At 73.1% G+C, this 57671-nt stretch carries 46 protein-coding genes and 1 pseudogene (1 of these 47 running past the window's edge); 22 read left to right on the top strand and 25 right to left on the bottom strand.

The window, feature by feature from the left end:
• From EAH89_RS09800 to EAH89_RS09750, 11 genes are all read left to right on the top strand, one after another.
• Positions 1-692, top strand: partial view of a Bug family tripartite tricarboxylate transporter substrate binding protein gene (locus EAH89_RS09800; RefSeq protein WP_140882635.1) — the 3' portion only. Its footprint begins 295 nt before the window's first position; 692 of the gene's 987 nt are visible here — the last part of the coding sequence; the start codon falls outside the window, past its left edge; it ends in the stop codon at positions 690-692.
• Between the two features lie 91 nt (positions 693-783).
• Positions 784-1560: an HpcH/HpaI aldolase family protein gene (locus tag EAH89_RS09795; RefSeq protein WP_206667492.1), complete on the top strand. Its 777-nt coding sequence runs from the start codon at positions 784-786 to the stop codon at positions 1558-1560.
• 108 nt (positions 1561-1668) lie between these two features.
• Positions 1669-1866: a hypothetical protein gene (locus tag EAH89_RS09790; RefSeq protein WP_140882634.1), complete on the top strand. Its 198-nt coding sequence runs from the start codon at positions 1669-1671 to the stop codon at positions 1864-1866.
• 94 nt (positions 1867-1960) lie between these two features.
• Positions 1961-2977 carry an NAD(P)H-binding protein gene (locus tag EAH89_RS09785; protein WP_241666936.1) on the top strand — a complete coding sequence of 339 codons (1017 nt, stop codon included), beginning with the start codon at positions 1961-1963 and terminating at the stop codon, positions 2975-2977.
• Positions 2978-3074: 97 nt separating this feature from the next.
• Positions 3075-4346 carry a serine hydrolase domain-containing protein gene (locus EAH89_RS09780; protein WP_161993530.1) on the top strand — a complete coding sequence of 424 codons (1272 nt, stop codon included), beginning with the start codon at positions 3075-3077 and terminating at the stop codon, positions 4344-4346.
• 579 nt (positions 4347-4925) lie between these two features.
• The gene (locus EAH89_RS09775) at positions 4926-5192 is read left to right on the top strand and encodes a hypothetical protein (RefSeq protein WP_140882631.1); all 267 of its coding nucleotides are present in this window, start codon (positions 4926-4928) and stop codon (positions 5190-5192) included.
• Between the two features lie 80 nt (positions 5193-5272).
• Entirely contained in the window at positions 5273-6313 is a 1041-nt protein-coding gene (locus tag EAH89_RS09770; RefSeq protein ID WP_140882630.1) for a GAF domain-containing protein, read from the top strand.
• 3 nt (positions 6314-6316) lie between these two features.
• Positions 6317-7426: a hypothetical protein gene (locus EAH89_RS09765; protein ID WP_140882629.1), complete on the top strand. Its 1110-nt coding sequence runs from the start codon at positions 6317-6319 to the stop codon at positions 7424-7426.
• Positions 7423-8955: a GT4 family glycosyltransferase PelF gene (pelF, locus tag EAH89_RS09760; RefSeq protein ID WP_140882628.1), complete on the top strand. Its 1533-nt coding sequence runs from the start codon at positions 7423-7425 to the stop codon at positions 8953-8955. The genes EAH89_RS09765 and pelF overlap by 4 nt, the downstream gene beginning before the upstream one ends.
• Complete coding sequence (pelG, locus tag EAH89_RS09755; protein ID WP_140882627.1) at positions 8955-10334, top strand: exopolysaccharide Pel transporter PelG; 1380 nt, start codon at positions 8955-8957, stop codon at positions 10332-10334. The genes pelF and pelG overlap by 1 nt, the downstream gene beginning before the upstream one ends.
• 495 nt (positions 10335-10829) lie before the next feature.
• Positions 10830-14843, top strand: coding sequence for an Ig-like domain-containing protein (locus EAH89_RS09750; RefSeq protein ID WP_140882626.1), 4014 nt, complete (start codon positions 10830-10832; stop codon positions 14841-14843).
• A gap of 63 nt (positions 14844-14906) precedes the next feature.
• Here EAH89_RS09750 and EAH89_RS09745 read toward each other — a convergent pair whose 3' ends face one another.
• The 6 genes from EAH89_RS09745 to EAH89_RS09720 all read right to left on the bottom strand — a co-directional run bounded on the left by EAH89_RS09745 (position 14907) and on the right by EAH89_RS09720 (position 24705).
• A complete protein-coding gene (locus EAH89_RS09745; protein WP_140882625.1) occupies positions 14907-16343 on the bottom strand; it encodes a tetratricopeptide repeat protein in 1437 nt (478 codons plus the stop codon).
• A complete protein-coding gene (locus EAH89_RS09740; protein ID WP_140882624.1) occupies positions 16340-19225 on the bottom strand; it encodes a tetratricopeptide repeat protein in 2886 nt (961 codons plus the stop codon). The genes EAH89_RS09745 and EAH89_RS09740 overlap by 4 nt, the downstream gene beginning before the upstream one ends.
• A complete protein-coding gene (locus EAH89_RS09735; protein WP_140882623.1) occupies positions 19225-20058 on the bottom strand; it encodes an endo alpha-1,4 polygalactosaminidase in 834 nt (277 codons plus the stop codon). Before EAH89_RS09735 ends, EAH89_RS09740 begins: the two co-directional genes overlap by 1 nt.
• Before the next feature lie 341 nt (positions 20059-20399).
• Positions 20400-22592, bottom strand: a complete 2193-nt coding sequence (locus tag EAH89_RS09730) for a carboxypeptidase-like regulatory domain-containing protein (RefSeq protein WP_140882622.1) — start codon at positions 22590-22592, stop codon at positions 20400-20402.
• 99 nt (positions 22593-22691) lie between these two features.
• Positions 22692-24113: a pyridoxal phosphate-dependent decarboxylase family protein gene (locus EAH89_RS09725; RefSeq protein ID WP_140882621.1), complete on the bottom strand. Its 1422-nt coding sequence runs from the start codon at positions 24111-24113 to the stop codon at positions 22692-22694.
• A 94-nt stretch (positions 24114-24207) separates the two neighbouring features.
• A complete protein-coding gene (locus EAH89_RS09720; protein ID WP_140882620.1) occupies positions 24208-24705 on the bottom strand; it encodes an RlpA-like double-psi beta-barrel domain-containing protein in 498 nt (165 codons plus the stop codon).
• 309 nt (positions 24706-25014) lie between these two features.
• Here EAH89_RS09720 and EAH89_RS09715 point away from each other — a divergent pair, with 309 nt between their 5' ends.
• Positions 25015-26652 (top strand): long-chain fatty acid--CoA ligase, encoded by a 1638-nt coding sequence (locus tag EAH89_RS09715; protein WP_140882619.1) that lies wholly within the window; start codon positions 25015-25017, stop codon positions 26650-26652.
• Positions 26653-26719: 67 nt separating this feature from the next.
• The gene (locus EAH89_RS09710) at positions 26720-27955 is read left to right on the top strand and encodes an ABC transporter substrate-binding protein (RefSeq protein WP_140882618.1); all 1236 of its coding nucleotides are present in this window, start codon (positions 26720-26722) and stop codon (positions 27953-27955) included.
• Between the two features lie 33 nt (positions 27956-27988).
• Here EAH89_RS09710 and EAH89_RS09705 read toward each other — a convergent pair whose 3' ends face one another.
• Positions 27989-29230, bottom strand: coding sequence for an MFS transporter (locus tag EAH89_RS09705; protein ID WP_161993529.1), 1242 nt, complete (start codon positions 29228-29230; stop codon positions 27989-27991).
• A gap of 190 nt (positions 29231-29420) precedes the next feature.
• Between EAH89_RS09705 and EAH89_RS09700 the strand changes: the two genes are divergently transcribed.
• Positions 29421-30629, top strand: coding sequence for a M20 aminoacylase family protein (locus tag EAH89_RS09700; protein ID WP_140882616.1), 1209 nt, complete (start codon positions 29421-29423; stop codon positions 30627-30629).
• Positions 30630-30641: 12 nt separating this feature from the next.
• Here the strand turns inward: EAH89_RS09700 and EAH89_RS09695 are convergent, their stop codons facing one another.
• Together EAH89_RS09695 and EAH89_RS09690 are read right to left on the bottom strand one after the other, a co-directional pair.
• On the bottom strand, positions 30642-32225 hold the full coding sequence (locus tag EAH89_RS09695; protein WP_140882615.1) for an ABC transporter substrate-binding protein: 1584 nt from the start codon (positions 32223-32225) through the stop codon (positions 30642-30644).
• Between the two features lie 100 nt (positions 32226-32325).
• The gene (locus EAH89_RS09690) at positions 32326-33240 is read right to left on the bottom strand and encodes an alpha/beta fold hydrolase (RefSeq protein ID WP_140882614.1); all 915 of its coding nucleotides are present in this window, start codon (positions 33238-33240) and stop codon (positions 32326-32328) included.
• Between the two features lie 177 nt (positions 33241-33417).
• Here EAH89_RS09690 and EAH89_RS09685 point away from each other — a divergent pair, with 177 nt between their 5' ends.
• The gene (locus EAH89_RS09685) at positions 33418-34731 is read left to right on the top strand and encodes an O-acetylhomoserine aminocarboxypropyltransferase/cysteine synthase family protein (RefSeq protein WP_140882613.1); all 1314 of its coding nucleotides are present in this window, start codon (positions 33418-33420) and stop codon (positions 34729-34731) included.
• A 38-nt stretch (positions 34732-34769) separates the two neighbouring features.
• Here the strand turns inward: EAH89_RS09685 and EAH89_RS32520 are convergent, their stop codons facing one another.
• The 3 genes and pseudogenes from EAH89_RS32520 to EAH89_RS33385 form a co-directional block, all read right to left on the bottom strand.
• Positions 34770-37028: a class I SAM-dependent methyltransferase gene (locus tag EAH89_RS32520; protein ID WP_241666935.1), complete on the bottom strand. Its 2259-nt coding sequence runs from the start codon at positions 37026-37028 to the stop codon at positions 34770-34772.
• Between the two features lie 68 nt (positions 37029-37096).
• Positions 37097-37987 (bottom strand): hypothetical protein, encoded by an 891-nt coding sequence (locus EAH89_RS32515; RefSeq protein ID WP_241666934.1) that lies wholly within the window; start codon positions 37985-37987, stop codon positions 37097-37099.
• A 151-nt stretch (positions 37988-38138) separates the two neighbouring features.
• Positions 38139-38441 (bottom strand): annotated as a pseudogene (locus EAH89_RS33385) (glycosyltransferase family 25 protein); the annotation flags it as partial.
• Positions 38442-38663: 222 nt separating this feature from the next.
• On the opposite strand from EAH89_RS33385, the gene EAH89_RS09675 reads away from it, so the two are divergent.
• Together EAH89_RS09675 and EAH89_RS09670 are read left to right on the top strand one after the other, a co-directional pair.
• Entirely contained in the window at positions 38664-39179 is a 516-nt protein-coding gene (locus EAH89_RS09675; RefSeq protein ID WP_140882611.1) for a hypothetical protein, read from the top strand.
• 194 nt (positions 39180-39373) lie between these two features.
• Entirely contained in the window at positions 39374-39964 is a 591-nt protein-coding gene (locus EAH89_RS09670) for a PEP-CTERM sorting domain-containing protein (RefSeq protein ID WP_140882610.1), read from the top strand.
• Between the two features lie 118 nt (positions 39965-40082).
• On the opposite strand, the gene EAH89_RS09665 is transcribed toward EAH89_RS09670, so the two are convergent.
• The 10 genes from EAH89_RS09665 to EAH89_RS09620 form a co-directional block, all read right to left on the bottom strand.
• Positions 40083-40286: a hypothetical protein gene (locus EAH89_RS09665; protein ID WP_140882609.1), complete on the bottom strand. Its 204-nt coding sequence runs from the start codon at positions 40284-40286 to the stop codon at positions 40083-40085.
• Positions 40286-40438, bottom strand: coding sequence for a cbb3-type cytochrome oxidase assembly protein CcoS (ccoS, locus tag EAH89_RS09660; protein ID WP_140882608.1), 153 nt, complete (start codon positions 40436-40438; stop codon positions 40286-40288). Before ccoS ends, EAH89_RS09665 begins: the two co-directional genes overlap by 1 nt.
• Positions 40435-42798 (bottom strand): heavy metal translocating P-type ATPase, encoded by a 2364-nt coding sequence (locus EAH89_RS09655; protein WP_140882607.1) that lies wholly within the window; start codon positions 42796-42798, stop codon positions 40435-40437. The genes ccoS and EAH89_RS09655 overlap by 4 nt, the downstream gene beginning before the upstream one ends.
• Positions 42795-43271, bottom strand: coding sequence for a FixH family protein (locus EAH89_RS09650; RefSeq protein WP_140882606.1), 477 nt, complete (start codon positions 43269-43271; stop codon positions 42795-42797). The genes EAH89_RS09655 and EAH89_RS09650 overlap by 4 nt, the downstream gene beginning before the upstream one ends.
• Positions 43268-44764, bottom strand: coding sequence for a cytochrome c oxidase accessory protein CcoG (ccoG, locus tag EAH89_RS09645; RefSeq protein ID WP_140882756.1), 1497 nt, complete (start codon positions 44762-44764; stop codon positions 43268-43270). The genes EAH89_RS09650 and ccoG overlap by 4 nt, the downstream gene beginning before the upstream one ends.
• Positions 44765-44769: 5 nt before the next feature.
• Entirely contained in the window at positions 44770-45669 is a 900-nt protein-coding gene (ccoP, locus tag EAH89_RS09640) for a cytochrome-c oxidase, cbb3-type subunit III (protein ID WP_140882605.1), read from the bottom strand.
• An 11-nt stretch (positions 45670-45680) separates the two neighbouring features.
• Entirely contained in the window at positions 45681-45833 is a 153-nt protein-coding gene (locus EAH89_RS09635; RefSeq protein WP_140882604.1) for a cbb3-type cytochrome oxidase subunit 3, read from the bottom strand.
• A gap of 13 nt (positions 45834-45846) precedes the next feature.
• The gene (gene ccoO, locus EAH89_RS09630) at positions 45847-46581 is read right to left on the bottom strand and encodes a cytochrome-c oxidase, cbb3-type subunit II (RefSeq protein WP_140882603.1); all 735 of its coding nucleotides are present in this window, start codon (positions 46579-46581) and stop codon (positions 45847-45849) included.
• A 15-nt stretch (positions 46582-46596) separates the two neighbouring features.
• A complete protein-coding gene (ccoN, locus tag EAH89_RS09625) occupies positions 46597-48093 on the bottom strand; it encodes a cytochrome-c oxidase, cbb3-type subunit I (RefSeq protein ID WP_140882602.1) in 1497 nt (498 codons plus the stop codon).
• 61 nt (positions 48094-48154) lie between these two features.
• Positions 48155-48889 carry a sulfite exporter TauE/SafE family protein gene (locus tag EAH89_RS09620; protein WP_140882601.1) on the bottom strand — a complete coding sequence of 245 codons (735 nt, stop codon included), beginning with the start codon at positions 48887-48889 and terminating at the stop codon, positions 48155-48157.
• A gap of 203 nt (positions 48890-49092) precedes the next feature.
• Here EAH89_RS09620 and EAH89_RS09615 point away from each other — a divergent pair, with 203 nt between their 5' ends.
• Entirely contained in the window at positions 49093-50253 is a 1161-nt protein-coding gene (locus EAH89_RS09615; RefSeq protein ID WP_140882600.1) for an MFS transporter, read from the top strand.
• 690 nt (positions 50254-50943) lie between these two features.
• On the top strand, positions 50944-52254 hold the full coding sequence (locus EAH89_RS09610; protein ID WP_140882599.1) for a family 1 glycosylhydrolase: 1311 nt from the start codon (positions 50944-50946) through the stop codon (positions 52252-52254).
• Positions 52255-52285: 31 nt separating this feature from the next.
• Here the strand turns inward: EAH89_RS09610 and EAH89_RS09605 are convergent, their stop codons facing one another.
• Positions 52286-53560, bottom strand: a complete 1275-nt coding sequence (locus tag EAH89_RS09605) for an MFS transporter (RefSeq protein ID WP_140882598.1) — start codon at positions 53558-53560, stop codon at positions 52286-52288.
• Between the two features lie 214 nt (positions 53561-53774).
• Between EAH89_RS09605 and EAH89_RS09600 the strand changes: the two genes are divergently transcribed.
• The 3 genes from EAH89_RS09600 to EAH89_RS09590 all read left to right on the top strand — a co-directional run bounded on the left by EAH89_RS09600 (position 53775) and on the right by EAH89_RS09590 (position 55548).
• Entirely contained in the window at positions 53775-54476 is a 702-nt protein-coding gene (locus EAH89_RS09600) for a PEP-CTERM sorting domain-containing protein (RefSeq protein WP_161993528.1), read from the top strand.
• Positions 54477-54663: 187 nt separating this feature from the next.
• Positions 54664-54894, top strand: a complete 231-nt coding sequence (locus tag EAH89_RS09595; protein ID WP_140882596.1) for a DUF2171 domain-containing protein — start codon at positions 54664-54666, stop codon at positions 54892-54894.
• Positions 54895-55119: 225 nt separating this feature from the next.
• Complete coding sequence (locus tag EAH89_RS09590; protein WP_161993527.1) at positions 55120-55548, top strand: sugar transferase; 429 nt, start codon at positions 55120-55122, stop codon at positions 55546-55548.
• Between the two features lie 43 nt (positions 55549-55591).
• Here the strand turns inward: EAH89_RS09590 and EAH89_RS31155 are convergent, their stop codons facing one another.
• A complete protein-coding gene (locus EAH89_RS31155) occupies positions 55592-55729 on the bottom strand; it encodes a hypothetical protein (protein WP_161993526.1) in 138 nt (45 codons plus the stop codon).
• 369 nt (positions 55730-56098) lie between these two features.
• Positions 56099-57671, bottom strand: a 1573-nt coding sequence (locus tag EAH89_RS09585; protein ID WP_277753801.1) for a carbohydrate-binding domain-containing protein, incomplete at its 5' end; no start/stop codon positions are given.

Below are 57671 nucleotides of genomic sequence, written 5' to 3'. Positions count from 1 at the left end.
TCGGCCCGATCGCGGTGAACCCGAGCCTCTTCCGCAACCTCCGCCCCGACCCCGCGGAGGCGCTGGCGGCCGTGACGCTGCTGGCGGCGGCCCCGCTGCTGATCCTGGTGAACCCCCGCCTTCCCGTCGCGACCCTCGGCGAGCTGCTCGCCCTGGCACGGCGGCAGCCGGGCGCGCTGAACTATGGCTCTGCCGGGAACGGCTCGGCGAACCATCTCGCGGGCGCCTACTTCGCGCTGAAGGCGGGCATCGACATCCAGCACGTTCCCTACCGCGGGGCCGGGCCGGCGCTGAACGACCTCGTCTCGGGCACGCTCCAGATGATGCCGGCGACGCTGCCCTCCTCGATCGGTCTGGTGCGGGACGGGCTGGCGCGGGCGCTCGCCGTCACCGCCGCCGCCCGCGTCCCCCTCCTGCCGGAGGTCCCGACCGTGGCCGAGGCGGGCGTGCCCGGCTACGAGATGAGCGCCTGGTACGGGATCATGGCGCCCGCCGGCACGCCACGCCCGGTGCTGGAGCGCCTGCAGGGCGAGATCGCCGCCGCGATCCGCACGCCGGAGGTGAGCGAGCGCATCCGCTCGGAGGGCGCCGAGCCCTCGGGCAACACGCCCGACGCCTTCCGCGACTTCGCCGCGGCCGAGCGGCGGAAATGGGCGGAGGTCGTCCGCGACGCGCGGATCACCGTCGACTGACGGGAAGGCGCCGCCCGCCGTCCGGGGCTTGCCGGGGCGCCGTCCCCGTGGCCTGGATGGCGCGCTGTCCAAGCCACGGGGAGAGGATCCGGTGACCGACATCTTCCGCCGGCGCCTGGAGGCCGGCGAGCGGCTTCTCGGCCTGGCCGCCTGCGTCCTCCGCACGCCGGAGATCGTGCTCGTGGCCCGGAGCGCCGGCTTCGACTGGCTGCTCATCGACCTCGAGCACTCGCCCATCACGATCGGGGAGGCCGGCAACCTCGCCGTCGCCGCCCGGACCGCCGGCTTCCCGGCCCTGGTCCGCGTGGGCGGCCCCCACCACCCCGACCTCGCCCGCGCGCTCGACGTCGGGGCGGAGGGCGTCGTGGTGTCGCATGTCGACACGCCGGAGGAAGCGGCGCGCGTCGTCGCCCTCTGCCGCTTCGCCCCGGCCGGCCGCCGCTCCCTGCCCGCGCCGCTGCCGCAGTTCGGCTACCGCATGCCCCCGGCGCCGCGCTTCATGGCGGAGGCGGAGGCCGCCACGGTCATCGTGCCGATGATCGAGAGCCGCGCGGCGCTCGGCGCGGTGGAGGCTATCGCCGCCACCCCCGGGCTGGACGCGTTGATGGTCGGCGCGAACGACCTGGCCGCGGAGCTCGGCCTTCCCGGGCAGCTCGACCATCCCGAGGTGGCGCGGGCCTTCGTCCGGGTGGCCGCGGCGGCGCGGGAGAACGGTTTGCGCTTCGCCGTGATCGGCGTGCCCGAGGCGCTGCTCGGGCCGCTCGGCTTCGACCTCGGGGCGGGGCTCGTCGTCGCGGCCAACGACATCAACCTGCTGGTCGACGGCGCCGCCGCCCTTGCCGCGCGGCTGAAGGATCGCCCGACCTGAGCGTTGCGCGGCCCGGCGGAGGTATCGTGCCGGCCACAGGCTGGGGCTTTGCTTCACCGCGCGCCGAAACCTCTGACGAACGCGTGATCGAGATGATAACAAAAACGTGTGCCAGCCGATCCCCTCCAGCCCGACCCAACCTCGACTGTCCCGCCGCGGCAGGGCGGCGCCGGCGCGGGCCTCGCGGCCGCCGTTGATCCGGCGGAGACGATGGCGCTTCTCCACCGGCTGAGCCCGGCGGCGCCGGGCCTCAACACGGTCCGGCGGCTGGTGCTCGCCCATCGGACGGTGATGCGGCGGGCCTGATCCGGCGCGGCCGCGGCGGAGGGCGGGCGCCGCGCCGGCGTTGCGGCGGAGGGGATTTCCGGCGCCAATGGCGGGGGTCTTCCAGGGACAACCGGTGACGGCAACGCAGCTTCCCGCCGGCGAGCGGCCCTCCTCCCCTCCCCTCCGCGTCTGCCTTCTCGGCGCCACGGGCACCATCGGCACGGCCACGCGGCGCGCGCTGCGCCGCCGCGGGCACGAGGTGGTCTGCTTCGTGCGCCCCCGGCCGGGCGACGCGCCGCCGCGGGACTGGCGGGCCGAGGACGCCGTCTTCCGCGCGGTCCGCCTGGGCAGCCCGGACTCCATCGCCCGGGACGGGTTCCGGGGCGAGCGCTTCGACGCGGTGGTGTCCTGCCTGGCCTCGCGCACCGGGGCGCCGCGCGACGCCTGGGCGGTGGACCACCGGATGCACGCGGATGCCCTCGCCGCCGCGCAGGGGGTCGGCGTCGGGCGCTTCGTGCTTCTCTCGGCGCTCTGCGTGCAGAAGCCGCTCCTCGCCTTCCAGCACGCGAAGCTCGCCTTCGAGGCGGAGCTGGCGGGATCGGGAATGCCCTACTCGATCATCCGGCCGACGGCCTTCTTCAAGTCGCTGTCCGGCCAGGTGGAGCGGGTGCGGCGCGGGAAGCCCTTCCTCGTCTTCGGCGACGGCGAGCGGACCGCCTGCAAGCCGATCAGCGACGGCGACCTCGCCCGCTACATCGTCGAGTGCCTGGAGAGCGATGATTGCCGCAACCGCGTGCTGCCGATCGGCGGCCCGGGGGAGGCGATCACGCCGCGGCAACAGGGCGAGACCCTCTTCGCGCTGCTCGGCCGCGCGCCGCGCTTCCGCCGCGTGCCGGTGGCCCTCCTCGACGGCATCATCGGCGGGCTGGACCTCGCCGCGCGCGTCGCGCCCTCCCTCGCGGCCAAGGCGGAGCTGGCGCGGATCGGGCGCTACTACGCCACGGAGTCGATGCTGGTGCTCGACCCCGCCACCGGGCGCTACGACGCCGCGGCCACCCCCTCGACCGGCACGGAGACGCTGACGGAGTTCTACCGGACGCTGGTCGCCGGCGCCGCGGCGCCCGACCGCGGGGACCACGCGGTGTTCTGAGGGCGCCGCGCCGCGTCGGCGACGACGCTTGACCCCCGGGACACGCCGCGCCCGAATGAGCCCACCGGGAGAGCAACCCGGAGGGGAGAACCAGGAAATGATCTCACGTCGGCTTCTGCTGGCCCTGCTGGGCGCGGGTGCCCTGACCACGGGGGCCCTGGCGCGCACGCCGGAAGCGCGCTCCGGGAAGCTCGACGAGGCCGTGCGCGGGCTCGTGGAGGGGCGCAGCACGCCGGGCATCGCGGTGCTGATCCTGCAGGAGGGCCGCCCGGTCTACAGCCGCATCGCCGGCCTGCGCGAGGCGGGCGGCACCGCCCCGATCGGCGAGAACGACCTCTTCCGCTTCGCCTCCATGACCAAGGCCGCCACCTCGGTGGCCGCGATGATCCTGGTGGAGGAAGGGCGCCTCGGGCTCGACGAGCCGGTCAGCCGCTATCTCCCGGCCTTCGCGAGCCTCCGCGTCCGCGGCCTCGACGGGGGCGAGGCGCCGGCCGAGCGCCCGCCGACGATCCGCGAGCTGATGACCCACACGGCCGGCTTCTCCTACAACTTCATCAACCGCCCGCGCGTCGTCGACGCCTACCACGAGGCGCGGGTCACCGACGGGCTGGATCAGCCGGACGTCACGACCGCCGAGGCGATGCGGCGGCTCGCCTCGGCGCCGCTCGGCTACCAGCCGGGCACGAGCTGGGAATACTCCCTCGCCACCGACGTGCTGGGCGCGGTGATCGAGGGGGTGACCGGCGGCTCGCTCGGCGCCTTCGTCACGGAGCGCATCGCGAAGCCCCTGCGGCTCGAGAGCTGGACCTTCAACGCGCCGGAGGCGACGCGGTCGCGCTTCGTGCCCGTCACGCGCCCCGCGCAGCCGACGGGCACGCTGGGCACGGGCTACGTGGCGGTGATCGCGACCGAGGGCGTGCCCTACCCGGCGACCCGCGGCACCGCGACGCTGGACCCGAACCGCGCCTTCTCGCCCGTCGCCTACCACTCGGGTGGCGCGGGGATGAGCGGGACGCTCGGCGACTACGCCCGCTTCGCGCAGATGCTGCTCAACGAGGGCGAGCTGGAGGGCGCCCGCGTGCTGCGCGCGGAGACCGTCCGGCAGATGACGGCGAACGCCACGGGCAGCCTGCCCACCCTTCGCGGGCCCGGCTGGGGCTTCAGCCTGGGGTTTGGCGTGGTGACCGACCCGGCGGCCGCCAAGACCGGCCTTCCCGCCGGCAGCTATGGCTGGGGCGGCATCTACGGCACCCAGTTCTGGATCGACCCGACCAACCGCGTCGTCGGGGTGGTGATGACCCAGACGGCCGTCATCGGCTCGGGCCCGGTCGCGAACGCCGTGCGCGAGGCGTTCTACGCGCCCGACTGAACCGGCGCGACGCTGTCGGCGACCCGAAGGGTTCGCCCCGCCGGACGGGTCTCCCCGTCCGGCAGCGTCACGGGCGTGGCCGCGCGCTGGCGGCGCTTGCCCTCGCGGGGAGCGGGTACAACCGGTTTGTTCCACTCGCCCTCCGCCGCCTGGCTTGGGCGGCCGTTGACGGTCACCATGCCGTTCCGGGCGTGCCCGCGCCGGTAGCAGCGGGCCGGTAGAGAAGACCATCGGGCGAGGACAAAGCTTCGAAAGCGAAGCTCCATCCGGCAAGACACACGCCCGATGCGAGGCCAACGGAGTTTTGCGCATCTCAAGGCTGCATGCCGTGAGGATAATACACAGCAACGAATGAAACCTAACTCAACTCAACTCAGGGTTATGCGTATTTTGGAATGCTTCATTTTTCAACATAACCCATGTTATTTATGGCTCTTGAGATAGATGCGCAGAGTGAGGCATAGACCAGCAGCAAATTCGATCGCAATTGTTACTTTTTCGGCCATCCCAGGCTTATCTAACCCTAATAGCATTTGCGTATCCGTTAATATATCGTATTCATAACAATAGAGGCAAGTGATGGACCATCCGCGGGAGAAATCGGTTTTCAAGACGCTGGATGACATTGCGGCGGCGCTGAACCCCGCCGCGCTGAACACCGAGGCACAGACCCTTTCGGCGGTCCCAACGGCGGAATGGGTCAGCCCGCGGCGCGAGTGGAACGGGGCCCGCCCGGCGAACGAGGATTCCTGGGCCAGCCAGGTCGCGCGGTACCTGCAGCAGCGCTCCCCGGCCGGAGCCTTCGCGTCCGGTCCCCTCCCGCGGGCGGCCGGCCGTGGCGAATAGCCTCCCGGCCCCGGCCCGCGCCGTCCCCTTCGTCGCGGCGGGCGGCCGCCCGCCCCGCGCGCGGGCTTCGTCCTGACCGCATGCCGCGCCGTTCGGCACGCCTGGGCGAGCGGGCACCGCGCCGGATCCTCGGCATCCGCGTCACCGCCATCCTGGAAACGCTCGCCTTCCTGGGCGGCGCGCTGATCCTTGCCGCGCTGCTTCCGGCCGAGGACCGCTTCCTCGGCATCAAGCCCCACCCCTTCTGGATCATCGTGCTGCTGGTGGCGACGCAGTACGGCACCGGCGCCGCGCTCTTCGCCGCGGCCGCCGCGACGGCCGCGCTCCTCGTCGGCAACATGCCGGAGCAGGAGCTCAACGAGGACCTCTACGCCTGGCTCCTGCGCGTGACGATGCTGCCGATCCAGTGGCTCGTGGTCGGGCTCGTGCTCGGGCAGGTGCGGGACAGCCACCGCCTCGAGCGGGACGGGCTGCGGGAGGAGCTCTCCACGGCCCGCGAGCAGGCCCAGGCCATCACGAAGGCCTATGAGCGGCTCCTCCGCATCAAGGACGACCTGGAGGTGCGGGTCGCGGGCCAGCTCGACACGCTGCGCTCCACCTACGACGCCTTCCGCAGCATCGACGGGAAGCACACCGCCGACATCCTCGTCGGCGTGGCGACCCTCGTCCGCGCGGTGATCCGGCCGGACCAGTTCTCGCTCTTCTCGGTCAACGGCACCGGGCTCGAGGTCGTGGCCACCGAGGGCTGGACCGTCGAGGAGGGGCGCGCCACGCGCTTCGACCCCTCCTCGCCGCTGTTCGAGAGCGTGGTCGTGCGCCGCGAGATCCTGTGCCTCGCCAACCCCGACCACGAGGCGCTCCTCGGCGGCGAGGGCGTGCTGGCGGGCCCGATCGTGAGCCAGGACGAGGGCGCGGTGGTCGGCATGCTCAAGATCGAGGGCATCGCCTTCACCGAGCTGCATCCCTCCGCCATCGGCAACTTCCGCGTGGTGTGCGACCGGATCGGGGTGGCGCTCGATCACGCGCGCCGGCTCGAGCGCCTGCGAGTCCCGCCGTCGGAGCCCCGGCCGGCCGACGCCCCCGTCGCGCTCCAGCGCGAGTCCGTGGCCGAGATGGGCTGAGTCGTGCGCACCGGGCCCCCTTCCACCGCGGCGCCGCACCGGGACGCACCGGGGCCCGCCTGGGTCCGGGTGGCCACGGCCGGCGCGGCCCTGGCCACCGTCGGGGCGGAGGCATGGCTCGCTGTCGCGTCCCTCCGGGGATCGGAGCCGCTCGGCACGCTGCTGCTCGTCCATCTCGCCGTCTCGGCCGCGCTCACGGCCGTCGCCGCCCTGCTCTACCGCTTCGGCGGTCGGAGCCCCTGCTTCCTCCTGCTGGTGGTCGCAACGGCCGGCCTGGGGCCCCTGGGCGCCCTCGGCTCGGTCGCCGCCGCCGTGCTCCGCCGGGCCTTCTCCCGCCGGGCCACCCCCTTCGCGGCCTGGCACGCCGCCCTGTTTCCCACACCCGAGGCCTCGCCGGTCCAGGCGCTCTACGAGCGGCTCGTGCTGCGCGGCGCCGGGCCGGCCGAGCGCAGCACGGTCGCGCCCTTCCAGGAGGTGCTGGCGCTCGGCACGGTCGCCCAGAAGCACCGGGTGGTCACCATGATCTCCGACCACTTCCGCCTTCCCTTCGTCCCCTCCCTCCAGAGCGCCCTGAACAACCCTGAGCCGGCGATCCGGGTGCAGGCGGCCACCGCCTCCGCGCGGATCGAGGGCGGGTTCCTCAAGCGCAGCATGGCGCTGCAGGAGCGCATCGCCGCCGCGCCCGGCGACCCGGGGATTCTGCTGGCGCTGGCGCGGCACCACGACGACTACGCGGGCACCGGCCTTCTCGACCCCACGCGGGAGCGGGGCGAGATGCGGCGGGCGCTGGAGCTCTACGAGCGCGTCGGGCGGCTCGGGCCGGTCGACCGGGAGGTGTCGGAGGCGACCGGGCGCCTCCTGCTCCGGCTCGGCGAGCCCGCGCGCGCCCTGCCCTATCTCGAGGAGGGCGCCGGCGGGCCGGACGCGCCTCCCTCCGCCCTCGCGCTCCACCTCGAATGCCTCTACCGCCTGGGCCGGCTGTCCGCCCTCCGCGCCCTCGCCCGGCGGCACCGGGAGCGCGTCGCCGATCCCGCGACCCCGGCGGAGCTGCGCCGCTTCCTCACCCTCTGGGCCGGGGACGAGGCCCTGGCGCCGGCGGGAGGCCCGGCATGAGGCGCCCTCCCCGGCCCGGCGGCGAGGGCGCCCTGCCCGATGTCTGCCTGATCCTCGAGGGGGCCTACCCTTACATCGCCGGCGGCGTCTCCACCTGGATGCACGACCTCATCCGGTCCCAGCCCGACCTGCGCTTCCACCTCGTGGTGCTGACCGCGGACGGCTCCCCGAAGGAGCTCCGCTTCGTCCTGCCCGACAACGTGGTGGGGCTGACCGAGATCGCCCTGCAGACCACGGAGCGCCGGCTGGCCGGCGGGCGCGCCGTCGCGCGGATGGTCGCCGCCCTCGAGGGCCCCCTCACCCGGCTCCTGTCGCGCGGGAACCTGGAGGATTTCAGCGGCGTCATGGCCGCGCTCCGCCGCTATCCCCGGGCGGCGAACCGGGCCGCCCTGATGAACTCCGAGGCGGTCTTCGAGATGCTCCGCCGGATGTACGGGACCTCCGTGCCCACGAGTTCCTTCCTGAACTACTTCTGGAGCTGGCGCTCGCTCGCCGGCGGCCTCTTCTCGGTGCTGCTGGCCGACATGCCGCGGGCCCGGGCCTACCACGCCATCTCCACCGGCTACGCCGGGCTGTTCCTCGCCCGCGCGGTCCTGGAGACCGGCCGGCCCGGGCTGCTGACGGAGCACGGCATCTACACGAACGAGCGCCGGGTGGAGATCGCGATGGCCGACTGGCTGACCGACCAGCTCCCCGCCTCGCTCGACCTCGAGGCGCGCCGGCGCGACCTGCGGGACATGTGGATCGACGCCTTCATCGGCTACTCCCGCGCCTGCTATCAGGCCTGCTCCCGGATCACGACGCTCTACACGGGCAACCAGGTCCTCCAGCGGCGGGACGGCGCGCCGCCGGACCGGCTCGTCGTCATCCCCAACGGCATCGACTACGACAGCCTCTCGAAGGTCGCGCGCGATCCCTCCCCGCGCCCGCCGACGGTCGCGCTGATCGGGCGGGCCGTGCCCATCAAGGACGTGAAGACCTACATCCGGGCCGTCGCCATCCTGCGCGACCGCGTCCCCGGGGTTCAGGCCCTGCTGCTCGGCCCCACCGACGAGGACCCCGCCTATTTCGAGGAATGCGAGGAGATGGTCCTCCACCTCGGCCTGCAGGGCAGCTTCCGCTTCGCCGGCCGGGTCAAGCTGCACGACTACCTCGGCAAGGTGGACGTCATCGTCCTGACCAGCATCAGCGAGGCCCAGCCCCTGGTGCTGCTCGAGGCGGGGGCGGCGGGGGTGCCCAGCGTCGCCACCGACGTCGGCTCCTGCCGCGAGATCATCGAGGGGCGCGCCGACGAGGAGCCGCCGCTGGGTCCGGGCGGCATCGTCATCCCGCTCGCCGACCCCGCCGCGACCGCGGAGGCCCTGGCCGAGCTCCTCCTCGACCCCGCCCGGCGGGAGCGCTGCGGCGAGGCGATCCGGCGCCGGACGGAGCGGTACTACAACAAGAAGGTCGTCGACCGGATCTACCGGGACCTCTACGACGCGCATCTCGGCCGGGGCGCGTCCCTCGGCGCGCCGAGGGCCGCCTGATGGCGGGCGTCGGCTTCGTCCTCCGCCGGCTGTCGCGCCAGGATTCGCTCAACAGCGGGCTGCGGGCCTACGGGCACGCCGCCTTCGTGGCCTGCGGGCCCTGGCTCTTCACCATCCTGGCCCTGGCCACCGTCGAGGTCTTCGGCAGCGCCCTCCTGTCGCGGGGGGAGCTGCAGCGCTTCTTCGTGATCGTCATGTACAACTTCGCCTTCTCGCTCGTCGTCGCCGGGCCGCTCGTGCTCGTCGTCACCCGGCGGATCGCGGACCGCATCTACGCGAAGGACGTGTCCGAGATCCCCGGCATGTTCATCGGCTCGCTCGCCCTGCTCTTCGTCCTGCACCTGGCGGCGGGGGTGCCCTTCTACGGCCTGGTCGCCGAACTGGGGGAGGCGGAGCGCCTGCTCGCGCTCCTGGGCTTCCTGACGGTGGGAGGGATCTGGGTCGCCTCCACCTTCATGTCAGCGCTGAAGAGCTTCGGCAGCATCTCCGCGGCCTTCGTGGCGGGCATGGCGACGGCGCTCGCCGCGGCGGCCCTGCTCGCCCCCGACCACGGGGTGGCCGGCATGCTCGCCGGCTTCGACCTCGGCCTCGCGCTGATCTTCTTCGGGCTGGCCGCCCGGATCTTCGCGGAATACCCCGTGCCGGTGGAGCGGCCCTTCTCCTTCCTGTCCGGCTTCCGGCACAACTGGGAGTTTGCCCTGGTCGGGGTGCTCTACAACGCCGGCATCTGGGTGGACAAATGGATCATGTGGCTGTCGCCCGGCCGGCTGGTGATCGCCGGCGCGATGCCGGTCCACCCGGCCTATGACGGGGCGATGTTCCTCTCCTACCTCACGATCATCCCGGCCATGACCATGTTCCTCGTGGCCTTCGAGACCCACTTCTTCGAGCTCTACCTCCGCTTCTACCGGAGCATCGAGCAGCACGCGACGGCGGCGGAGATCCAGCTCAACCACGAGCTGATCCTGCGGGCGCTCGGGCGGGGGCTTCGCAACCTCTTCGTGCTCCAGGCGGTGGTCTGCTACGTGGCCATCCTGGTGGCGCCGGCGCTGATCTCGCGGGTGCAGGGCGGGATCGAGATGGTGCCGATCTTCCGTTTCGGGGCCCTTGGCGCCCTCTTCCACGTCATGCTGCTCTCGACCCTGGTCGTGGTCGCCTATTTCGACCTGCGGCGGGTCCTCCTGGCGGTGACGGCCTTCTTCTTCCTCTCCAACGCGGGCCTGACGCTCGCGGCGCTCTGGCTGGGGTTCGGCTACGACGGCTACGGCTACTTCCTGTCCACCCTGGCCACGCTGATCTTCGCGCTGTCGCTGACCATCCCCCGCGTGCTGCGCCTGCCCTACATGACCTTCATCGCCAACAACCCGGGCCTGCGATGACGGTGCCCGTGCCCAGCCCGGCCGGAACGGCGCGACGGGTCCCGCCGCCTTGCACCCGGCAGGGCGGTTCCCCGCGCGTGGCCACACCCGCCAATCCCGATTATGTTTCCGCCCACAACCGAATTATGGAAACACAACCATCTGGTGCAAACATAATAACATAGGTTGGTTATGCCTGATGCAACAACGGTTTCCAGAAAACCTTATAAAAGTTTAAAACAGCGTTGACTCGTATCGGCCCGGAAAGCATCTTCGTTCTGTTTCGAGGCCTATCCAAACAAGCGTGGAAATGCGGGCCTTGCCAGTTCCGAGCGGCCTGGGCGACCCCTTTCGGGGCTGCTCCGGCTGAGTTTCGCGACGCGCCTCCAGCGTCGCGAAAAGGACGCTGGCGAGCCGATTTCCACAACCGTTCCGCCGGATCGTCCTGACCACCGCGGGGCGCCGCTATCCGCCGCCGAAGTCCGATTGAAGCCTGGTTTCGATGGAGGTTCTTGTATGGCTTACGTGATCGACGGCGTGCTGAACGAGTGGAGCGCGCTCGACCGTCTCGACCGGCCGGGATCGGTGCCGATCGGGTACCAGCTCTTCGGGAGGGTCGACGGCAACAACTTCGTCTTCGCCCTGCAGGCCCCGGTCGCCATCGGCGCCGGCACGACCTTCTGGCTGAACACCGACAGCAACGTGAGCACGGGGTACAAGATCTTCGGCTTCGCCGGCGGCGCGGAGTACAACGTCAACTTCTTCACGGACGGCGCGCCCTACCTCTACACGGGCGCGGCCGGCGAGACCTTCGTCTCCGGCCCGCTGCAGTACGCGCTCTCCCCCGACAAGACCACGGCCGAGTTCGTGGTGCCCTTCGCCTCCATCGGCGAGCTGGACCGCAAGGTGGACGTCCTGGTGGACGTGAACAACACGACCTTCCTGCCCGGCGACTACACCCGTCCCGGCTTCACCGTCTCCGACACGGCGTCGCTGCCCCAGCCCACCGACACGGGGCTCAAGATCGGCATCGTCTATTCCGCGACCACCGCCGCCAAGTTCTTCGACCTGACCGCCTATTCACAGCTCTTCATGTCCGCGCAGAACCAGGCGGCCATGGCCGGGGTGCCCTACGACATCCTGACGGAAGCGGACCTGACCAACCTCTCCAAGCTCATCAACTACGACACGCTGATCTTCCCCTCCTTCCAGAACGTCCGGTCCGCGGACGTCGCCGCGATCCAGTCGACCCTGGACACCGCGGTCTACAAGTACGGGGTGGGCCTCGTCACCGCCGGCAACTTCATGACGAACGACGAGACGGGCGCGTCGCTGCCGGGCAACGCCTATTCCCGCATGGAGACGCTCCTCGGCGTCACGCGGTCGAGCGGCGGCAGCGGCGTCAACGTCGACGTCCGCGCCGCCGACACGAGCCACCCAACGATGGCCGGCTACGCCCCGGGCGAGGAGATCCGCACCTACACGGGCATCGGAACGCAGGTCTTCAGCGACCTCACGGGCAAGGCCAGCGTCCTCGCGACCCAGTCCATCAACGGCGGCGCGGCTCAGAACGCGGTGCTCGCGACCCAGACGGGCGGCCGGAACGTGCACTTCGCGACCGAAGGCATGATGGCCGACAACAACATGCTGGAGGACGCCCTCGGCTGGTCGGCGCGCAACACGCCCGGGCCGAAGATCGAGCTGCACATGAGCCGGCAGTCGGCCATCTTCGCGTCCCGGAACGACCTCGACGAGGCCATGTATCCCGACGAGGTGAAGCCGGACACCGGCCTCGGCATCTACGACAAGCTGCTGTCGGTCCTCGACCGGTGGAAGGTCGACTACAACTTCGTCGGCTCCTACTACATCGACATCGGCAACGGCGCGAACGGCACCGGCACGGACTGGAACGTCTCCCGTCCCTACTACAAGCGGCTGCTCGACGCCGGCAACGAGATCGGCTCGCACTCCATCACCCACCCGGAGAACACGAACCTTCTCACCGCCGCGCAGCTCCAGACCGAGTTCGAGGGCTCGCGCAATACCATCCAGACCCAGCTCCGGCAGATCCCGGGCTACGAGAATTACGTCGTTTCGGGCGCGGCCATCCCGGGCGCGCCCGAGAAGATCGGCGTCTCGCAGGAGGTCCTGAAGTACTACTCCTACCTCTCGGGCGGCAACGCGCAGATCGGCGCGGGATACCCGGGCGCCTTCGGCTACCTGACGCCGAGCGACACCAAGGTCTACATCGCCCCCAACATCTCCTCCGACTTCACCCTCGTCGGCTTCAAGGGGATGACCCCGACCCAGGCGACGGCGGCCTGGCAGGCGGAGTGGCAGGCGATGACCGCCCATGCCGACCTGCCGGTGGTCGTCTTCCCCTGGCACGGCTACGGCATCACCGGCTTCGAGCCCGGCTACACCGTCGATATGTTCGAGAGCCTCATCCGGACCGCCTCCCAGGCCGGGTCGGAGTTCGTGACCCTCGACGACCTGCAGGGCCGCATCTCGTCCTTCGAGAAGTCGAACCTCGAATACTCGATGGTGGACGGCGACACGGTCAGCGTGAAGGTCAACTCCACCGGCAAGCTCGGCACCTTCGCGCTCGACCTGTCGGGCACGGACAGGATCAAGAACGTCGCGGGCTGGTACGCCTACGACGCCAACAGCATCTTCCTCCCGGCCACCGGAGGCACCTTCACCTTCGACCTCGGCAGCACGCCGGACGACGTCACCCACATCACCTCGCTGCCCTCCCGCGCCCAGCTTCTCTCGGCGACGAGCCCTGGAGGGGGCGGCCTCGACTTCTCGATCATCGGCGACGGGAAGGTCGTGATCGACCTCGAGAACCCCGCGGGCCGCTACGTGGTGGTCACGGGGGCCACGGTGCTGAGCCAGGTGGGGGACCAGCTCGAGCTCGGCCTCACGGGGCTCGGGCAGCACGCGGTCTCGGTGCGGCTGTCGACCACGCCGCCTCCCCCGCCCCCGCCGCCGGCGCCCGCCTCCGTCACGAACGTCGTCTCCAACGCCACCACGGCCACGATCAGCGGCATCGCCGCGGCGGCGAGCAAGGTTCAGGTGCTGGACGGCACCACGCTCCTCGGCACCGTGACAGCGGACGGGACCGGCGCCTGGAGCCTGCAGACGACGCCCCTCACGGACATCGTCCACACCCTAACCGCCCGCACCGTGGATGCGTCCGGCAACACCGGCACCGCCTCCAACGTCGGCCTCTTCGGCAGCACCAACGCCGATTCCCTCGTCGGCGGGACGGGGAACGACGCGCTGTTCGGCAACGCGGGGGCCGACACCCTTGACGGCGGCGCCGGCAACGACACGATGAACGGCGGCGGGGGCAACGACCTCTACGTCGTGGACTCGGCCGGGGACGTCATCACCGACTCCGCGGGCACCGACACGGTGCGGTCCTCCATCACCTACACGCTGGCGGCGGCTCTCGAGAACCTCGTCCTCACCGGCACCGCGGCGCTCAACGGGACCGGCAACGCCGCGGCCAACGCGATCACCGGCAACGACGGCGCCAACCTCCTCACCGGCCTCGACGGCAACGACACGCTGACCGGCGGCCTCGGGGCCGACACGCTGGACGGCGGTCTCGGCGACGACCGCTACGTCCTGGATTCCGCGGCCGACGTGATCATCGACGCCGGCGGGATCGACACGGTGGAGGCCGGGTTCACCTACGTCCTCGGCACGGGGATCGAGAACCTCGTGCTCACGGGAACGGCGGCCATCAACGGCACCGGCAACGCGGCCGCCAACGCGATTACCGGCAACTCGGGCGCCAACGCGCTCTTCGGCCTGGCGGGCAACGACACGCTCACGGGCGGGGCCGGGAACGACACGCTCGACGGCGGCACCGGCGACGACAGCATGAACGGCGGCGGAGGCGACGACCGCTACATCGTCGACTCCCTCGGCGACATCATCGTCGACTCCGGCGGGATCGACACGGTCGAGGCCAGCCTTACCTACACGCTGGGCTCGGCGCTGGAGAACCTCGTGCTGACCGGCGCTCTGGCCATCAACGGAACCGGCAACGGCTCGGCCAACACGCTCACCGGCAACGACGCCGCCAACTACCTCTCGGGCCTGGCCGGCGCCGACACCCTTATCGGCGGCGGCGGCAACGACACGCTGCTGGGCGGCGCCGGCGCCGATCGCCTCACCGGCGGCACGGGGGCCGACACCTTCCTCTTCCTGCGCTCCAACGAGGGCACCGACACCATCACGGACTTCGATCCGCTGGCGGACTTCATCACGGTGAGCGCCTCCGGCTTCGGCGGCTTCCTCTCGGCGGGGATGAACGTGGGTGCGAGCGGCCGCTTCACCGCCAACACGAGCGGCCTGTCGAACGCCCTGCCGGGCATCGGGCAGTTCGTCTACGAGACGGACATAGGGCGGCTGTGGTGGGATCCGGACGGGATCGGCCTGCTCGCCCGCGTCTCCATCGCGACGCTGACCGGCAATCCCGCGCTGACCGCCTCGGACATCACCATCATCGCGTGACGAGGAAGGGGGCGCCCGCGGCGGCCGGCACCGGGTGCCGTGCCGCCGCGGGCGCCCTTCGCGTCAGAACACCCAGGTGAGCGAGGCGCCGTAGCCCGAGCTCGTGCCGCGGGTCCGCCCGATGTCCTGCACGTAGTTTGCCCGCAGCCGGAACTCGAGGTTGTCCCGGTTGTAGCCCACCGCGGCGTAGACCAGCGGCCCCGCCTTGCCGTAGCGGTCGATGCCGTAGCCGCCCGAGGCCTCGTAGGCGAGGATGCCGTCCGCGATCCGGTTGCCCCACACGCCCGAATAGGTGAGCACGACGGCGTGGACCTCGCGGTCGAGGATCGGCAGCGGCGCGTACCGGGCGCCGCCGCTGTTGAAGCGCTCGCTCCGGTCGAGCACGTACTCGCCGTCGAGGACGTAGGCCGTGGAGAGGCCGCGCAGGCCGCCGAGCCCGGCGAGGCGCGCCTCGCCCGTCACGGTGATGGACCGGGCCACGTCGCCGTCGCCCCGGATGCCGTAGCGGTTCCCCGCGACCTCCAGGCGCAGGCTGACGTCCCGCCCCACGCGCTGGCTCCGGGCCAGGGCGAGGCGGTCGCGGGTCCCGTCCTCGACGATGCTCTGGAGGAAGTCCCAGTTCGGGCGCCGGTACTCGGCGCGCAGGAAGGTGGTGCCGCGGTCGTCGGGCCGCTCCCACCGGATGCCGACGCCCGGCGTGTCGCCGGACAGGAACAGCGATCCCGTCAGCACCTGTCCGTCCAGGCCCGTGTGCTGCCCGTAGATCTCGCCCCGCTGGCGCAGGCCGGAGAAGCTCTCGACGGCGCCGTTCGCCCGCTGGATGCGGTCCGCGTCAACATGGGCGAGGTCGAGCGAGAGGCCGAGGCGCCAGCCGTTGCTCAGGAGCTGGTGCCCGCTGAGCCCCGCGATGACCGCGCTCGTCCTGCCCGCCCCCGTGCCGCCCTCGAGCTGCCGGTACTCGACATCCGCCCGCAGGCGGCTCGCCTGCGCGCGCTCGATCACAGCGATGACGTCGGTGACCGAGGGGTCGCCGGGCTCGAGGCGCAAGGAATCCTGGTAGAGCGCCAGGGCCTGCCGCCAGCGGCCGGTCTGCTGGGCGACCCCGGCGAGGCCGTTCAGCGGCTCCGCGCTCTCGGGCCTCGCCGCCCGCAGCGCCTCGAAGCGGGCGCGGGCCTCCGGCAAGTCGCCGATCTGCGCCCGGAGCTGGGCGGCGAGGAGGTTGAGGCGGAACTCCCCCTGGGCGTCCGGCGCGGCCGGCGGCTCCTCGCTCGGGGCGGGGTCGGGGCTGCCGATGCTGTCGGCGGCGTCGCGGCCGCGCCGCATGGGCAGGCGCGGCCCGTCGGGGCCGAAGGGCAGTTCCTGGTCGCTCCCGGACGCGTCGGCGGGGCGGAGGGACAGGGTCTCGGGCGCGGCCGGCGGCGCCTGCGCGGCCGCCCCCCCCGCCGAGAGGAGGGCGGTGACCAGGAGGCAGCCCGGGAGAGCGCGCGCTTCGCGTGTCATCGGTTTCCTAACACCTCGCGGGCGCGCGGCAGCGCGCCCTGGGCCATGAGCATGGCGACGTAGTCGGCCCGCAGATGGCTGTCGCCCGGGCGCTCCGCGACGAGCTCCTCGTAGAGCCGCTCGGCCTCGCGGCTCCGCCCCACGCGGTGCAGCAGGTTCGCCGCGACCGTGCGGGCGCGGAAGGAGCGGTCGCCGGAGGCCTGCAGCAGCCGGAGGGCCTCGGCGTAGTGCGCCCCCGCCTCGTTGACGGAGCGTTGCCGCGTGGCGAGGTCGCCCAGCAGCATCTGCGCCTCGTAGTCGCCGCCGCCCGCGCGAACGAAGGCCGTGAGGTGCCGCGCCGCGGCCTCCATGTCCTTCCGGTTGAAGGCCAGCACGCCAAGGCGCCGCTGCGCCGCCGCCCCGCCGCCGCCGAGCGCGACCTGCCGCTCCAACGCGCGACGCTCGAGCTCCGGATCCCCCGCCCGCGCGCTGAGCTGGACGAGGCGCTCCGCCCGCTCCGGCGTCGTGGCGCGCGCCAGCGCGTCGCGGAGGGCGGCGGCCAGGGCCGGGCGGTTGTCGAGCGCGGAGAGCGTGGTGATGTGGGCCTCGTGCACCGCGTCGGGCTCGGCGTCCCGCGGCGCCGCGCGGTAGACCGCCGCGGCCCGCGCGGGCGCGCCGTGGTTCACGAGGATGCCCATCCAGGCCGCCAGCTCGGCGCCGCTCGCCCGGCGGGCGCGCGCCTCGATCCAGTCGAGCTGCTCGGCCGTCGGCCGCAGGCCCCAGAGGAAGAGAAGCTGGCGCACGTCGGCGCTGGCGGCGGGCGCGGCGGCGGCGAGCGACCGGAAGATCCGCTCCGCCGCCGCGCGGTTGCCGCTCTCCAGCAGCCGGAACGCGATGCCGCGGCGCTGCGCCGGGGGAAGGTCGGCGCGGCCGCCCAGCCTCGCCCAGAGGGCGTTGACCTCCGCCATGCGGCCGGCCGCGGCGGCCACCTCGGTGAAGGTCCACATCCAGGTCTCGGGATTGTCCTGGGCAAGCTGCCGCAGCACCGGGAGGAGGTCGTCATGCGCCTTCAGCTCGCGCAGCACGGCGATCGCCATGCTGCGCGACGCGGCGTCGGGCGCCTCGAGCAGGCGCCGCGTCCAGGCCTCCCGCAGCTCGTCGCCGACCGGGGCGCCCTCTCGCCAGGCCGGCAGCAGCACGGCCTCGCGGAGCCCGTCGGGGAGGACGGTGCCGGCCGGCAGGCCGCGGAGGCGCTCCAGCGCCTGGCGCGGCCGCCCGGCGTCCACGAGGAGGCGCACCAGCAGCGCGGCGTCGCCCGGCCCGCCGCGCAGCGCGAGAAGCCGCTCGGCCGCCCCGATGGCCAGCCCGTAGGCCCGGGCGTCGGCCGCGAGGTAGACGAGGTCCTGCAGGACGTCCGCGGGCAGGTCGCCGGGGCCGTGCGCCGCCAGCCAGTCCGCGACCGCCTCCGCGCGCCCGGCGGCGCTGGCCGCGACGGCCCAGGCCAGGTCGGCCGCCGGCGAGGGCCGGTCGCGCCGGAGGGCCTCGACGACGGCGAGGCCGCGCTCCGCGAGGCCGGCGCGCGCGTAGATGCCGGCGACCTCCCGGAAGAGGGCGGGCGGGAGGGCCGGGTCGCGCGCGGCGCGGCCCAGCAGCTCGTGCACCCGCTCGCCGCGCCCGAGGCGCGCCTCCACCGCCGCGAGCTGCACGAGGCGGGCCGGGGTGATCCCCTCGGCCCGCGCGCCCGCATCGGCCCAGCGGCGCGCCGTCGGCCGGTCCTCCAGCGCGAGGAAGATCCGCGCCGCGAGGACCGGGTCGTCCTCCAGGATCCGGTCCCCCTCCGTCGCCAGCAGCTGCTTGAGCACGTCGATGCGCCCGGCCCAGAGCGCCTTGTCGGCGAGGCGCGCGAGCAGGTCGCGCGGCACCGCGCTGGTGCCAGCGCGGTAGGCCGCGGCGACGGCGCGCTCCACCTCCTCGGCGTCGAGGGCCAGGCGGAGGCGCATCAGCGCGGCCGGGCGGAAGTCGGTGTCGAGCCGCTCCAGAAGCTCGAGCCCGGCGGCGGGGTTGCCCACGTCGTGCAGCGCCTGCGCGAGCACGGTGAGGACGTCAGGGTCAACGCCGGGACGCGCGAAGGGCTGGAGGAGGGCGACGGCGAGGTCCGGCCGCCCGCCCCCGCCGAGCGCCCCCGCCAGCACCGCCACCCAGCGCGTCGGCTCGGGCTGCGCGGCGAGCCACGCACGGGCGCGCAACAGGGCGGGCTCGGGCTGCCGCGCGGCGAGCAGCATGGACATCTCGAGGGCGACGATGCTCGCCTCCATGTCCTCCGGTCGGTCCCGCTCAAGCTGGCGGAGCACCGCCGCCCCCGCCCGCGGGTCGCCGGCCGCCGCCTCAAGCCGCGCCAGGGCGAGGTAGTCCTCCCGGTCCCCGCCGAAGCGGGTGACGAGCACGCGCAGCGCCTGCCGCTGCCCCGCCGCGTTGCCGCGGGCCGCGTGGAGCGCGGCGATCTCGCGCGCGCGGCTGAGCGTGGGCGAGAGGTCCTGCAGCCGCTCCAGCGTGCGGACGAGCCCGTCGGTGCGGCCGATGGAGCGCTGGATCTCCTCGAGCGCCCGCAGGGCCGCGGCGTTGCGCGGCCGCTCCGCGACAAGGTCCTCGTAGAGCCGCGCCGCCCCGGCCATGTCCCCGTTGTCGATGCGCGCGCGGGCCAGCGCGCCGATCGTCGCGAGGGTCCGGTCGCCCGCGCCCACGCGCGCCTCGAGCATCGAGAGCGCCTGCCCGGTCCTGCCGGCGCTCAGCTGCAGCAGCGCCAGCTCCCGCCCTCGTGGCATGAGGACCATGCTCAGCGCGACCGCCCCGACGCCGAGCGCGAGGACGGGAAGGAGGGGCTGCTTCTGGATCAGCGCGCTCATCAGGCCTCCGGCACGATGCGGGTGAGGTCGAAGGTTCCGACATAGGGCACGAAGCCGCGCTCCCTCGCCTCCGCGTAGAGGCGCGCGATGCCCGGCAGGTCCTCCATGTCCCAGTAGTCGAGCGAGAAGAGGCGAAGGCGGCGGTCCCGCCGGTACGCCTCGTCCATGCGGTCGAGCTGCCAGCGGTAGTCGGCGTCCGTGACGAGGCTGTACGTCCCTGCGCGCGCGTCGAAGGTGGAGCGCACGGATTCGCCGAGCAGCATGTCGAACTCGCCGGCGATGCGCGGGAGGACGGCGTAGCCCCGGTTGATCATGACCGGCCGCTTGGGGAAGCGGCGGCGCACAGCGCGCGCGAGCTCCGCCGCGCCGTCGATCATGCCGGCGAAGCGCGCGGCGTCCTGGCGCTCGAGCGCCTCCGCCGTGTCCAGCGTGTCGAAGAAGAAGCCCTGGAAGCCCGCGGCGAGGACAGGCGGGAGAATCTCGTCGAGGAGGCGGTCGCGCCAGCGGGGCGAGCGCATGTCCACCATCCTGGCGTCGGGCCAGACCGGGCTCGGGTCGAGCAGCACCCCGTCGCCGGCGAGCGCCGCCGCGTAGGAACGCCCGCCATGGACCTCGCCGAGGCTGATGTAGCCAAGTCGGAGACGGTCCCGGCGGGGAGGCGGCAGGCCCGCGACATCGCTGTCCAGCACCGCGATGTCGTAGGCGTTCACCGCCTCGGTGAAGGCACGGTCGTAGCAAACGACGAAACGGCGGTTGCGCAGGCGACGGTTCGCGGCGGCGGCCCGGCTGGCAGCCAGGATCATCGGGGCCGCGAGGGCCAGGCCGGCCACCATCGGCAACCTCGTCCTGGCCGAAGCCGTGAGCGACCGCGCGGACGCCAACCGACCCTCCTTGCAAACCCCTAACAAATAAGCCTGTAAGTAATAAAATCTGTCAATGCTGAGTTCGGCGCCGCATTATCAACCTCAAGTTGCGCGATCAATTCCAAAATCCGTTAGCTCCGTGCGTTCGCCGAAGTATTTCTATCTTTCCGGTCAGTACTCGCTTGGCGCACGCGTGCTCCCTCAAGAGGACCGCAACGCGAAAGGCCGGGCCGCCCCAGGGGAGCGACCCGGCCTTCTCGATCACCGAAGGGTGGAAGCCCCTTCGTCGCCTTGCTGCGCGAGGCTTCGCGCTACCGCGCCAGCGGGTCCGGCCTCATCTGCACGCGGAAGACGCGCGGCCGCTCGCCCGCGCCGGTCTCGTGGTGGAAGGGCGCGCGCGTGCCGGTGGTGGTCCAGACGCCGCGGCCGCGCCATCCGGTGTTGGGATCGTCGATGCGCCCGTCGACGTTCTTCGTGAAGAACCCCGCGGGATAGGGCACGCGAAGCTGGTGCAGCCGGCCGTCAACGAGCACGGTCAGGGATTCGCTGCCGTTGGTGCTCGCGATCGGCACGTCGTTGCCGAGGCCGAGCGTGTTGAAGCGGTCCACCCAGACGTAATAGGCGTGGTCCGCGCTGCCGGCCGGGTCGACGCCCGCGAATTGCGGGCCGGGGAAGCGGTGGAGCGTCCAGCCCTCCTCGCATTGCCGACCCGTCACGGCGTTCGGGCCCGTCAGCGGCGCGGTGCACTTCGAGCGGTCGAAGCTCGCGAGGTGGCCGCTCGCGAGCGTGGTCCAGACAACGCCCTTGCTGTCCACGTCGATCCCGCGCGGGCTGAAGCTGCTCGGCGGCGGCTGAAAGATCTCGGTCAGTCCCGTGGTCGCGGGGTCGCTGCCGGGGATGAAGCGGATGAGGTAGCCGGGCTGTTCGACGCGCGAGAAGCCGCTGTCCATCGACTGGCCCCAGATGGAGCCGTCGGCCGGGCTGGGCTGCACGCCGTAGAAGCCCGCGATGATGCGCTTCTGCTTCGCGGGGTCGAGCGGCGCGTTCGCCTCGACGTAGTCGCCGCGCCGTCCCCAGCCCGGCACGTCGATCACCATGGGCGCCCAGCCCTGCGAGGACCGCGCGTCCCGCGTCTCGAGGAAGCGCCGCGTGTTCAGCCAACCGACCGCGCCGCCCGTCGGCCCGCCCCAGCTCGTCCAGAGCGTGTGGTCGGGGTCGTAGCCGAAGTAGAGGTGGTGCGTCTGGAAGCAGGTGTCGATGAGGTCGAAGCGCCCCGTCGCCGGGTCGTAGACCGAGAGCTGCCGGCCCGAGGCCGGGAGCGGCGCGATCCGGGCCGAGGGATGGTCGCCGCCCGCCTTGCACCAGTCGGGCTGCGCCTCGGCCGGGCGGATGCGGGCGGCGAACCAGACCAGCCCGCGGTGGTCCATGATAAGGTTGTGGTTGCTCGTGTGCCCGTCCCAGATCGCCCGGTCTCCCCAGAAGGGCGAGGGGCCGCGCGGCTCGTCGGCGGCGCTCGGCGTCTCCGGATGGGCGATGGGGTGGCGGATCTTCCAGGCGCGGTGCGTGACGGGGTCGAGCACGGGCACGTCGTCCGTGGATTCCTCGGGCGAGCCGTAGATGAGGCCGCGCGGGTAGAGCGTCGGGTCGCGCTTGTCGGTCGAGATCGCGTCGTGGAGATAGGTCGTCGGCTCCGCCCAGTCCCAGAGCGTGACCACCATGTTGCGCGCCAGTCCTTCGGGGCGCCGCGGCTGCTCGGCCGGCAGCTCGCCGTGCGCGACGCGATCGGTCCAGTCCGCGAACTGCGCGATTCCGTGCTGCGGCCCGAGCCGCCCGATGGACACGGCCATGCCGCCCATGGCCTGGCCGGACTGGATGCGGCGGAACCACATCTCCTCGGAGCTCGCGAACTCGCCGAGCTCGCGGCGCGGCTGGCGGATGTTCAAGCTCCCCAGTGCGTGGCAGGACTGGCAGGACTGCTTGACGGTGTCGACCCAGGCGTTCTGGCTTCGCATGAACTCGGGAATGCCGTTGCCGCCCGCGCCGTCGCCGGTGCCCGGGAACTGGTCGGCCGCCGGGATGCGCAGCATCGAGTACCAGTACATCCCCGGGTAGTACCAGGCGGCCGCCGCCGGCGTCGGCGCCGGGGTCGCCGCGAGGTCCAGCGCCCGGCCAGGGGTGCCGTCCACGCGCGGGCCGTCCACCAGGCCGTAGCCGCGCACCCAGACCTTGTAGGCGCCGCCCGGCAGGTCGGGGATGAGGTAGCGGCCGCGCTCGTTCGTCACGACGATCTTGGCGAACTTCGTGGGCAGGTCGGTGGTCTCGGCGATGACCCAGACGCCGGCCTCGGGGCCGTTCGGGCCGGTGACCACGCCGCCGATGTCGGTGGCGCCGATCTCCACGCCCGCCGGCGGCGATCCCTGCGCGCGGGCCGCCATCGGGGCGGCGGCGAGCATGGCGGCAAGCACCGCGGCGGGCAGGGCCGCCGCGCGTTTCACGTCAGTCATGGTTCGACCTCCGGCGCCGCCTTCGGGTGGGGCGGCTTCGGGCGCGACCCTAGCAGCGGCGCGGGGCGGGAAGGCAAGGGAATCGCGCGGGGCGCTACCTCACGCGGCGGCGCTGCCGACGGCCTCCTGCATCGCCTGCCAGAGCGCGGCCACGTCCGCGCGCTCGGTCGGCTCGGCGCCGACGGAGACGCGCACCATCCAGCGGCCCTCCAGCACGGCGGGGGTGACGTAGGCGGCGCCGGACGCGTTCAGCGCCTCGGCCCAGCGCAGGGTGTGGCGGTCCAGCGCCTCCCCCTCGAGGCCGGCGGGCGCGTGCTCCAGGCAGACCGTCTGCAGCACGACGGGCGCGAGCACGCGCCAGCCCGGCGCGGCCGCGGCCTGCTCGGCCAGCCAGCGCGCGTTCTCCATGTCCCGCCGCAGCCGCGCGCGCAGCGCCGCGACGCCGCCCTCCCTCAGCACGAACCAGAGCTTCAGCGCCCGGAAGCGCCGCCCGAGCGGGATGCCCCAGTCGCGCAGGTTCTTCACCTCCCCGTCCACCGCGCTCTGCAGGAAGCTCGGGTTGGTGGACATCACGCGCATGAGGTGCTGCGGGTCGCGCACGAAGTAGAGGGAGCAGTCGAAGGGCACGCCGAGCCACTTGTGCGCGTTCAGCACGAGGCTGTCCGCGCCCTCCACGCCCTCCCACATCCAGCGGCACTCCGGCAGGATCATCGCGCTCCCGGCCATGGCGGCGTCGACGTGCAGCCAGAGGCCGTGGCGGCGCGTCACCGCCGCGACGGCGCCGACGGGGTCAAGCGCCGTGGTCGCCGTGGTGCCGGTGGTCGCGACGACGGCGCAGGGGCGGAGGCCGCGCGCGAGATCCTCCCCTACCATCGCATCCAGCGCGTCGGCGCGCATCGCGCCGGCCTCGTCGGTCGGGACCAGGCGCACCCCGTCGCGCCCGATGCCCACGAGGAGCGCCGCCTTGTCCACGGAGCTGTGGCTCTGCGCGGAGACGTAGACGATGAGCGGGCTCGCCTCCGCCTGCAGCCCGCCGCGCGCCATGGCGAAACCCGTCGCCCGCTCCCGCGCGCAGATGAGGGCCACCAGCGTGCTCGTGGAGGCCGTGTCCTGGATGACGCCGCTCCAGGCCTCCGAGAGGCCGACCATCTGGCGCACCCAGTCGGTCACCACCTCCTCGAGCTCCGTCAGCGCGGGCCCGGACTGCCAGGAGAGGCCGACGACGCCGAGCCCCGTGCTCACGAGGTCGCCGAGCACGCCCGCGAGCGGCGCGTTGGCAGGGAAGTAGCCGAAGAAGCGCGGCGACTGCCAGTGCGTGACCCCGGGCATGACGAGGCGGTCGAGGTCCGCCAGCACCGCCGCCATGCCCTCCGGCAGCTCCGGCGGCGCAGCCGGCAGCGCCGCGCGGATTTCGCCCGGCGCGACCCGCGACCGCACGGGATGGCGGGCGATGTCCCGCCGGTAGTCGGCGATCCAGTCGATGAGCTGGTGGCCGGTCGCGCGGAACTCGTCGGGCGTCATGCAGGGCCTTCGGCAAGGGATGCCGCCCGGGAGGGCGGTGCGGCGATCCTCGCGCGCTTGCCGCGCGGGCGGCAAGGAGGGGACCGCCCGCCGCTCAATCCTCGGGGCGGGCGCTGACGGGCGGCGCGGCCTGGGTTCCGGCGAGGCGCGTGCCCTCCCCCAGGCGGATGGTGCCGTCGGGCTGCGGCACCGCGAGCGGCGCGACGAGGATCTGCGCGCTGCCGCCCGTGACGCCCAGCGCGCGCGCGACGGGCGGCGTGATGTCGAGCAGGCGGCCCGCGCTCGCCGGCCCGCCGCCCAGGATCTGCACGAAGGTCGAGCGGCCGTTCTCCACGTTCTGCACGCGCGCCGTCGTGCCCTGCGGCAGCACGCCGCTGACGCCGAGCGCGGGCACGGAGGCGAGCGCCGGGTCGTCCAGCACCCGGGCCTGCGTCTGGCGCGCCTTGCCCGAGCGGTCCACGGGCGCGCGCGGCGGCGGGCGTGGCGCGATCTCGATGACCGTGCCGCCCGGCTCGCGCGCGGACGCGACCGGCGCCGCCTGGATCAGGCCGGCCACCGCCAGGATCATGCCCGCTGTTTTGCGAAGCGTCATCTCTCTGCTCTCAGGCCCATCAGTGCCCGGTGAGGAGCGATCCCTTCATAGCGTTCTTCGGTTGCCGCGCGCAGGCCCGCGCGCGGCGAAGACCCGCCGACGGCGCGCGACGGGCATCATCGGCCATCACGTCCGCGTGATGCATTCGGTGCCCTTCAACGACGAGGCCGGCGCGGCCCCTTGGCAAAGACCTTGCTCTTTCGTTCCAGGGCTGCTGTGATTTCGTACCAGGGGCCCTGCCGCCGTTGCAGCGCGGCCCCGGAACAAGAACGACGGGGTGGCGAAGCCCCGCATGGGGAAGAGACAAGCATGCGCGGCATGATGATGGACGTGCCCCTCCTGACCACGTCGATCATGCGCCACGCGGCCGAGTACCACGGCGACACCGAGATCGTCTCCCGCCTCCCCGACGGAAGCATCCACCGCACGGACTACGCGCGCACCTGGCGCCGCTGCGGCCGCCTGGCGCGGGCGCTGGTCGCGCTCGGGCTGTCGGGGGGTGACCGCGTGGGCACGCTCGCGTGGAACGGGCACCGGCACCTCGAGCTCTACCACGCCGTCGGCGGCGCGGGGATGGTCTGCCACACGATCAACCCGCGGCTCTTTCCGGAGCAGATCGCCTACATCATCGACCACGCCGGCGACAGCGTCCTCTTCGTCGATCCCGGCTTCGTGCCGCTGCTCGAGGGGCTGCTCGACCGCCTCGCCCGCCCGCCGCGCGTGGTCGTCCTGGCGGACGCGGCGGGCATGCCGGCCTCGTCCCGGCTGCCGGGCCTTCTCTGCTACGAGGACCTCCTCGCCGAGGCGGCGGAGGATTTCGACTGGCCCGACCTCGACGAGAACACGGCCTGCTCCCTCTGCTACACCTCGGGCACGACGGGCGAGCCGAAGGGCGTGCTCTACAGCCATCGCTCCGCCGTGCTGCACGCCATGGCCATCGTGGCGCCCGACGTCTTCGCGCTCTCGGCGCGCAGCGTGGCCATGCCCGTCGTGCCGATGTTCCACGTCAACGCCTGGGGCCTGCCCTACGCCGCGCCGATGGTCGGCGCGAAGCTGGTGCTGCCCGGGCCGAAGCTGGACGGCGCCAGCCTGCACGCGCTGATCGAGGAGGAGGGCGTCACCTTCACCGCCGGCGTGCCGACGGTGTGGATGGCGCTGCTCAACTGGATGGCGGAGAACGGGCGGCGCTTCGGCCCGCTGCAGCGCGTGATCATCGGCGGCTCCGCCTGCCCGCCCGTCATGATCGAGCGGTTCCGCGCCCACGGCGTCCACGTGGTGCACGCCTGGGGCATGACGGAGACGAGCCCCCTCGGCGCCGCGAGCACGCCCAAGGCGAAGCACGAGGGCTGGCCGGAGGAACGCCTGGCGGAGCTCGCCGCCAAGCAGGGCCGGCCGCTCTTCGGCGTCGGGCTTCGCGTCGTGGACGGGCAGGGCCGCGAGATCGCGCGCGACGGCACCGCGCATGGCAGTCTGCTCGTGCGCGGCCCCTGGGTCGCGTCCGGCTACTTCCGCCAGGAGGGCGCGCCTGCCTTCGCCCATCCCGGCTGGTTCGAGACGGGCGACGTGGTGACGATGGACGAGGACGGCTACGTGCAGGTCGTGGACCGCACGAAGGACGTGGTGAAGTCCGGCGGCGAGTGGATCGGCAGCATCGAGCTCGAGAACATCGCCCTCGCCCATCCCGCCGTGCGCGAGGCGGCGGTGGTGGCGCGCCCCGACGAGCGCTGGGGCGAGCGGCCGCTTCTCGTGCTGGTGCTGCACGAGGGGCAGTACGTCACTTGGGCGGAGATGGCCCGCTTCTACGAGGGCAAGATCCCGAAGTGGTGCATCCCCGACGCGATGGTCGTGGTGGAGGAGCTCCCCCATACCGCCACGGGCAAGCTCCAGAAGGCGCGCATCCGCGACATGCTGCGGGCGGGCAAGCTGCCGCCCGCGCTGACCTCCTGACGCGCCGGGCGTTCAACAGCGGCCGCCGCCGGCACGAAGCGGCGCCGCAAGGGAAGGAAACGGGACCATGACCACCATCGTGAGGCGCGCCTTGCTGGGAGCCGCCGGCGCCACCGCCCTCCTGCCGCGCGCCATGGCGCAGCCGCGCGCGCCCAGGCCCATCCGCATCGGCGTGCTGACGGACATGTCGGGCCCCTACCGCGACCCGACCGGCCCCGGCTCCGTCGCCTGCGCGCGCCAGGCCGTCGAGGAGTTCATGGCCGCCAACCCCGGCATCATGGTGGAGGTGCTGCAGGCCGACCACCAGAACCGGCCGGATGTCGGCAGCGGCATCGCCCGCCAGTGGTACGACACCGAGGGCGTGGACATGATCCTCGACGTGCCGACCTCCTCCGTCGCGCTGGCGGTCGCCGCCGCGGCGCGGGAGAAGGACAAGGTCTTCGTGAATTCGGGCGGCGCGGTGGTGGAGCTCACGGGCTCGCAGTGCTCGCCCAACACGGTGCACTGGACCTACGACACCTGGATGCTCGCAAAGTCCACGGGCGCCGCCCTCACCCGGGCCGGCGGCGACAGCTGGTTCTTCATCACGGCCGACTACGCCTTCGGCCACGCGCTGCAGCGCGACACCTCCGCCTTCGTGGAGGCCGCGGGCGGGAAGGTGCTGGGCGGCGTGCGCTACCCCTTCCCGCAGACGACCGACTTCTCCTCCTTCCTCGTGCAGGCGCGCGCCAGCCGGGCGAAGGTGCTCGGCCTCGCCAACGCCGGGACCGACACGGTGAACTGCGTGAAGCAGGCGCGCGAGTTCGGGCTCACGCGCCAGGCGAAGCTCGCGACGCTGCTCATGGCGATCGCCGACGTGCACGCGCTCGGCCTCGAGACCGCGCAGGGCCTGCTGCTGACGGAATCCTTCTACTGGAACCTGAACGACCGCACCCGCGCGCTGGCCGCGCGCGCACGGCCGAAGCTGCCCGGGAACATCCCGATGGGCATGATCCAGGCGGGCTGCTACGCGGGGGCGCTGCACTACCTCAAGGCCGTCGCCAACATGGGCGTGGCGGAGGCGAAGCTCTCCGGCCGCGCGACGGTGGAGCGGATGAAGGCCATACCGACGGACGACGACGCCTTCGGCCCCGGCCAGATCCGGATGGACGGGCGCAAGATCCACCCGTCCTATCTCTTCGAGGTGAAGAGCCCGGCCGAGCAGACCGCGCCGGGCGACTACTACAAGCTCGCCGGCACCACGCCCGCCGAGGAGGCCTTCCGCCCGATGTCGGAGGGCGGCTGCCCCCTCGTCCGGACCTGAGCGGGCGGGGCGCCGGCCGCGCGCCGGCGCCCCTCAGGCCATCGCCGTCGCCCGGATCGGCCCGCGCGTGGCCCAGTTCGCGGCGACGGCGCCGAGGCCGACGAGGATCATCACGGGCCAGAAGGCCGCGTAGCTGCCGGTCTGCTGCAAGAGCACCGCCCCGGCACCCACGCCGAGGAAGCCGCCGATCTGGTGGCTGAAGAAGCACACGCCGTAGAGCGCGCCGAGGTCGGCCACCCCGAAGCGCCGCGCGATGGCCGCGGCCGTCAGCGGCACCGAGCCGAGCCAGATCGAGCCGAGCACCGCGGCGAAGAGCAGCGTGCCCCATTCCGTCACGGGCAGGACCGCGAAGAGCGCGATGGCGAGGCTGCGCGCCAGGTAGATCGCGCCGAGCGCCACCTCCGGCCGGATGATGCCGCCGAGCTTGCCGCAGAACCAGGAGCCGGGGATGTTGAACAGCCCCACCAGCATCAGCGAGGTCGCGCCCAGCCAGGGCGGCATGCCGCAGAGCGCGAGATGGGCCGGCAGGTGCGCGGTGAGGAAGGCGAGCTGGAAGCCGCAGGCGAAGAAGCCGAGGGTCAGCAGCGCGAAGTCGCGGTGCCCGAGCGCGTTCCGGGCCAGCTCCGGCAGCTCAGAAACGCCGCGGGTGGGCGCGGCGGGGTTGCGGGGCGCCCATTCCAGCACGCGCGCGGCAGGGATGATGAGCATCGCCGCCAGCGCCATCGCGCCCAGCGCGGAGGCCGCGCCGAACCAGCCGATGCCGAACTGCGCGTAGGGCACCAGCAGCGCCTGGCCGACCGAGCCGCCCGCGGCCGCGATGCCCATCATGCTCGCCCGCCGCTCCGGCGTCGCCGCGCGGCCGACGGCGGCCATCACGCTGCCGGTGCCGGCGCAGCCCACGCCGATGCCCGTCATGAGGCCGATGCCGAGAAGGGCGGTGATCGCCGAGGGATGGATCGCGACCAGCCCGAGCCCGGCGACGTAGAGAGCCCCGCCGAAGGCCGCGACGCGCCCCGCGCCGTAGCGGTCCCCGAACGCGCCCGTCACCGGCTGGGCGATGCCCCAGGTGAGGTTGTGCAGCGCGACCGCCATGCCGAGGGTGACCGCCGGGATCCCCTCCTCGGCGCCGAGCGGCAGCAGGAAGAGGCCGTAGGTTTGGCGGATGCCCATGGACATCGAGGCCGCCACCGCCGCGGCGACCACCACGGCCCAGATCCCTGGGTTCCCGATCGCGGTCGTCGCGGCGCCGCTGCCCCGGCCGCTGGCGTTCCTCATGGCGTCGCTTCCCGTTCCTGGCGCGTCCTCTTCCGGCGAAGCTTGGCGCCGATCGCCCCTACGGCGCCAGTCCCCGGCCCCTCCGCCCGGCGCAGCCCTCCCATGCCGCCCCGCCGGCCCTTGGCAGCCCCGCCGCCCCGCCGCATCCTCCCCCCGACGCCGAGCCCCCAACGCCGAGATGGAGCCCCCGATGGACGACGCCGCCCTCGACCGCATCCGGGCCCTCCAGCCCGAGCTTGCCGCGATACGCCGGGACATCCACGCCCATCCCGAGATGGGCATGGAGGAGGCCCGCACCGCCGCGCTGGTGGCCGAGACCCTGCGCGGCTGGGGCCTGGAGGTGACGGAGGGGATCGGGAAATACGGCGTCGTCGCGACGCTGAAGGGCCGCGGCGCCGGCCAGCGCGCCATCGGGCTGCGCGCGGACATGGACGCGCTGGCGATCGAGGAGGCGACGGAGCTTCCCCACGCCTCCACCAACAAGGGCGTCATGCACGCCTGCGGCCATGACGGCCACACCGCCATGCTGCTCGGCGCCGCGCGGCACCTCTCGCAGAACCCGGATTTCGGCGGGACCGTCCAGTTCATCTTCCAGCCGGCCGAGGAGGGCCGTGGCGGGGCCAAGGCGATGCTCGCCGACGGCCTCTTCGAGCGCTTCCCGGTGGACAGCGTCTACGGCCTGCACAACGAACCCGGCCTGCCGCTCGGCCAGTTCGCCATCCGCCCCGGCCCGGCCATGGCGGCGGGCGACCGCTGGGTGGTGACCTTCCGCGGCACCGGCGGCCACGGGGGCGCCGCGCCGCACCTCGCGACCGACGTGGCCGTGCTCCAGGCGCAGTTCGTCATGGCGCTGCAGACGGTGGTGGCGCGCAACATCGCGGCGGTGGAGGCGGCCGTGATCAGCGTCGGCGCCATCCACGGCGGCTCGATGGCCTCCACCAACGTCATGCCGTCCGAGATGGTCATCGGCGGCACCGCCCGCTCCTACACCACCGCCGTCCGCGACACGATGGAGCGGCGGATGCGCGAGCTGGCCGACGGCCTCGCCGCCTCCTTCGGCTGCACGGCGGCGGTGGAGTACGACCGGCGGGGCGAGGCGCTGGTGAACCACGCCGAGCAGACCGACGTCGCCATCGCCGCGGCCGCGGCCCTCGCCGGGGCGGAGAAGGTGGAGGGCAACGCGCCGCTGATCACCGGGGGCGAGGACTTCTCCCTCATGCTCAAGGCCCGGCCCGGCGCCTTCATGTTCATGGGCATCGGCGCCGGCGGGCCGAGCTCCGAGGGGCTGCACACGCCGACCTACGACTTCAACGACGACGCCATCCCGCTCGGCGTCGGCTACTGGGTGAGCCTGGTGGAGCGGGAGCTCGGCACCCTCGGCGACCGCTCCCGGGCCTGAGGGCGGCCGCCCTCAGCGGGCGGGGCGCAGGTCCTGGGCGAGGGTCATCTCGTCCGCCCGCGGCGTGTGCGCCAGGCCCTGGCGCATCGCCCAGACGTTCTTCTGGATGTGCAGCGGGATCCAGGCGACGTCGCGCGCGGCGATCCGCGTCGCCTCCTGCATCAGGGCCTCCCGCGCCTCGTCGTCGGCGGTTCCCATGGCGCGGGCGAGCACCGCGTCGAACTCGGGGTTGGAGTAGGAGGTGCGGTTCACCGTGCCCCAGCCCCGCTCCATGTCGCGCGTGCCGAGCAGCCCGCGCAGGCCCGAGGAGGGCTCCCCGTTCGAGTTGGCCCAGCCGCCGAGCGACATGGAGTTGTCCAGCCGCGTCGTCCGCTGCACGAGGGTCGCGAAGGGCATCACGTCCACCTTCGTCCTCACGCCGATCCGCGTCCACATCTGCCCGATGCTCTGCGCCACCTGCGCGTCGTTGACGTAGCGGTCGTGGGAGGCGATCAGCGTGATCGTGAAGCCCTGGGGGTAGCCGGCCTCGGCGAGCAGCCGGCGCGCCCGCTCCGGGTCATGGGGCGGCGGCGGCAGGTCGGGGACGTGGCCATAGGCGCCGGGCGGCATGAACTGGCCCGAGGGGATGGCCGCGCCCGACATGGTGCGCTCCGCGATCGCCGCGCGGTTGATCGCGATGGAGAGGGCCTGGCGCACGCGGAGGTCGAGCAGCGGGTTGCGCGCCAGCGGCTCGCCGTTCGGCCCGGAGACGAGCGGCGTCTCCGTGCGGAAGTCGGCGCGGAGGTAGATGGAGCGGAAGCTCACCGTCTCGGAGAGGGTGACGCGCGGCTCGGCGCGCAGGCGGACGAGGTCCGCGGTCGGCACGGCGTCGATGAAGGCGACGTCCCCCGCCCGCAGCGCCGCCACGCGCGCGCCGTCGTTCGGGATGATCCGGTAGTTCACGCGCGCCCAGGCCGGCGCCTCGCCCCAGTAGCGGTCGTTCCGCTCCAGCTCCACGCGGTCGCCGTGGCGGTAGGCGAGGAGGCGGAAGGGGCCCGTGCCGATGGCGGCGCGGCCGCTGTTGAAGTCGCTCGTCAGGTTGTTCTCGCCGAGCCCGTGCCAGATGATCGCGATCTGCGAGAGATCCGCCGGGAGCAGCGGGTAGATGCCCGCGGTGCGGAAGCGGATGCGGTGCGGGTCCACCACCTCCACCTCCTGGATCGCCTTCGTGAAGACGGCGAAGGAGCCGGGGCTGTTCACCACGCGCGGCACGTGGTCGATCGTGTAGGCCACGTCGGCCGCGGTGAAGGGCGCGCCGTTGTGGAAGAGGACGCCCTGCCGCAGCGCGAACTCCCAGGTGCTGCTGTCCACGAGCCGCCAGGATTCCGCGAGGCCGGGCACGAGCCGTCCCCCCGCGTCCCGGTGGACGAGGTTGTCGAAGACGTGCTGCGCGAGGGCGGAGTTGGGCGTCAGCGTGTAGAGGTGCGGGTCCATCGAGGTGGGCGGCGCGCCGACCGCGAGGTCCAGCACCTCCGGCCCGGCTGCGGCGGCGGGGCGGTGGAGGGCAGGAAGCAGGCTCGCGGCCAGGAGCAGGCCGCGGCGGCGGATGCGGGGCATCGGTTGCTCTCCTCGGGCGCGTTGCGGCGCCGGGCGCGGGACCTGCGTATCCTCCGGCGAGACCTCATCAGCCCCGGCCGCCGCATGTCAAGCCGCGCGCTCACCCGCCGAGGAAGGCGCGGACCGGCTCGAGGGAGAGGTCGGGCGCCTCCTCCTGCGGCACGTGGCCGAGGCCGGGGAAGACCACGAGGCGGCTGTCCGGCAGGGCGCGCTGGTAGTCGGCCGCGTTGGCCACGGGGATCATCGCGTCCTTCTCCCCCCAGACCAGCAGCGTGGGCGCCGTGATGCGGCGGAGCAGCGGCACCGGGTCGGCGAGCGCGCCCTGCCCCGTGCGCGCGACGATGGCCCGCCGGACGCCGGGCGCCAGCAGCATGTCGCGGTAGCGCGCGAGCCGCTCCTCCGTCATCGCCGCCGGGTCCGCGTAGGCCGCGGAGAGGCTCTTGCGCAGCAGCGGCGTGGGCAGGACGTAGGGCAGCAGCCGGACCAGCATCGGCACCTTCGGGGCCACGCCGTACTCCCGCCCCGGGCCGGCGAAGCCGTCGGGCGCCATGAGCACGAGGCGATCCACGCGGTCCGGGTGGCGGGCGGCGAAGTCCCAAGCGATCCGCCCGCCCATGGAACTGCCGACGAGGCTCGTCCGCCGCAGGCCGAGCCCGTCCATGAGGGCGAGCAGCACCGCCGCGCTGCGCTCGTCCGTGTAGTCCCCGGTCGGGTCCGCCCCGGTGAGGCCGAAGCCGGGCAGGTCGAGGCGGATGACGCGGTGGTCCCGGTCGAGCACCCGCGCCCAGTCCTCCCAGGTGTGCAGGCTGGAGGCGAAGCCGTGCAGGAGGATGACCGCCGGCGCGTCCCGCGGGCCGGTGTCGCGCAGGTGGAGCCGCAGCCCGGCCACCTCGCGGAAGCTATCGGGCGAGGCAGCGTAGCGGGCCTCGAGCGCCGCCCGCGGCTTGTCGGGGACGTAGAGCCAGGCGGCGGCGCCCAGGATCACGGCGGCCAGCAGCACGGCGATCAGCTTCATCGGTCGGCTCTCCTCCCCGGGAAGCGGGGTCCGCGGGAAAGATGGGGCGGGTTGGCCGAACCGCCCCCTTGCACGCGGCCGGCGGCCGGCGCTTCCCTGCGGAAGGCTGCCCCGCCCCGACCGCCGGGGCGGTAGAAGGCTCCCCCGGCCGGGGAACGGCCGCCCCAGGAGGATCCGATGTCAAAGCACCCCGAGACGCTCGCGCTCCACGCCGGGTGGCGGGCCGATCCCGCCACCAAGTCCGTGGCGGTGCCGATCTACCAGACCACCTCCTACCAGTTCGACGACGCGGCCCACGCGTCGCGCCTCTTCGGGCTGCAGGAGCTGGGCAACATCTACACGCGCATCATGAACCCGACGACGGACGTGCTGGAGAAGCGCGTCGCGGCCCTCGAGGGCGGCGTCGGCGCGCTGGCCGTCGCCTCGGGGCAGGCGGCCTCGGCCATGGCGGTCCAGAACCTGGCGCTCGCCGGGGACAACATCGTCTCCTCGACCGACCTCTACGGCGGCACCTGGAACCTCTTCGCCAACACGCTGCGCGACCAGGGGATCGAGGTGCGCTTCGTCGACCCCGCCGACCCCGAGGCCTTCCTGCGCGCCTCCGACGACCGCACCCGCGCCTGGTACGCCGAGACCCTGCCGAACCCCAAGCTGGAGGTCTTCCCGATCGCGGAGGTCGCGGCGCTCGGCCGGCCGCTGGGCATCCCGCTCATCATGGACAACACCGCGGCGCCGCTGCTCGTGCGGCCCTTCGACCACGGGGCGGCGGTGGAGGTGCTCTCCACCACCAAGTTCCTCGGCGGCCACGGCACGAGCATCGGGGGCATCATCGTCGACGGCGGCAACTTCGACTGGGCGGCCCACCCGGCGCGCCAGCCCGCCCTGCACCGCCCCGACCCCTCCTATCACGGCGCCGTCTGGGCGGAGGCCGCGAAGCCGATGGGGCCGATCGCCTATATCCTGAAAGCGCGGGTGACGCTGCTGCGCGACCTCGGCGGCGCCCTATCGCCCTTCAACGCCTTCCTCACGCTCCAGGGCATCGAGACGCTGCCGCTGCGCATGCGCGAGCACAGCCGCAACGCCGAGATCGTCGCCGACTTCCTCGCCGGCCGGGCCGAGGTGAGCCGCGTGATCCACCCGAAGCATCTGGCGGGCGCCGCCGCGGCGCGCACGGCGAAGTACCTCACGCGCGGGCATGGCGGCCTCGTCGGCTTCGAGCTGGCCGGGGGGCTGGAGGCCGGACGCCGCTTCATCGACGCGCTGCGGATGATCTACCACGTCGCCAACATTGGCGACGCGCGCAGCCTGGCGATCCACCCCGCCAGCACCACCCACTCGCAGCTCTCCGTCGAGGACCAGCTCTCGACCGGCGTCTCGCCCGGCTACGTGCGCCTGTCGATCGGGCTGGAGCACCCGGACGACATCCTGGAGGACCTCTCCCGGGCGCTCGACGCCTCCGGCGACGTCGCCCGGCCCCTGGCGGCCGAGTAGGCCCGGGCGCGCCCGCCGCGTCGCGGCGGCGGGCGGCGTCAGGCCGCGGCCGGCATCCAGCTCCGCCCCTTGTGCTCCAGCAGGGCGCAGATGGCGGCGTCCTCCGCCCGGTGCTCGGCCGCGAGCTGGCGAAGGGCGCCGCCGAACTGGCCGTAGGCGCCGTAAAGGTGGCCGAGCACCTCCGCCAGCCGCGCGGAGGGCGCCGCCGTCACCTCGTCGAGGATCGCGCGCGACAGGAGCGGCGCGGTGGAGAGGAGGAAGGCCTCGTCCAGCACCGCCCGCAGCCGCGTGGCGCGGGGGCTCGCGGCCATGTCCCCGAAGACTGGCACGTCCTTGCCGTCCTGCCAGGTGACGTCGAGCACGGTCGGGTGCGGGGCGGGGTTCGCCAGCTCCACCAGCTCATTGTCGTAGGACCGGTCGGGGTCCAGCAGCGCCAGTACCGGGGTGGTGCCAGTGGTAGGCGCCCAGCCCTCGTAGCGGCCCCGAAGGGCGCGGTCCTTCATCTTCTGGATCAGCAGCGGCTGCGCGTTCGGCAGGCCGAGCTGCTCGCAAAGGCGCTGCAGCGACCAGCCGGTCCCGCAGACATCGAGCACGAAGCAGCGCTCCGTCCCGGCGAGCCGGCGGACATAGGCGGCGTAGGAGGCCGACGGGAAGCTGCGGGGCACCCGCCCGGTGTAGAAGTACTCCGTGCGGACGCCCGGCGCGATCTCGTCCTGCAGGAAGCGCAGGAGGTGGAGCCAGAGGTAGCAGTCACGCCCCGAGGCCAGGATCTGCGACACGCCGGCCTGCCGGGCGGCGCGGAGGACGAGCACGCTCGCCGCCAGGAGCATGGGCGTGTTCACGTTCGCTTGCAGGACCTGCAGCTCGCGCTCGACCGGGTCGTGCTGCCAGCCGCGCAGCCGCGCCTCCCGCATGCCCTCGGCCAGACGCGGGAAGCCCAGCGCCCCCACCTCCTCCTCGAGGCGCGTGGGCACGGAGACCGCCGTCTGCCGCGCGGGGATCCCGAAGGCGGCGGGGGAGCGGATATCGGTGTCGGGGTTGTCGCCGAGGTGCTCCGCGATGCGGAAGCGGTCCTGCAGCGTGGCCCAGACGGTGCCCCGCCGCTTGCCGTGCGGCGAGACGAAGACCGAGACGTCGCGAAGGCCCGCGACGGAGTGCACGAGCGCGTTGATGACCTCCTGCGGCAGGTACATGTCGGACACGACGATGTCGCCCGGCGAGACCTCGGCCACGTGCTCCGCGATGGGGAAGAGGTTCTCCAGTTCGAGCTCGATCTCGAGCCCCTCCGCCTCCTCGAGCCGTCCGGCGGCCTCAGGCAGGCGGTGGGCCAAGGCGCGGTAGATGTCGTGGAGCGAGTAGTCCTCCGCCGCCACGCTCGCCTCGGCGGCGACCCGGTGCTCGGCGAAGCCGGGCAGGCCGAGGCGCTGCTCGAGCTGGGCGAAGACGGCGCGGGGATGGATGCAGCGCCGCGCGATCAGGGTGTCGAAAAGGTCGAAGGACCGCACGCGGCGGGGCGCGCCCTCCCCCTCCTGCACCGCCGTGGCGGGCACCGGGAGAGACCCGGCCTGCGCCGCCGCGGCACCCGCCCCCAGGTCCGGGCGCTTGCGCAGCACGAGCATCTTGGGGGTGTTCACCCGCCCGGCGAGGTCACGGAAGACGGAGCAGGCGGAGGTCTCCTCGCGCAGGCGGGCGAGCTCGTCGCGCGAGAAGACCGGCGTGTCGACGAAGATGCCCCGCTCGAAGCCGCTCCCGAACAGCTCGGCCGTGAGCGGCACGCGCGGCAGGCTGGCCTCGAAGACCGGCGACTGCCAGTGCAGGTCCTCGACGATGTAGAGCCCGCCCGGCTTCAGCCGCGGCCACAGGTGCTTCAGGCAGTGCTGCTGGTGGTAGGAGGCGTGGGAGCCGTCGTCGATGATGACGTCCAGCATCGGCGCCGCGGCGGCCAGGCGCTGCAGGTCGTCGGCGCTGCCGGCGTCGCCGCGGACGAAGGTGAAGCGCTCGTGGTGGATGTGGGAGAAGTCGGAGATGTCGAAGCCGTAGATCCGGGCTTGCGGGAAGTAGTCCAGCCACATCGCGACCGACGGGCTCGCCACCCGCCGCTCGACGCGCCCGTCCGCCGTCTCCGGGCCGCCCACGGCGAGGCCGATTTCGAGGAACGCGATCGGCGCGTCGCGCTGGGGACCGAAGAGGAGGTCGTAGAGGCGGGTGTAGCCGTGGCGGTCCCGGACACGGTCGCCCTTGTCCGAGCCGTGGCTGTTGGCGAGTTCCGTCAGCGTCTCGCGGGGCGGGTGGCGCATGCTGGAGGGTCCCTCGGTACGGCTCGACGCCGGCGGAGCCGCGGCGCGGGGGGAGGTGGAGGAGGCGCTCATTGCCAGAGCCGCACCTCGTCGCCCGCCCTCTGGGGAAGCCAGGCCGCCGCGTCGACCGCCGCCGGCAGGCACTTCGCCGCGGGGATGGACAGGTCCTCCCAGGGCTCGCCCGAGCGACGGTGGACGTCCCCGCGCAGGAGAAGCGCGTGGTCCGGCGCCTCCGGGCAGAGGTGCAGCGAGTAGCCGAGCTCCCTCGCGAGACCTGGGTAGAGCGGATGCCCGCGAAGGAGGTCGGCCCGGTCCTGCTCGCCCGCGCGTCGGGAGGGGTGCAGGTCCGCGGCGCGCACCGCGTGCTCGACCGGCAGGACCACCACGCGAGGACGGAAGGCGGGCAGCACGCCCGACAGGATCTCGGCGTGCCCGTCGCGGGTGCCGAGGTGCAGCAGGTCGAAGCCCTCCGGCACGGCGCGGTCGCGGAGCGCCTTCGCGAGCGCGGAGGGGGCTGCCGAGATGTCGAAGCCGCCCCAGCCCGCCCGCCGCAGGTCGGTCGTCGCGAGCGTCGCGTCGTGCGACGCGCGCAGCCCGATCACGGTCTCGTCCGTGACGCCGACCTCCTCCAGGATCGTCAGGAAGGCGTCCGCGGGGAAGGTATCGGCCGCCGGCGCCTTCGCGGCGGAGGAGCCCCGGATGGTGCTCACCGCCCAGTCGTTCTCGTTCACCACGAGGGGCGGCACGGCGACATAGGCCGGCATGGAGGGCCAGAGATGGGCCAGCATGTTGTCGATGCCGGTGTTGGGAATCGGGTGCGGCAGCGCCGGATGGCGCGTCTCCATCGGGCGAAGCGGAAGGCAGAACTCGATCAGCCGCATCGCGCCGCGCGGCGAGACGGAGTAGCAGACGGTCCCGAAGCCGCGCAGGAGCTTGAAGAGGCGCGTGGTGACGTCCACCCCCCCCGAATGCCGGGATGCTCGCGCGCACGACCGCCTGGTCAAACAGGGCGGTGCAGGGCGAGAGACCCTCGCCGAGGTCGTAGGTGAGCGGCGCGTCGAAGTTGTAGCCCCACATGATGTATTCCCAGTCCGGCGGGAGCTGGGCGATGACGCGGGCGGACTCCGCCTCGAAGTTGGCGCAGAGCACGGCGTCGTCCTCGACGATGGTGAGGGGAACGTCCCGCCGCACCGCGTCGCGCCACTGGTTGAGGTGGGACATCGCGCAGCCCAGCGCGCCGTCCGAATAGGCCAGGCCGGGCGCCAGGACGCCGCTCGCCTGCAGGAGGTTGCGGTCCGCCGAGCGGCCGTCGATGGCGGGCACGCGCTGGATGTCGGGCAGGTGGGTGTTGCGCGCCTTGAACAGGGCCAGGCGGTCGCCGCTGCGCGCAAGGTTGATCAGCCGCTTTTCCATGCCGGATTTTCCGTGCCCGATGCTCGCCGCGAAGACTGCACGAGGGAGGTGTCGAAGAGGTTAACACCTCGTCCGGGGCGCCTCCCCGCGCGGTGGCTCGGTGGCGGCCGCCCCCGCGAGGATGCAACGGGCGGGCGCAGGCCCCATCTGGGAAAGGACCACCGGCCGGGCGACCGCGCTGCCGGACGGCCGTATCCCCTTCGTCGCAATGGCCCGCGCCCCATGATCCGTCGGCTTCCCCGCACCGTCCTCCTTCTCGGCACCCTTGCCCTTCCCGCCTGCGCGGGCCTGGCGCCGCCCGAATCGGCCCCCTCGCCGCTCGTCGCCTATCCGGGCCTGGGGAAGACGGCCGAGGCCGTGCAGGGAGACGACGCCGCCTGCCAGCAGCAGGCCAGCGACCCCGCGGCGGCCCCGCCGCCCAGCCAGCCGGCGGTGGAACACGCGCCGGCCGCCGGTGCGGTCCAGGCGCCGGTCGCCGGCGACGCCTATCTCCGTTGCATGGCCGCGCGGGGCAACATCATTGGCCCGGCCTATGCCGTGCCGGTGGCGGGCTATCCCGTCTACTACCCGGGCTATGTCTACGGGGCGCTCTACCCGGGGCTGCGCGCCTACCCCTATGTCGCCTACCGCTATCGCCACGGCTTCCGCGGCTGGGCCGGCCCCCGCCACGGGGGCCCGTTCGCCCATCGTTTCGGCGGCACAAGGGGTGGGTTCTCCCACCGGGGCGGCCGCCACTGACAAGGGTTGCGCGAGGGTCAAGGGCCGCCGCCGCAACCCCCTTTCGATGCGGATACGGAATTGGAGTCAGATTCCTTGACGCTTCCGAAGCTCGTTTTGCTTTCGAACCTTGTTCCCTCAGAAAAAACAAACATCTCACGGGATGGCACGCTTATCGCTTGTTAAGCGTTTGAGTGCGAAGGAGCAAATTAAACATGTTCAGAACGGTAGCGGGTGCGACCCTGGCGCTAGGGCTTGCGACGGCCGCGCAGGCCGCGCCCATCACGGTCGACCCCGGCAGCCTGAGCTCGAACGGTCAGGTCACCGCCGTCTTCGTGTACCGTGACGCCGCGGACACCAGCGTCCTCACGCGCAGCGGCTCGCCCAACGTCATCTTCAACAACGGCAGCGATGCCATCGGTACGACCGTGAACCTGGGCAGCGTCAATGGCATCGTCACCTTCACGCTGACGAACCAGGCGACCGGCGCCTCCTTCTCGACCGGCGTTAGGGACAGCGGAGCGGGCGGCGACGGCTTCTACCACGCCGTCTACACGACCAACTTCTCGTCCCTCGGCGTCGGCGCCCTCTCGGCCGCCGCGGCGGCCGCGGTGGCCCAGCTCCCCGGCCCCGTGACCTATGTCGGCTTCGAGGACCTCCGCGACGGCGACTACGACTACAACGACCTTATCTTCGCCTTCTCGCCGGTCGTCGCCGTGCCGACCTCCGTGCCCGAGCCGGCCAGCCTGGCCGTCTTCGGCATGGGCCTGCTCGGCCTCGGCCTGGCGCGCCGCCGCCGCGGCTGAGCCGGGACGGGGGGCCTCACGGCTCCCCCCTGGCCAGGTTCGGCAAAGAGCAAGGGGGACCGGGGCAGCGCCTCGGTTCCCCTTTTTCCGTTCGGGAGGGGCCGCAAGGCCCCCGCGGTCAGTGGCGCGCCCGCTCCCAGGCGTCGAGCCCGCGCTTGAGCATCCAGAAGCCGAAGCCGAGGCCGAAGACGATCAGGGCGGCGCCGAACACCGCGAAGCCCAGGTCCGCCGCCCGGGCGGTGGCCAGGACGCCGAGGAGCGCGAGCGCCCCGGCCAGGACCATGAAGAGCGCGTGGCTGGCGCTGAAGCCGGTGGCGGGCATCAGGTATTCTCCTCTGTGTCGTCGAACAGGATGCGGCTGGCCGCCCCGTCGGGGTCGTCGTACTGCCCGTTCCCCAGCGTCCAGCCGAAGAAGAGCAGGGCAAGGGTGCCGAGGCCGAGGGCCAGCGGCACGAGAAGGGCGAGCGCGTTCATTTTGAAGCCTCCCGCCCCACCCGGAGCGCGTTGAGGATCACGGCGAGCGAGGACGAGGCCATCACCAGCGCCGCGATCAGGGGGGTGACGAAGCCGGCCACGGCCATCGGCACCGCGACGAGGTTGTAGGCAAGGCTGAAGGCGATGTTCTGCCGCGCCGCCCGCTGCGCCCGCCGCGCCGTGCGCAGGGCGGCCGGCAGGGCCGAGAGCCCCTCCGCCCGCAGCACGAGGTCGGCCGCCGCCTGGGCGAGGTCCGTCCCGCCCGCGGGCGTCGCGGAGGCATGGGCCAGGGCCAGGGCCGCCGCGTCGTTGATGCCGTCGCCGAGCATCAGGGGGCGGCGCCCGGCGGCGCGCAGCGCCTCGATCCGCGCGGCCTTGTCCGTGGGGCTGGCCGCGGCCCGCCACTCGGTGATGCCGAGCGCCGCCGCCGCGCGCGCGACCGCCGGGGCCGCGTCGCCTGAGAGAAGCTCCACCTCGAGGCCGAGGCCGCGCAGGGCCGCGACCGCCTCGGCGGCGTCGGGGCGGAGCGGGTCGGCGAAGCGGAAGGCGACCGGCGCGGCGAGCGGGCCCGCGCGGTACCAGAGGGTCGGCCCCTCCTCCGCCGCCTCGGCCGCGCCGCAGAAGCTCGCGCTGCCCAGCCGCTCCTCCCCGTGCGCGAGGCCGGCGCCGGCCACCTCCTCCACGCCCGCCGCGGCCTGGACCGGCGTGGGGCAGGCGGCGACGAGGGCGCGGGAGAGCGGGTGGCGGCTGCTGGCCGCGAGGGCGGCCGCGGCGGCCAGCGCGGCGGCCGGGCGGGCGGTGTCGGGCAGCAGCTCGGGACGGCCGGTCGTCAGGGTGCCGGTCTTGTCGAGCACCGCGACGTCGCAGGCGGCCAGCCGCTCGAGCGCGGTGGGCGAGCCCGTCAGCACGCCCCGGCGGAACAGCGCGCCGACGGCCACCACCTGCACCGCCGGCACCGCGATGGCCAGCCCGCAGGGGCAGGTCACGATGAGGGAGGCGACGGCCGGGACCAGCGCCGCCTGCCAGGGGAGGCCCACCCCCAGCCACCAGCCAAGGAAGGTGACCGCGGCCACGGCATGGACCACGGGCACGTAGAGCCGGGCGGCGCGGTCGGCGATGGAGACGTAGCGGCCCCTCGCCCCCTCCGCCCGCTCCAGCAGCCGGGCCACGGCGGCGAGCGAGCCCTCGGCCGCGGCGGCGGTCACGCGCTGGACGAGCGCAGCCCCGAGGTTCACGGCACCGGCCGGCAGCGCCTCGCCCGCGGCGAAGCGGCGGGGAAGGCTCTCGCCGGAGGTCGCGGCGGTGTCGAGCAGGGCCTCGCCCTCCTCCAGCACGCCGTCGAGCGCGAGGCGCTCCCCCGGCGCGACCAGCAGGCGGTCCCCGGCGCGGACGGCCTCGGCGCCGACCCGGTGCGCGGTGCCGCCGGCCTCGAGCCGCGTCACCTCGGCCGATTGCAGCGCCAGCAGCTCGGCGCAGGCCTGGCGGGCGCGGCGGCGGGCGGCACGGTCGAGCACCCGGCCGCCGAGCAGCAGGGCGAGGAGCGCCGTCGCGCCGTCGAACCAGGTGTAGGGGCCGTTGCGGAGCGCCTCCGACAGGCTCATCGCCGTGGTGGCGAGGACGCCGAGCGAGACCGCGAGGTCCATGTTCACCCGGCCCGCGCGAATCGCGCCGAGGGCCGAGCGGTAGAAGGGCATCCCGGCCACGAGCACCACCGGCAGCGCGATCAGCGCGGCCAGCCAGTGCATCAGGCCGCGCGTGCCCTCCCCCATGTCGCTGCCGACCCAGACGGCGACGGAGAGCATCATCACGTTGGACGCGCCGAAGGCCGCGATGCCGAGGGCGCGGAGAAGGGCGCGTCCCTCCTCGTCCTCGGTGACGCGGAGGCAGGCGGCGGACCAGGGCGCCACCTGGAAGCCGAGGCGGGCGACGAGGGAGGCGAGTGCTTCCGCGCGCTCGGCCGGGCCGCGCCAGGTCACGGTCAGGCGCCGGGTCGCGAGGCTCGCCCGCGCGCGCAGCACGGCGGGGTCGGCGGCCAGGGCCTGCTCGACCAGCCAGACGCAGGCCCCGCAGGTCAGGCCCGCCACCATCAGATCGAGGCTGTGCTCCGCGCCGCCGCGGGCGGGCACGGCGCGGGCGGCGAAGTCCACCGGCGGCAGGGCGGTCGGGCGGATGCCGCCGGCCGCCTCGCGCCGCCGGTAGAAGGCGCCGAGGCCGAGGCCGGCGATGAGGGCCGCCGCTCCCTCGCAGCCCGTGCAGCAGAAGCGCCCGGCGCCCGGCGGGACCGGCGCGCCGCAGTGCGCGCAGTCCGCGGCGCTGAGGCCCGGCTCGTCGGCCGCGAGGCGGGCCGGAAAGGCGGTCATGGGATCACGAGCCTCTCGCGCAGTTCCAGCCGGTCGGCGCCGCGGGCGACGGTCAGCACGGCCTCCCAGGCGCCCGGGGCCGCCTCGGCCGCGGCGCGCCAGGTGCCGGGGGCGGAGGGCTGGAAGGCGAGCGGCAGGGCGGTGCGGTCGAGCGGGCGCTGGAGGGTGCCGGTGACGACCGCGTCCGCCGGCAGCGGCGCGCCGTCCAGCAGGCGGAGGGTGAGCGCGATGCCCCCGTCAACGCGGGAGACCCGGCCCTGCCAGCCGAGCGCCTTCTGCCGCGCGGCCTCCTCCAGCACCGCGCCGTAGCCGAGGCCGCGGTCGTAGGAGCCCGTGGTCGTCGTGCCCGTGAAGGTGCCGACGGCCGCGGTGATCAACACGCCGTTCACCCCGATCACGACGAGGAAGCCCGCGACGAAGACCCAGGGAATCCAGCGACCCCGCACGGGGGGACGGTGAGCGATCGCGTTCATGTCCGGGGCCTCAGGAAGACGGTGCCGACGGCCGCGCGCTCGATGGCGGTCCCCGGCTCGATCAGGTGGATGCGGATGGGGGTGCTCTCCTCCTCCGGCCGGCCCAGGGGCACGGTCGTGACGAAGAGGCGCACCTCGGCGACGCCGTCGGCGCGGGTCTCGACCAGCGGCCGGCCGGCCCCGTCGGAGTCGGTGCCGTTCAGCACGCCCCAGGAAGCGCCGGCCGGCAGCCCCTCGACCGCGACGGCGAGCCGCTCCGTCGCGGCGCGGCGGTCGGAGATCTTGAGGGTGTAGCTGTTGCGGACGCTGCCGTCGGCGAGGCGGACGAAGAGCGGCGAGCGGTCCCGCAGCGCCTCGAGGCCGACATCGGTGCGGCCGACGAAGGCGCCGACCATCACCGCGCCGATCATCGCCATGGCGGCGGCGTAGAAGTAGGTGCGCGGGCGGAGCAGCCGCGCCGGGCGGCGGGCGGCGAGCCCGGGGGCGCAGCGGGCCGGTCCGGGCGGGATGGCGGCCGTCGCGGCCGTCGCGGCGGCGAGGTTGCCGACCGTCTCGAAGGCGATCAGCCCGGTGGGGCGGTCGATCTTCGTCATCATGCTGTCGCAGGCGTCGATGCAGAGGCCGCAGTTGATGCAGCCGAGCTGCAGGCCGTCGCGGATGTCGACGCCGGTCGGGCAGACGTTCACGCAGGCGCGGCAGTCGATGCAGTCGCCGGCGGAGGCGTCGCGCGCCTTGCCGCGGGGCTCGCCGCGCCAGTCGCGGTAGGAGACCGCGAGGCTGTCGTCGTCGAGCATCGCGGCCTGGAAGCGCGGCCAGGGGCACATGTAGGTGCAGACCTGCTCGCGCGCCCAGCCCGCGAGAAGATAGGTGGAGAGGGTGAGGAGCCCCGCAAAGCCGAGGATGGCTGAGGATGCCTGGAAGAGGAGCAGGTCGCGCGCGAGCGTCGGGGCGTCCGTGAAGTACATCACCCAGGCGCCGCCCGTCGCCGCCGCGATGACGATCCAGGCCGCGTGCTTGCCGACCTTCCGCGCCCAGTCCGCCGCGCCCCAGCGGGGCTTCGCGTCGCGGCGCATGCGCGCGTTGCGGTCGCCCTCGATCCAGCGCTCGACGAGCATGTAGAGGTCGGTCCAGACGGTCTGCGGGCAGGCGAAGCCGCACCAGACCCGGCCGAAGAGCGCGGTCGCGGCGAAGATCGCGAGGGCCCCGAGCAGCAGCAGGCCCGTGAGGTAGTAGACCTCCTGCGGCCAGACCTCGATCGGGAAGAAGAAGAGGCGGCCCTTGTCGAGGTCCACCAGCACGGCCTGGCTGGGCTGGCCCGGGCCACGGTCCCAGCGCATCCAGGGCAGGAGGTAGTAGAGACCGAGGCAGAAGCCCAGCACGGCCCACTTCGCCCGGCGCACCACCCCGGTCACCGCCTGCGGGTAGACCCGCACGCGGTCGGCGTAGAGCGGCTGGTCGCGGTCGTCGGGCGCGAAGGCCGCCGGCTTCTGCATCTTGCTCACGGCGCCGCCGGCTCCGTGCCGCCCAGGCTCTGCACGTAGACGGTCAGCATGTGGATGGTGGCGAGGTCCAGCCGGCGCTCCCAGGCGGGCATGGCGCCGCCGCGGCCGTAGGAGACGGTGCGCAGGATGGTCGCCTTGTCGCCGCCGTAGAGCCAGACCTGGTCATCCAGCCTCGGCGCGCCCATCTCGCGGTTCCCCTCGGCGCGCTCGCCGTGGCAGCTCACGCAGTTCTCGGCGAAGACGGCGGCGCCGCGCTCGGCCGCGGCCTTGTCGGTCGCGCGGCTGGTGAGCGAGAGGACGTGCTCCGCCACGTCGTTCGCCTGGGACCCGGTCAGCAGCCCGTCCGCCACGAAGCGCGGCATCATGGAGGTGCGGGTCTCGTCGTCGTCCGGCGCGCGGATGCCGTGGCGGATCGTCGCCTCGACCTGCGCCAGGCTGCCGCCCCAGAGCCACTCGTCGTCGGCCAGGTTCGGGAAGCCGGGGTTCCCCTGCCCGCCCGCGCCGTGGCAGCCCGCGCAGGTGTTGGCGAAGGCGACGCGCCCGCCGGAGACGGCGTAGCCGCGCAGGTCGGGGTCGGCGAGGATCGCCTCGGGGCTCGCCGCGCGGAGGCGCGCCAGCATCGGCTCGGCGGCCGCCGCTTGCTCCACGCGGTCCTGGTCGGCCGCGCCGCGCGCGGTGTAGCCGAGCAGGCCCGTGCCGGTGAAGGGCAGCGCGGGGTAGAGCACCACCCAGACCGCTGCGAAGGCGATGCAGGCGTAGAAGGTGTAGAGCCACCAGCGCGGCAGCGGCGTGTTCAGCTCGCGGATGCCGTCCCACTCGTGGCCGGTGGTGGCGGTGCCGGTGTGGGCATCGCGGTGGGGCGCGGCGTGCAGGCTGTCGTGCATTGTGTCGGGCATGGCGCGCGTTCCTACTCGGCTTCGCGCAGCGGGATCAGCCGCGCGCGCTCGAACTTCTCCCGCCGGGCAGGGCGCATGGCCCAGACGACGATCCCGGTGAAGAGCACGAAGAACCAGACGATCCAGGCGGTCAGCAGCAGGCTGTGGATCTGCTCGATGGTCATGACAGATCCCTCCTCACTGCTGCCGCAGCCGCTCGGGCGTCACCTCGGAGAAGTCCACGAGGGTGCCGAGCATCTGCAGGTAGGCGACCAGCGCGTCCATCTCGGTGACGGTCTTCGCGTTGCCGTCCGGGTCCATCTGGCGGGCGCGGCCGTAGCGGGCGGCGAAGGCGGTGCCGTCCTCCGCGGGCCGGGCCTGGGCCTCGAGGTCGGCGCGGGCGTTGGCGATCATGGCGTCCGTGTAGGGCACGCCGGCCGTGCGGAGCGTCGCCAGGCGCTGGCCGATGTCGCCGTAGTTCAGCGGGCGGTCCAGGAAGCCGTAGGTCGGCATGATGCTCTCCGGCACGACGTGGCGCGGGTTGCGCAGGTGCAGCACGTGCCAGTCGTCGGAGTAGCGGCCGCCGACGCGGGCGAGGTCGGGCCCGGTGCGCTTGCTGCCCCACTGGAAGGGGTGGTCGAACATGCTCTCGGCCGCGAGGGAGTAGTGGCCGTAGCGCTCGCGCTCGTCGCGGAAGGGGCGGACCATCTGGCTGTGGCAGGTGTAGCAGCCCTCGCGCACGTAGATGTCGCGCCCCGCCTGCTCCAGCGGCGTGTAGGGGCGGATGCCGCCCACGCGCTCGATGGTGCTCTCGACGGCGAAGAGCGGGATGACCTGCACGAGGCCGCCGATCGAGATGGTGATCAGCGTCAGCACGCCGAGCAGGATGAGGTTCCGCTCGATCACGCCGTGGTTGAACTTGATGCCGAACATGACGGGTGTGTTCCCTCAGGCCGCGGCGGGCAGGGCGTCGACGGTGCGGGCGGCCTGGGCCTCCGCCACCGGCATGCGCACCGTGCGCCACAGGTTGTAGGCCATGAGCAGGGCGCCGGTGAGGTAGAGGACGCCGCCCAGAGCGCGGATGACGTAGTAGGGGTGCAGCGCCGCGACGGTCTCGACGAAGGCGTACTGGAGGAAGCCCAGGTGGTCGTAGGCGCGCCACATGAGGCCCTGCATGATGCCCGAGACCCACATCGAGGTGATGTAGAGGAGGATGCCAAGCGTCGCGATCCAGAAGTGCCAGCTCGCCATGCGGTTGGACCAGAGCTGGGTGCGGCCCCAGAGGCGCGGCACGAGCCAGTAGAGCACGCCGAAGGTGATGAAGCCGTTCCAGCCCAGCGCGCCGGAATGGACGTGGCCGATGGTCCAGTCGGTGTAGTGCGACAGCGAGTTCACGGCGCGGATGCTCATCACCGGCCCCTCGAAGGTCGCGATGCCGTAGAAGCCGAGGGACGCGACGGAGAAGCGCAGGCCGGGGTCGGTGCGCAGCTTGTCCCAGGCGCCGGAGAGGGTCATCAGCCCGTTGATCATGCCGCCCCAGGAGGGCATCCACAGCATGACCGAGAAGACCATGCCGAGCGTCTGCGCCCAGTCGGGCAGCGCGGTGTGGTGGAGGTGGTGGGGGCCGGCCCAGATGTAGAGGAAGGTCAGCGCCCAGAAGTGCACGATGGACAGGCGGTAGGAGTAGACGGGCCGCTCGGCCTGCTTGGGGATGAAGTAGTACATCATGCCGAGGAAGCCCGCGGTCAGGAAGAAGCCCACCGCGTTGTGGCCGTACCACCACTGGATCATCGCGTCCTGCACGCCCGAGGCCGCGCCGTAGGACTTGGCGCCGAAGAGGCTGACGGGGATGGCGACGTTGTTGCCGAGGTGCAGCACGGCGACGGTGATGATGAAGGCGAGGAAGAACCAGTTGGCGACGTAGATATGCGGCTCCTCGCGGCGGAGGATCGTGCCGCCGTAGACCACGAGGTAGGCGACCCAGACCACCGTCAGCCAGAGGTCCGCGTACCACTCGGGCTCCGCGTACTCCTTGCCCTGGGTGATCCCCAGAAGGTAGCCGGTGGCGGCCACGACGATGAAGAACTGGTAGCCCCAGAAGAGGAACCAGGCCGTCTCCTCGCCGCCGAAGAGCCGCGCGCGGCAGGTGCGCTGCACGACGTAGAGGCTGGTGAGGAACAGCGCGTTGCCGCCGAAGGCGAAGATCACGGCCGAGGTGTGCAGCGGGCGCACGCGCCCGAAGCTCGTGAACTCGAGGCCGAAGTTCAGCGCGGGGTAGGCGAGCTGGGCGGCGATCAGCACGCCCACCGCGAAGCCCGCGATTCCCCAGAAGATGGTCGCGATCGCGAAGGCCCGCAGCGGCGCCTCGACATAGTCGGGCTGGGCGCGGGACTGGGCGGCGACGCCGGGGAACGGCAGGGTTTGAGTGGTCAGACCCTCTGGCATGGGGCGCTCCTTGTGATGCGGGCGTCGTCCCACGGGCGTGATCGCGGGACCTTGATCCAGATCAAGCGAGGCCCGCCGCGCGCAAGGCGAGCACCGCCAGGACGCCGCCGTTCGCCACGAGGGCGACCGCGGAGGCGAGACGAAGGGCCGGGCCGTGGCGCCGGCCGAAGAGGCGCCCGAGCAGCGCGACGCCGACGAGCGCCGGGATCGTGCCGAGGACGAAGGCGAGCATGGCCAGCGCGCCGGCGAGGGCGCTGCCGGCCGCCATGGCCGCGGCGAGCGCGCCGTAGAGCAGGCCGCAGGGAATGGCCGAGAGCATGAGGCCGAGGAGGAAGCCCCGCCGCGGGCCGGCCGGCGCGTCGAGCAGCCGGGCGAGGCGCGCCGCGCCGGGCAGCCCCGCGTGCGGCACCGGCAGCCGGAGGCGCAGTCCCGCCGGCAGCGGCAGGCGCGCGGCCGCCTGGCCGAGCATGACCAGCGCCGCGAGGGCGAGCGGCAGGGCCAGCAGCCCCCGCCAGGCGGCGAGGGAGACCAGCCCCGCGGCGCTGCCCGCCAGGGCGCCCAGCGCCGCGTAACCGACCGCGCGGCCGGCGTGGTAGGGCAGCAGCGCCGCGCCCCCGAGGCGCGCGAGGCGCCCCCCGCGGGGATCGTCGGCGATCTGCGCGATCACGAAGGGGCCGCACATCCCCGCGCAATGGGTGACGCTGCCCGCGAGGCCCGCGAGCAGCATCGCGGCCATGAGGGCGGCCATGTCGTGGGGAGCAAGGGCGGTCAGGCCGTGCAGGCAATCGGCAAGCATGTCCGCCCCTCGCATCTTGGAACCGGAGGCGCCTTGATTCAGCGCAAGGCGCGGGAGGCGCGGGCCCGTGCCGAGCCACCGGCGCGAAGAAGATTTATCACTTGATCTTGACGATCACAACAATGTGAGTAAGGTCGTTCCGCCAGCCCGACGAGGACGACTCCCCAGCCCCGGGCACGGCGCCTTCACAAGGATCCACGACCGTGCCCGGCCCCAGCCCCTTCCGGCTGCTTACCCTTCACTATGCCTTCTTCCAGCTCTCCGCCGCGCTCGCCGGGGGCTTCGTCGGGGCCTACCTGATGAAGCTCGGCTTCAGCCTTCCCGTCGCGCTGCTGGCTTACGCCACCCTCCTGACCACGCGGCTCGGGCTGCGCCTGATCTCGCTCGAGGTGGTGCGCCGCCTGGGCTACCGGCGGGCGATGATCACCGGGGCGGCGCTCTGCGCGGCCGGCTTCCTGCCCTTGATGCGGGCCGACGAACCCGTCTGGCTCGCGGTCTGGCTGCTGCTCTTCTCCCTCGCGGAGTCCCTCTACTGGCCGCTCTACCACGCGGCGGCGGCCGTCATCGGCGGCGCCTCGCGGGGGCGGGAGCTCGGCCTGCGCACGGCGCTGAGCTCCCTCATCGGCATCGCCGGCCCCATCGCGGGCGGCCTGATGCTGGAGCGTCTCGGCCCGGCCGTGGATTTCGGCCTCGCCGGCGTGCTGACCCTGCTCTCCATCATCCCGCTCGCGCGCCTGCGGGACATCCCGGCGGGACCCGTGCCGGGGATGCGAGACTCGATGCGCGGGATCGACCGCCTGGGCATCGTCGCCTTCGCGGCGGATGGCTGGATGTGCTCGGGCCTGACGCTCGCCTGGCCGATGGTGCTCTTCACCGCCCTCGGCTCGCATTACGAAGCCTTCGGGCTGGCCAACGCGGCGGCGGGGCTGGTGGGGGCGGTGGCCGGGATCACCTGCGGCCGCGCGATCGACCGCGGCCAGCGCGGGCGCTACCTCCTCCTCGTCTGCGGGGCGCTCGTCCTCAGCTTCGCGCTCCGGGCCTGCGCGAGCTGGTCGCCGGCGGCTGCCGCCGTGGCCAACGCCAGCGGCGCGGCGATCGCGGGCCTCTACGTCCCCGTGCTGATGAGCGTGATCTACGACCGCGCCAAGGGCTCCGGCGCCGCCTACCGCTTCCACTTCGCGGCCGAGGCGGGCTGGGACCTGGGCGCCGCGACCGGCTGCATGGCCGCGGCCCTGGTCGCTTGGGGAACCACCGTGCCCTCCCTCGCGGTGCTGCCGGGGGTGCTCGGCGTGGTGGTGGTCCACCGCTGCGTGCGGGGGCCGGCCGCGCCCGTTCCCGCCCCCACGCTCGGCGTGGCGGCCTGACGGACCCGGCGCGGCCCGGGCCCTCCCCGGGCCAGCGTCCGGGCCACGAGGAACGGGACGCCCGTCGCGCCGGAGCCCAGGACGACGATCGCCGCCAGCGCGTTGACCATGCCGACTTGGCCGAAGGGGGCTTGCGGCCGACGGCCGAGACGACGTGCGTCAGGGTGCCGCGGGCCGACAGGATGACGATGCCGCCCTTCGAATGGCCGAAGAACCACAACAGGGCTGGAACGGCACCCGATCGCCGCCGTCGGGCCTGAGGAAGACCGCGCCGGGGTTGCGGCCCGTGATCCGCCTCGTGACGGCGCCGGCAAAGCCAGCGGCAGGCGGTGGTTACGCGCGACATCCCAAGGAGGAGCGACAATCGGGGCAGCAGGCCTGACGCGCACCGATTGATGACGCTCACGGTGGGACCGAGGGCGTTCGCCAGGGGGCGAGCGGTACCGGACAGGCGGGTCAACCGGGCTGCCGATCCGAGGCCAAACCGACGCCGAGGGTGTCGTTTGGGAGAAACGTTCCATCTCGTGAAATCGTGAACCGGATACGATCCCCACTTAACACGCTTTAGCGTCGAACCCGCCGTGTCGCGTGAAGACGGACTGGCAGCAACGGAGGCCCCATGCTTCGATCGCTTCACCACCGCTTTCCCACCCGCCCCCGGCGCCACGCCGCGCGGGAGTGCCCTCAACGATGACGCGCCCGGAGGTCTGGGGCGGCATCGAGTGCACCGTCCTGCGCGTCGGCGACGACTGGCGGGACCAGCTTCGCGAGACCGGCCACCACCACCGCGAGTCCGACCTCGACTTGGTCGCCGCGCTCGGCATCCGCCGCCTCCGCTACCCCGTTTTATGGGAGCGCGTGGCCCCGCGGAGCCTGGACGATTGCGACTGGTCCTGGTCCGACGCGCGCCTGGCGCGGCTGCGGCGGCTCAACATCGCGCCCATCCTGGGCCTCGTTCACCACGGCTCGGGCCCGGGCTACACGGACCTGCTCGACCCTGCCTTCCCCGAGGGCCTGGCGGCCTATGCCGGCCTCGTGGCCACCCGCTATCCCTGGGTGACGGACTGGACGCCGGTGAACGAGCCGCTGACGACGGCGCGCTTCTCGGCCCTCTACGCCCACTGGCACCCCCACGGGAACGACCAGCGCAGCTTCCTCACCGCGCTGATGAACGAGTGCCGCGGCACCGCCCTCGCCATGCGGGCCATCCGCGCGGTGCAGCCCCGGGCGCGGCTGGTGCAGACCGAGGACCTCGGAAGGGTCTTCGCCACGGCGCCCCTTGCCGGGCAGGCCGACTACGAGAACGAGCGGCGCTGGCTGAGCTTCGACCTGCTCTGCGGCCGGGTGGACCGGCACCACCCCTGGCACGCCGCCTTCCTCGAGGCGGGCGTCGCGCCGGCCCATCTCGACGAGCTGGTGGCGGAGCCCTGCGCGCCCGACGTGCTCGGCATCAACCACTACGTCACCAGCGACCGCTTCCTCGACCACCGGCGGGACCTCTACCACCCGGACCTGTCGGGCGGCGCCCCCTACGCCGACACGGAGGCGGTGCGGGTCCCCCTTCCCGCCCACCTTCTCGGCCCGGCGCCGCGGCTCCGAGAGGTCTGGGAGCGCTACCGCCTGCCCATCGCCGTCACGGAGGTCCATCTCGGCTGCGAGGACCCCGAGGAGAGCGTTCGCTGGCTGCTCGAGGTCTGGAACGCCGCCGTCCGCCTGCGCGAGGAGGGCGCGGAGATCCTGGCCGTGACGCCTTGGTCGCTCTTCGGCGCGGTGGACTGGGTTTCCCTCCTCCGGCGACGCGAGGGGGCCTACGAGCCGGGCGTCTTCGACGTCCGCTTCAACCCGCCGCGCCCGACGCCCCTGGCCGAGGTCGTGCGGGCTCTGGCCGTCGAGGGCCGCTTCACGGGTCCCCGCGCCCGCCAGGCCGGCTGGTGGCGGCGGCCAGACCGCTTCGTCGTGGCGCCCGAAGCCTGGCAGGGAGAGGCCCGGCCCGCGGCCTGACCGCCGCGGGGGCGGCCGGTGCGCCGTCCCCTCAGGGCGGCGCCCCCGGTGGCCCCCCGGCGGCCTCCGCCGCGCCCGGCAGCGCGGCGGCCCCCCGCGTCTCCGGCATGGCGGCGAGGAAGATGACGCCCCCGAGCGCCGCGATGGCCGACAGCGTCAGGAAGGCCGCCTGGTAGCCGGCATTGACCACCAGGAAGCCGACCAGGATACCACTGAGGATGCCGCCGATCGCGTGGACGGTGCCCACCGCGCCCTGGGCCGCGTTGAAATGCCCGCTGCCGCGGGTGAGGTCGGCGACGATCACCGGGAAGAGCGCCCCGATCAGCCCCGCCCCCACGCCGTCCAGCAACTGCACCCCGATCAGCCAGGCCGGGTGGTCCGACAGGGTGTAGAGCGACCCGCGCAGCGCCAGGGCGACGAAGGCCGCGAGGAAGAGCGGCTTGCGCCCCCAGGCATCGGCCCGCGCCCCCGCCATCGCCGCCGCCGGCACCATCACCGTCTGCGCCGCCACCGCGCAGGCCGCGGTGAACATGATCCCCTGCCCGGGGTGGCCGAGCGCCAGCTTCTGGGCCACGAGCGCCAGCATGGGCCCATTGGCCATGTGGAACAGCGCCCCCGTGCCCGCGAAGACCATCAGCGGCCGGCTGGCGAGGAGCGTGCTCCAGGGCGAGGGCCGCAGCCCGTGCCCCTCGCGGTCCGGCAGCAGGCCGCGGGCGAGGGCGTGGTCGATCGACCCCGCGGGCACGCGCGAGACGGCGTAGAGGCTGCCGGCCGCCGTTACCACCATCATCACGAAGACGATGCCCGTGCCGACGAAGGGCGCGGTGAGGAGGATGACGAGGTTGATGGCGCCGTTCCCGAAGTGGAACAGGGCCTCGTTCCGCCCGGCCCGATGGGCGAAGCGCCCAGGCCCGACGATGCCGAGCGACATCGCCGCCAGCGTCGGCCCCATCGTCGTCCCGGCCAGCGCCCCGATGATGCCGGCCGAGGCGACAGCCCAGAAATGTGGGGCGAGCGGGATGACGAGCGAGGTGGCCGTCACCACCACCACCGCGCCGCCGAGAAGCGCCCGCTTGGCCCGGATCGCGTCCACCATCACCCCGAGCGGCGTCTGCGAGACGAGGCCGACCATGCCGCCAAAGGAGAGGGCGAGGCCGATGCTCGCCTCGTCCCAGGCGTGCTCCGTCAGGAGATAGACGGCGAGGTAGGCGCCCAGGCCGTAGCGGACGTCCGAGAGCGCGAAGCTCAGCAGGTCGAGCGCCCGCTCCGCCCGAGGGTTGGCGGGAACGGCCGCCGGGCCCGTCACGGCCGCCCGGCCCGGACGGCGGCCCGCGCCGGGCCGGGACCGGGGCGCCCGCTTGTGTCGGAAAGCTTTACGATTGTTGCGCAACGATCAGCAAGATCGGTGCTAAGAGGTTGTAATTTCATCTTCGATCCGGTTGGCACGCGGAATGCTCTTCCTTCTGGAACTAGGTGGCCAGGATGGCACCCGATCCGAGACACCAGACAAGGACCACTTCATGCGCAAGCTTCTTCTCGCCGCCGCCGCCGTCATCTCGCTCGGCTTCGCGGCCCAGGCCCAGGCCGCGCCCGAGCTCTCGGCCCGCGCCTTCCAGGACGGCATGTTCGTGCCGGGCGCCGCCTCGACCACGACGACGGGCAACCTCACCATCCTGAACGTCTCCTCGGCCAACTTCTCGGTGCTGAGCACGCTCGCGCTCGGCTACCCCGTCCTCAGCCAGCCCGACTTCGACGTGCGCACCACGGCGGTCAGCACCGGCAACTTCGCGACCTCGCACACCCTCACCTTCGAGGTGACGCAGACCGGCCTGACCAGCGCCTCCGCCGGTGCGCCCCTCGCCGCCCTGGTCAGCTCCTTCACCACCAACGGCCTCATCGGCGGCGGTGGCATCTCGAGCGTCACGCTGAGCACCTACGCCGACGCGGGCAACAACGCCTTCTCCCGCAGCCAGCTCCTCTCGAGCGTGACCTACACCTCGGGCGTGACCAACGCCTCCGGGGCCCTCTTCTCCAACCCGACCCTGGCCAACACGCTCTTCTCCGAGACCGTGGTCATCAGCGCGACCTTCACGGGCGCCAACGCCGTCCTCAACACCACCAGCCAGATGACGGCCGTTCCCGTGCCCGAGCCCGCCTCCCTTGCCCTGTTCGGCATGGGCCTCCTCGGCATGGGCCTCATCCGCCGCCGCCACGCGGGCTGAGTGCGGCGCCCGGTCACGGGCACCGCTCCCAGGTTTCGCGTAACGAAGGCCGGGCGCCCACGCGCCCGGCCTTTTTCGTGCGGCATCGGGGCGTCGTGCCGCGACGCGCGACGATTGATGAGCGGTCCCCTCATCCCTTGGGCATCCCGTGCGTTAGCTGCGGCACAACCAAGGAAGGATGTCTCTCATGGTCGATCTCAGCCAGATCAAGGAGCATGCGAAGGTCATCGGCGCCGACGGGGTCCATGTCGGCACCGTCGACCACGTCGAGGGCCACCGCATCAAGCTGACGAAGCAGGACTCGGGCGATCAGCACCACCACTACATCTCGACGGGCCTCATCGCCGAGGTCGAGGACGGCACCGTGCGGCTCTCGGCGAACGCCGACGTTGCCGTCACGATGGAAGAGTCCGAGTAGCGCCGACACGGCGCATCGCCCGGAAAGGGCGATCGAAGCGAGCCCCGGGGCCGTTCCCCGGGGCCGGTTCCGCGTCCTTGAGCTGGTTCGCTCCTCACGCAAATGCTACGGGCAGGCTTTAACCCTTTTTTAGATTTCGCTTCAGGTCCGAGACGACATGGCCTCTAATCCGCCGCTCCGCCGGAGACCGCCATGCCAAACCTGCCGCACAGGGGCTCCTTATCCGTGGACAGCCGCCGTTCCCTTGCCCACCGCCGTGCCTTCTCCGGACCCGGATACCTGCGGCGGATCCTAGACGTGGTCGCGGCGCTGCTGATGCTGGTGGTCACCCTTCCCCTCCTGCTCCTCGTCGCGCTCGCCCTGCGGCTAGAGGGACCGGGGCCGGTTCTCGTGCGCAAGCCTTATGTCGGCCGCGCCGGCCGGCGCTTCGATCTTTTCGCCTTCCGCAGCACCCGGCCGGGCCCTTACGGGCGCCCGGTGCTGACGCCGCTCGGCTCCCTCCTCCGGCCGACGCGCATCGACCAGCTGCCGGTCCTGCTGAACCTTCTCCGCGGCGACTTGACCCTGGTGGGCCCGGCCCCGGTTGCCGGGCCGGAAGCGCCGCAGGCCCCGGGCTCCAGCCCTGGCGTGACCGGCTGGGTCGGCGCCGACTGAGCACCCGCCGCCGCACCTCGGCAGGCAGAGGCCGGCACCGGGCCTAGCGCAGCCACCAGGTCAGCAATTGGCCGATGATCGTCCAGACCAGCGCCGAGACCGCGAGCAGCAGCGCGCCGCAGATCGGCCAGGACCACCGGCATCGCCGGATCCTTGAGGGAAGGCGGCCGGCGCCGTTCATGCCGCCACCGGGGGGCCGACGCCCCCGCCCAGGGAGGGAGCCCGCGAAGCGTTCGACCCGCGAAGCCCGGATCGTTCCGGCGACAGGGGCCGCCATTCCGGACCGGGCGTCCTGTCGGCACGACGAGTTGGCCCGGGACGGCGGAGAACGTCGTCCATCCCGCCTCCCCTTGCCGGAACCAGGGCGGATCCGGCCCGCCCCGTGTTCCCTGCCCGATCCAGCGCGCCCAAGCCTGCCTCCTGCTCCAGCTGATCCGCGGGTGCGGAGGGGCTCAAGCAAGCGGCGAGCCGCCCTGGTTTAAGCAAGCCCGCCAATGCCTTGGCGGGCATTGGCGGGCTCCTTGGACCCGGGATGTAAAGTTCCCGACACCTACCCGATGAGGTGGATATCGCCCGCGTGGAGGGTGGTTCCGGGGGCGAAGGTGGCGACGGTGACGGGGGCGGCGGCGCCGGCGCCGTCGGCGTCCCACCAGAGCTTGGCGGCGTCGGTCTCGTAGACGAACTGGCCGGTGCCGGCGGGGGCGGTGGCGAGGCCGGTGGTGTTGGCGACGAAGCGGGTGGCCACGTCCATCCCCAGCGCCAGCTTGCCGCCGAAGCCGGCCACCGAGACCTCGATCGCGTCCGTGCCGGGCGCGAATTCGGTGATGCGGTCGCCCGCCTCGGCGAGGCTGTCGAAGCGGAAGACGTCGGCGCCGGCGCCGCCCTCGAGCGTGTCGGCGCCGAGGCCGCCGACCAGCGTGTCATTGCCCGCGCCGCCGGTGAGCTTGTCGTTGCCGGCGAGGCCGCGGAGCACGTTGTCAAGGTCGTTGCCGTAGATGAAGTTGTTCAGCTCGTTGCCGCTGCCCGACACCGCGCCGGTGCTGAGGTCCAGCCGCTCGACGTTGGCGGCGAGGGTGATGGCGGAGAGGCGGCTGATGACGCGGTCGATGCCGCCGTCGGCCGTCTCGACCACCACGTCGCCGGCGTTGTCGACGATGTAGCTGTCGTTGCCCGCGCCGCCGATCAGGCTGTCGGCGCCGGCGCCGCCGTCGAGCAGGTCATTGCCGTCGCCGCCCCAGAGCACGTCGTTGCCGTTGCCGCCCCAGAGGCTGTCGTTGCCGAGGTTGCCGAAGATCTGGTCGTCGCCGCCCTTGCCCTGCAGCGCGTTGTCGAGCGCGTTGCCGACGATCACGTTCGCGCCCTCGTTGCCGTTGCCCGCGGTCGCGCCGCCGTCGAGGTCGAGCCGCTCGACATTGGCGGCCAGCGTGTAGCCGGAGACGCTCGCGACCACGCGGTCGGTGCCCCCGCCGGCGACCTCGGCCACGACGTCGCCGAGGTGGTCGACGGTGTAGACGTCGTCGCCGTTGCCGCCCACCAGCCGGTCGGCGCCCGTGCCGCCGTCGAGCTGGTCGTTGCCGTCGCCACCCTCCAGCGTGTCGCTGCCGTCGCCGCCCAGCAGCGTGTCGTCGCCGGCCAGGCCGACGAGCCGGTCGTCGCCGCCCAGTCCCTTGATCGTGTCCGCCGCCGCCGTCCCGGTGAGGGTGTTGTTGCCGGCGTCGCCCGTCAGCGCGGTGGCGGGCACGGCGACCCCCACCGTGTCGGTCCGCTCGATGACGAAGCTGCCGTCGGGCACGGCCTGGCCGTTGTAGGCGATGCCATCGACGTGGAGGTTGCGGTCGGTGCTGGCCGAGCCGCCCCAGGCGTCGTTCAGGAAGCTCACCTCCACCGTGTGCGCGCCCGTGCCCCAGGCTCCCTTCAGCGTCAGCGTGTCGGACTGCCCGAGCGCGTGGCTTGCCGCCGCCGTGAGGGTGCCGCCGATTGGCGCGCCGTCCACCTTGACCGTGTACTGCGCGTGACCGTTCCAGGCGTCCTCGCTCACCTTGAGCACCAGCGCGTCCGGACCACTGCCAATCGTGGTGTCGAGCGACGTCGCCTTGGCCGGCACCTGGAAGGAGGCGGTGACG

The organism is Muricoccus nepalensis, assembly GCF_006438825.1.
Classification (GTDB): domain Bacteria; phylum Pseudomonadota; class Alphaproteobacteria; order Acetobacterales; family Acetobacteraceae; genus Roseomonas; species Roseomonas nepalensis.
The sequence above is the reverse complement of the archived record's forward strand: the minus strand, read 5'-3'. Positions and strand labels throughout refer to the sequence as shown.

Bases quoted from the DNA above. Each gene is read 5' to 3' on its own strand.
- EAH89_RS09780 (WP_161993530.1), top strand. From the start codon at position 3,075: ATGATCTCACGTCGGCTTCTGCTGGCCCTGCTGGGCGCGGGTGCCCTG.
- EAH89_RS09775 (WP_140882631.1), top strand. From the start codon at position 4,926: ATGGACCATCCGCGGGAGAAATCGGTTTTCAAGACGCTGGATGACATT.
- EAH89_RS09770 (WP_140882630.1), top strand. From the start codon at position 5,273: ATGCCGCGCCGTTCGGCACGCCTGGGCGAGCGGGCACCGCGCCGGATC.
- pelF (WP_140882628.1), top strand. From the start codon at position 7,423: ATGAGGCGCCCTCCCCGGCCCGGCGGCGAGGGCGCCCTGCCCGATGTC.
- pelG (WP_140882627.1), top strand. From the start codon at position 8,955: ATGGCGGGCGTCGGCTTCGTCCTCCGCCGGCTGTCGCGCCAGGATTCG.
- EAH89_RS09750 (WP_140882626.1), top strand. From the start codon at position 10,830: ATGGCTTACGTGATCGACGGCGTGCTGAACGAGTGGAGCGCGCTCGAC.
- EAH89_RS09745 (WP_140882625.1), bottom strand. From the start codon at position 16,343: ATGACACGCGAAGCGCGCGCTCTCCCGGGCTGCCTCCTGGTCACCGCC.
- EAH89_RS09740 (WP_140882624.1), bottom strand. From the start codon at position 19,225: ATGAGCGCGCTGATCCAGAAGCAGCCCCTCCTTCCCGTCCTCGCGCTC.
- EAH89_RS09735 (WP_140882623.1), bottom strand. From the start codon at position 20,058: ATGGTGGCCGGCCTGGCCCTCGCGGCCCCGATGATCCTGGCTGCCAGC.
- EAH89_RS09730 (WP_140882622.1), bottom strand. From the start codon at position 22,592: ATGACTGACGTGAAACGCGCGGCGGCCCTGCCCGCCGCGGTGCTTGCC.
- EAH89_RS09725 (WP_140882621.1), bottom strand. From the start codon at position 24,113: ATGACGCCCGACGAGTTCCGCGCGACCGGCCACCAGCTCATCGACTGG.
- EAH89_RS09720 (WP_140882620.1), bottom strand. From the start codon at position 24,705: ATGACGCTTCGCAAAACAGCGGGCATGATCCTGGCGGTGGCCGGCCTG.
- EAH89_RS09715 (WP_140882619.1), top strand. From the start codon at position 25,015: ATGCGCGGCATGATGATGGACGTGCCCCTCCTGACCACGTCGATCATG.
- EAH89_RS09710 (WP_140882618.1), top strand. From the start codon at position 26,720: ATGACCACCATCGTGAGGCGCGCCTTGCTGGGAGCCGCCGGCGCCACC.
- EAH89_RS09705 (WP_161993529.1), bottom strand. From the start codon at position 29,230: ATGAGGAACGCCAGCGGCCGGGGCAGCGGCGCCGCGACGACCGCGATC.
- EAH89_RS09700 (WP_140882616.1), top strand. From the start codon at position 29,421: ATGGACGACGCCGCCCTCGACCGCATCCGGGCCCTCCAGCCCGAGCTT.
- EAH89_RS09695 (WP_140882615.1), bottom strand. From the start codon at position 32,225: ATGCCCCGCATCCGCCGCCGCGGCCTGCTCCTGGCCGCGAGCCTGCTT.
- EAH89_RS09690 (WP_140882614.1), bottom strand. From the start codon at position 33,240: ATGAAGCTGATCGCCGTGCTGCTGGCCGCCGTGATCCTGGGCGCCGCC.
- EAH89_RS09685 (WP_140882613.1), top strand. From the start codon at position 33,418: ATGTCAAAGCACCCCGAGACGCTCGCGCTCCACGCCGGGTGGCGGGCC.
- EAH89_RS32520 (WP_241666935.1), bottom strand. From the start codon at position 37,028: ATGCGCCACCCGCCCCGCGAGACGCTGACGGAACTCGCCAACAGCCAC.
- EAH89_RS09675 (WP_140882611.1), top strand. From the start codon at position 38,664: ATGATCCGTCGGCTTCCCCGCACCGTCCTCCTTCTCGGCACCCTTGCC.
- EAH89_RS09670 (WP_140882610.1), top strand. From the start codon at position 39,374: ATGTTCAGAACGGTAGCGGGTGCGACCCTGGCGCTAGGGCTTGCGACG.
- EAH89_RS09665 (WP_140882609.1), bottom strand. From the start codon at position 40,286: ATGCCCGCCACCGGCTTCAGCGCCAGCCACGCGCTCTTCATGGTCCTG.
- ccoS (WP_140882608.1), bottom strand. From the start codon at position 40,438: ATGAACGCGCTCGCCCTTCTCGTGCCGCTGGCCCTCGGCCTCGGCACC.
- EAH89_RS09655 (WP_140882607.1), bottom strand. From the start codon at position 42,798: ATGACCGCCTTTCCGGCCCGCCTCGCGGCCGACGAGCCGGGCCTCAGC.
- EAH89_RS09650 (WP_140882606.1), bottom strand. From the start codon at position 43,271: ATGAACGCGATCGCTCACCGTCCCCCCGTGCGGGGTCGCTGGATTCCC.
- ccoG (WP_140882756.1), bottom strand. From the start codon at position 44,764: ATGCAGAAGCCGGCGGCCTTCGCGCCCGACGACCGCGACCAGCCGCTC.
- ccoP (WP_140882605.1), bottom strand. From the start codon at position 45,669: ATGCCCGACACAATGCACGACAGCCTGCACGCCGCGCCCCACCGCGAT.
- EAH89_RS09635 (WP_140882604.1), bottom strand. From the start codon at position 45,833: ATGACCATCGAGCAGATCCACAGCCTGCTGCTGACCGCCTGGATCGTC.
- ccoO (WP_140882603.1), bottom strand. From the start codon at position 46,581: ATGTTCGGCATCAAGTTCAACCACGGCGTGATCGAGCGGAACCTCATC.
- ccoN (WP_140882602.1), bottom strand. From the start codon at position 48,093: ATGCCAGAGGGTCTGACCACTCAAACCCTGCCGTTCCCCGGCGTCGCC.
- EAH89_RS09620 (WP_140882601.1), bottom strand. From the start codon at position 48,889: ATGCTTGCCGATTGCCTGCACGGCCTGACCGCCCTTGCTCCCCACGAC.
- EAH89_RS09610 (WP_140882599.1), top strand. From the start codon at position 50,944: ATGACGCGCCCGGAGGTCTGGGGCGGCATCGAGTGCACCGTCCTGCGC.
- EAH89_RS09600 (WP_161993528.1), top strand. From the start codon at position 53,775: ATGCGCAAGCTTCTTCTCGCCGCCGCCGCCGTCATCTCGCTCGGCTTC.
- EAH89_RS09595 (WP_140882596.1), top strand. From the start codon at position 54,664: ATGGTCGATCTCAGCCAGATCAAGGAGCATGCGAAGGTCATCGGCGCC.
- EAH89_RS31155 (WP_161993526.1), bottom strand. From the start codon at position 55,729: ATGAACGGCGCCGGCCGCCTTCCCTCAAGGATCCGGCGATGCCGGTGG.